A 54,751-nucleotide genomic window follows, 5' to 3' on the forward strand; every position below is an offset into this window, starting at 1 on the left:
TTCTCCACCGTGCAGGTGATGTCGGGCGGCCAGAGCGCGTCCGTGGCGCTGATGATGAAGAACCAGATGTCGCTGCTGCAATATCCGGCCGCCGCTGCCAACGCCGTGGTGCTTTTGGTGCTAGTGCTCTTGATGGTCGCCGGCATCCTGCGCATCGTCGATATCCGCCGGGAGCTTTGACGTGAGCCACGAGAAACGCACCCTCGAATTTTATGTGCTGGCGGCCTTCTTCGCGCTGTTCGTGCTGTTCCTCTACGGCCCGCTGTCGGCGATCCTGATCCTGTCGTTCCAGGGCGAGACCGGGGGCCTCACCTTCCCGCTCAACGGCGTGTCGCTGCACTGGTTCGTTAATCTGTTCGAGCGCCAGTCGGTCGGCGATTTCGGCGGCAGCTTCAAGCGCTCGCTGGTGCTGGGGCTGATGGTGATGGTCGTCACCGTCATCGTGTCGCTGCTGGCGGGCCTTGCCTTCCGCCGCAAGTTTCGCGGTGCCACCGCCCTGTTCTATTTGGCGGTCGCCAGTCTCGTCGTGCCCTCCATCATCATCTCGCTGGGCATCGGCGTCGTCTTCCAGCAGGTCGGCTTGCGCCCAGCCTGGTATACCTCGGCCTTCGGCGCGCAGCTGACCTGGACCTTGCCGTTCGGCGTGCTCATCATGTTCGCCGTCTTCAACCGCTTCTCGCCGGCCTATGAGGAGGCCGCGCGCGATCTCGGCGCCACCTCCTGGCAGACCTTCGTCCATGTCGTGCTGCCGATGATCACGCCGAGCCTGATCGGCGTCGGCCTGTTCGGCTTCACGCTCTCTTACGATGAGTTCGCGCGCACGCTGATGACATCGGGAACCTTCAACACGCTGCCGCTCGAGATCTATGGCATGACCACCAATGTCACGACGCCGGTGCTCTACGCGTTGGGCACGGTGACCACCGTGTTCTCCTTCCTGGTGATCCTGGCGACGCTGGGCGCCATCCTCTATGTCGGCCGCCGCCGGGCGAGAGCATGACCGTGCAGATCCTGGTAGTGAACCCCAACACGACGGCGAGCATGACCGAGACCATCGCGGCCGCCGCGCGCGGCGTCGCTGGCGTCCGGACTGAAGTCGTCGCCGTCACCTCGTCCACGGGGCCAGCCTCGATCGAAGGCTATTATGACGAGGCGATGGCCGTGCCGGGTCTTTTGATGGAGATCGCCGCCGGCGAACGCCGCGGCGTGCAGGCGGCGATCATCGCCTGTTTCGACGACACCGGCCTCGACGCCGCGCGGGCCATGGCCGCCATTCCCGTCATCGGCATCTGCGAGGCGGCACTCAGCATGGCCTCCTTCATCGCCCAGCGCTTCACCGTCGTAACCACCACCGAACGCTCGCGCGTGCCGGTGGAGGGGCTGGTGCAACGCTACGGCATGGCCGGACGGGCGCGTGTGCGCGCCGCCGACATTTCGGTGCTGGCGCTCGAGGATCCGGCATCGGGAGCAGTTGGCAAGCTGCGCGACGAGATCGCCCGGGCCGTGGAGCAGGATCGTGCCGAGGCGATCGTGCTTGGCTGCGCCGGCATGGCGGACCTTGCGCACCAGTTGCAGGCGGATTTCGGACTGCCTGTCATCGACGGTGTCGGCGCCGCGATCAAGCAGGCCGAAGCGCTCATTGCGCTCGGCCTTTCGACATCGAAGCGCGGCGCCTATGCCAGCCCGCTGGCCAAGCCCTATCGCGGTATGCTGAAATCGTTCTCGCCCGGAGCTGTCGCCGCGGAGTGAGCACCATGAATCGAACCGTCCGCACGCTGTCGCTGGGGGAATTGACCGACCTCATCGACTGGGCGGCTGCGGAGGGCTGGAATCCCGGCCTGGAAGACGCGGCGATGTTCCAGGCGGCGGACCCGGAGGGTTTCATCGGTGCCTTTGTCAGGGATGAAATGGTCGCCGCGATCTCGGCGGTGGCCTATGGACAGGATTTCGGTTTCATCGGCCTTTACATCTGCCGCCCGGACATGCGCGGCAACGGCCACGGCAAGGCGGTGTGGACCGCGGGCATGGACAGGCTGGCCGGGCGCACCATCGGCCTCGATGGCGTCGAGGAGCAGCAGGCCAACTACCGCAGCAAGGGGTTCGAGCCGGTCTACGAGACCATCCGCTACAGCGGACGACCCGCGGCCCTGCCCGTCCGCGCCGAGCGGCCTAGCATGGCGAGTGCGCAACCGACGCCCGACATCATCGCCTATGATGCCCTTTGCTTTCCCGCGCCCCGGCGGTCCTTCCTGCAGCGATGGCTGCAACCGCCACATCATCATGCCGTAACGGCGATCACGTCGCGGGGAACGGCTGGCTATGCGGTGGCGCGAGCCTGCCGCAGCGGCTTCAAGATCGGCCCACTTTTCGCCGACGACGAGCAGACCGCGCTTGAATTGCTCGGGGAGCTGGCGGGCGCGTGCAAGGGTGGCGAATTGAACATCGACGTGCCGGCCACCCAGGTGGACTTCATCGCGGCGCTCGAGGCGGCGAGCTTCACACCGACCTTCAGCACCACCCGCATGTACAAGGGCGCGCCGCCGAGGCTCGATGCCAAGAGGGTATTCGGCGTGACGACGCTGGAGCTGGGATAGGTGGGGCGCGCCGCTGAACGCGGTCTTTTCAGGCCGCGGAGCGCCGTCCCGGAGTGCCAGGCGGCTCGTGGCCAATCGGCGTCACCAGCGTCAGGTCGGGGTAACCGCTCTCGATCAGATTGACCGCGGCCTTGGTGACCTCGTCGTCCGGTTCGAGCATGGACAGGAACACCTCTGTGGCATCGGCCCCGAGACGGCTGATGCCTTGCGCGTCGGCCGGCCCGCATTCGACCACCACCAGATCATAGGCGGTGGTCAGTGACTGCATGATGATCGGCAGCCGGTCGGCGGCGCGCATGGCGCGGACCGGATCGGCGGTGCCGACCGGGATAACGTGGCAGTCCGAATAGAGATCGGCATGGATGACGTCGCTGAACTGCGCCTGCGAGGCGAGCAGGTCAGTGATGCCGGGGAAAAGCCCGCTGTCCAGCATCGGCCGCGAGGCGGCACCCGAGGCGGTGAGGTCGAGCAGCAGGACGCGCAGGCCGGCGTCGGACACCTCGCGCGCCACCAGGATCGCCGATGCGGCTGCCTCGTCGCCTTCGGGCGAAACGAATATGGCGCGGGCGGCCCCGCTGGCGATCAGCTTTTCCGCCGCCTTCTCGATGTCGATTTCACCCAGCACCGAGCGCGGCCGCTGGACCTCTACAACCGGCTCCGGCTCGGTGACCGATTCGACTTCGGCGACAGGCTCGGCCTTGACGGCAGGCTCGGGCTCGGCAAAGGGCCGCGGTTGCGCCACTATCTCCGGGTCCGCAGCCGCCTCGGACCATTGCGCCTCGGCGCCAGGATTGGCGAACCCGCCGGCGACAGCCGGCTCCAGGCGGGCAGATGGCTCAGGGGCGTCCGGCTGCTGGCGCGCCGTTGCCGGCATAGCCACTTCGTCGATCGGCGCAAAACGGGTGCCTGGAGCCGGGCGCATGGCGCGGCCCGAGAAGAGTTCGCGCAACAGCGTGAATATGGCCGCCAGCAGAAGCGAAGCCGCCGCAGCTGCCCCAACGATCGGCCCAATTTTGGGGAAGTATGGCTCGGAGGGCACCGAAGCCGGTGAGGCGATGCGGGCGTCGACCGGCACATAATTGCGGTCCTGACGCGAAGCTGCCTCGCGGTAATTGGTCAGATAGAGCTCGAGCTGCTGGCGCTTGGCGGCGGCGTCGCGCTGCAGCGCGTCGAGATCGACCTGCTGTTCGCCGGCCTGCGCCGAAGCCGCCTTCAGTTGGTTGACGTCGGAGACGAGCTGGCTTTCGCGCGCCTTGGCGGCGTCGGCCTGCATCACCAGGCCCTTCATGATCTTCTGGGCTTCGCTGCGGATCTGCGCGTCGAGATCGGCGAGCTGTGACTTTGCGGCGCGAACGCGCGGGTGGTTGTCGAGCATCGTCGTCGACAGATCGGCGATGGTGGCGCGCAGCTCGGCCTGACGCTCCCGCAAACGCTGGATCAGGTCGGACGACAGCACTTCCGGCAGCGAATCCAGCGAGCCGCCATTCTGCAGCGCCTTGCGCACGCTGTCGGCGGTGCCTTCGGCCGCGGCGCGGTTGGCCCGCACCCGCGACAATTCGGTCGACAGTTCGGCCAGCTGCTGGGTTGCCAGGGTGGCATTGTTGCCGCCCATCAGCAGGTCGGACTGCGCGCGGTAGGCTGCGACCTTGGCCTCGGCATCCCTGACCTGCTTCGACAGGTCGGCGATCTCGGGCGCCAGAAAATCAGCCGCGGCAGTGTTCGATTCGCTCTTGGCCGCGCCCTGCCCCGCAATATAGGCAGCGGCAATGGCATCTGGGATGGCGGCGGCGAGCTTGGGATCCTCCGAGGAGAACTCGATGGCGATGATGCGGGTCTTTTCAACGCCGAAGACGTTGAGCTTCTCGCGCATCTTCTTCAACACGCGTTCGTCGGCCGGAACATCCATCGGGTCGTTCTTCAGCCCAAGCAGGATCAGCACGCGGCTGACCGCCGACATGTTGATCGTTTCGTCGAACTCACGCAGCCGCGCCAGACCGAGTTTCTGCGCCACCTGCTTGAGGATTTCGTTGGACGAAATGATCTGGACCTGGGTGGCGACGCCTTGTTCGTCGAGGATCGGCTTGTCGCCATCATTGTTGCTGCCGGCCGGACGGGTGTAGACGGATTCGCGCGGGGCGATTTCCACCTGCGTCTGGGCCTTGTAATGCTTGGTCGCGAACGAAGCGAACGCAAACGCCAGACCGGTCACCACCAGGACGAAGAGCAATATGCGCAGCCAGTTCCTCGCCAGGCTGGCGAAGAGCTGCCTGAGGTCAACGTCGACATCTGCGGCCGCGGGCTGAACGGACATGCATCCCTACTCCGAAACTGGGTCAGGATGCACCGTAAACAACTATGGTAACTCAGCCGTTAAGATCGCGGTAATACTCCATTAGGAATACTGGCCGCGCCCCAAGAAAAACGATAAAAATGGCAAAGCCCCTGCTTCGTGCAGCGCTATCGGCCGGCTCCTTTACCGGCCATTAACCCTAACAGGATGATAACGGACCCGATCCCAGATGTTTGCTGCGATGCCGCAGCGGCCAGTCGAAGGTACGTATCCGGTCATGAAAAGCACTGCTTCTCTCTTTCACGCTCTGCTTGCCGTATCGATGCTTGCCGGCTGCTCCAGCTACCGCCCGACGCCGGCTGCCTTCCACGAGGTCCTCGACCAGCCTTACCGTCTCGGCGCCGGCGACCGTGTCCGCGTCACCGTGTTCGAGCAGGATGGCCTGACCAACACCTACAGCGTCGACCAGTCCGGCTACCTCTCCTTCCCGCTCGTCGGCGCCATTCCGGCGCGTGGCCACACCGCGCAGCAGATGGAAAAGGAGATCGCCGACAAATTGCGGCAAGGCTATCTGCGCGACCCCGACGTCTCGGTCGAGATCGATCGCTACCGGCCGATCTTCGTCATGGGCGAAGTGGGTGCCGCCGGTCAGTATTCCTATGTGCCCGGCTTGACCGTGCAGAAGGCCATCGCCATTGCCGGCGGTTTCTCGCCACGCGCCAACCAGGAAAGCGTCGACATCACCCGCGACATCAACGGCAAGGTGATGACCGGCCGCGTGGTGACATCCGATCCGCTGCTGCCTGGAGATACCGTCTACGTCCGCGAACGCCTGTTCTGACAGACACCACGTGGCGGACAAGCTCAGGATCGTCCACTGCTTTCGTTCACCGGTCGGAGGAATTTTCCGGCATGTGCGCGACCTGACCGAAGCGCAGGTCGCCGCCGGCCATGTGGTCGGCATCGTCTGCGATTCGACCACGGGCGGCGAATTCGAGGAGCGCCTGTTCGAGCAGATGAAGGACATGCTGGCGCTCGGCATCCATCGCACGCCAATGCAGCGCCATGTCGGCCTGGGGGATCTCGCCTCGGCCCGGCGCACCTACAGGATCATCAAGGAATTGCGGCCGGACGTGTTGCATGGACACGGCGCCAAGGGTGGCGCCTATGCCCGTCTGTTCGGCTCATTGTTGCGGGTATCAAGGTCTCGCGTAGCCCGCCTTTATTCGCCGCATGGCGGCTCTCTCCACTATGACGAAACGACAGCCACGGGGAAGCTGTTCTTCGCGCTGGAGCGCTCCATGGCGCACTTCACCGATTGCCTGCTGTTCGTCTCGGACTACGAGCGGCGAACCTATCGCAGGAAGGTGGGCGAGCCGCCGATCCCTAACACGCTGGTCTACAACGGACTGCGCGCCACCGAATTCGAGCCGGTACTCATCGGACCCGATGCGGCGGATCTACTCTATATCGGCATGATGCGCGACCTGAAGGGGCCCGACATCTTCATCGACGCCCTGGCCGCCGCCGGCCCGCGGCTTGGCCGCGCGCTGAGCGCGGTGATGGTCGGCGACGGCGACGACCTGCCGCGCTACCACGCGCAGGTAAAGCGCCTGGGACTTCAAGGCCGTGTCCGCTTCCTGTCGCCAATGCCGGCCAGGGAAGCCTTCGGACTTGCCGAACTCGTCGTCGTTCCATCCCGCGCGGAAGCCATGCCCTATATCGTGCTGGAAACACTTGCCGCAGCAAGACCGATGATCGCCACCTCCGTCGGCGGCATACCGGAGATCTTCGGTTCCGGCTCCCCTGCCCTGATCCGCCCCGATCCGGCCGAACTGGCCGGCAAGATGAGCGAGGCGCTGGCCGACCTTGCCGCCTATGGCGCCCTGATGCCCGATGGCCCCGGCCTCAGGGCGCGCTTTGGCGCCGACGTAATGGCCGCCGAAATCGAGAAGGCCTATTTCGCCGCGCTCGGCAGGTAACGCCTGACCCTTTCCAAAGCCACGCGTTGTTTCAAGGGTTTCTTAGCTCTCTTTTGCTATTCACCCTGGGGAAGCTTGCGGACTGTTCCATGAATGAGATCGATCCCGCGCACCGCTTTTCACCCGAAGCGGTGCGTAAATTTGACGGCTCGACCGATGGCGATGCGCCCGGCGGCATGAACGACGTGGCCCGGCAGGTCGCGTCGCAATACCGGCGCGATACGATGTCGCCGATCATGGTCAGCGGCGTCCTGCGCATGGTTGAATTCGGGGTGCTGTTCCTCTCGGGGCTCTGCGTCTATTTCTACTTTGTCGGGTTCTTCAACTATCTCGCCTGGCAATATCCGGTGACGATCGCCGCCGCGTCCTTCCTCGCCGTGGTGCTGCTCGACGTCACCGACTGCTACCAGGTGGTTTCGCTGATGCGGCCGATCGCCAATTTCGGCCGCATCCTGCTGGTCTGGGCCGGCGCCTTCGCGCTGATGGCGTTGACAGCGTTCGTCATGAAGATGTCGGAAGATTATTCGCGGCTTTTGTTCGGCACCTGGTTCGTCGTCGGTTTCGTCCTCCTGTTCGGCCTCAGGCTGGTCATGTCGAGACTGATCCGGCGCTGGGCACGCGATGGCCGCATGGAGCGGCGCGCCGTCATCGTCGGCGGCGGCAAGGCGGCGGAAATCCTGATCCGCTCTGTCGAAAAGCAGCCTTACAACGATATCCGCATCTGCGGCATCTTCGATGACCGCTCCGACAAGCGCTCGCCGCCGATCGTTGCCGGCTATCCCAAGCTCGGCACAATTTCGGAATTGATCGAGTTCGCCCGCATCGCCCGTATCGACATGCTGATCGTGTCGCTGCCGCTGACCGCCGAAACGCGCGTGCTGCAACTGTTGAAGAAGCTGTGGGTGCTGCCGGTCGACATCCGGCTTTCGGCGCATTCCAACGCGCTGCAGTTCCGTCCGCGCGCCTATTCCTTCATCGGCTCGGTGCCGATGCTCGACATTTTCGACAAGCCGATCAACGATTGGGATTCGGTCGCCAAGCGCACCTTCGACATCGTTTTCTCGCTGATCGGAATCATCGTCTTCTCGCCGGTGATGCTGGCGACCGCGATCGCCATCAAGCTCGACAGCAAGGGACCGGTGCTGTTCAAGCAAAAGCGCCACGGCTTCAACAATGAGATCATCGAGGTCTACAAGTTCCGCTCGATGTACACGGATCGGTCGGATCCGACCGCCAAGCAGACCGTGACCAAGAACGATCCGCGCGTCACCCGTGTCGGCCGGTTCATCCGCAAGACCTCGATCGACGAACTGCCGCAGTTCGTCAATTCGCTGCTGGGCTCGCTGTCGCTGATCGGCCCGCGCCCGCATGCGATCGCCGCGCAGTCGCACAACCTTCTCTACAACGAGGTGGTCGACGGCTATTTCGCTCGCCACAAGGTCAAGCCCGGCGTCACCGGCTGGGCGCAGATCAACGGCTGGCGCGGCGAGATGGACACCAATGAGAAGATCCGCATGCGGACGGAGTACGACCTCTACTATATCGAGAACTGGTCGCTGCTGTTCGATCTCAGAATCCTGTTCCTGACGCCGATCCGGCTGCTCAACACGGAAAACGCCTATTGAGCGCGATTTCCCATGAACTGCCGCAGGCCGCGGTCAACGCCAAGCTGACCGCACTGATTTCCTCCAGTGCGGTGGTGGTCGGCATCCTTCTGTCCGGCTTCGTCATCAGCGAGCCGGCGCCTTACGAAATCTACATGGCCGCGCTGATCGCCATCTGGGCGCTCTTCGGCCTGCGGATTTCTCGCGCGGCCATGCCGCTGCTGGTGCTGCTGGTGACGATGAACATCGGCGGCATGATCTCGATGACGCAGATGGCGGACCTCGCCTTCACGCCGCTCTATCTCTCCGTGTCATTGTTTCTCGCCTTCAGCGCGGTGTTCTTCGCGTCGGTGACGGCCACGCAACCAGGCCTCTACCGGCTGATCTTCAATGCCTATGTCGTCTCGGCGGTGGCGACCTCGCTGCTCGGCATAGCCGGCTATTTCCATGCCTTCCCCGGCGCGGAGATGTTCACCAAATACGACCGCGCCGCCGGCGCCTTCCAGGACCCGAACGTCTTCGGGCCGTTCCTGGTGCTGCCCGGCATCTATCTGCTCTATCTGATCCTGACAGGTTCGGTCGCGCGCATGCCGCTGCTGGCGGTGCCGCTGCTGATCATCGCATTGGGCATCTTCTTCTCCTTCTCGCGCGGCGCGTGGGGCATGTTCGCCGTGTCGGCGGTACTGCTCACCGGCTGCCTGTTCCTGCAGAGCGCCAGCGGCAAATTCCGGCTGCGCGTGGTGATAATGACCATCGCCGCGCTGTCAATGCTGACGATCACCATCATCGTCATCCTGCAATTGCCCGGCGTGGCGGAGATGTTCTCCAGCCGCGCGCATCTCGAACAGAGCTATGACACCGCGCGCCTCGGCCGCTTCGCCCGCTACGCAATCGGCTTCCAGATGGCGATGGAGCGTCCGTTCGGCATCGGGCCGCTGGTCTTCGGCAAGATGTTCGGCGAGGACACGCACGACATCTGGCTGAAAATGCTGATGGACTATGGCTGGCTTGGCTTCGTGTCGTTCCTGACGCTTGTCGTCTGGACCATGGTGGCCGGGTTCCGCATCCTCCTGCGCGACCGGCCGTGGCAGCCCTATCTGTTGTGCGCCTATGTCGCCTTCATCGGCAATATCGGCCTCGGCACCTTCATCGACATCGACCACTGGCGCCACATGTATCTGTTGCTCGGGCTGGTGTGGGGCGCCATCGCCCTGGAGTACCGCCATCAGCGGCTGTCGCGGCCGGCATTTCCAGGTGCGCCGGCGATCGCATCCACGCAGGCGCGATAAACGCCGAATTTCGGTTGACCCGGGCAGGGTTATCACGATACATCGCGCTCGGTCCGGAGTGTAGCGCAGCCCGGTAGCGCACTTGACTGGGGGTCAAGGGGTCGTCGGTTCGAATCCGGCCACTCCGACCATTTTAAGACAAGGACTTGCCCCCAAAAGTCCACCTTCATTTTCCATCTCTAGGGTAACGCAGGGAGTACCACTCTCCCTTTCGGTGACGTCCAGCGAGCCGGCGGCGCATCGTTCGCGTCTGCCCGTCGGTCGGCACTTCTTATCCCGTTTGGATTCGGCACCGGTGCCTCTCGGACGTCTCGCGGTGGTGGATCGACATGTTCAAGCTCCGAGGGCGCTTGATTGTCGCGATGAGGGATTGGTGTCTTCTTCGGGTCGGGCTCCTTCGGAGGAGGATCTTTGATTTTGTTCCGCATATCCAGTTTCCTCCAACCCCTGCCGGCCTCAGGATTAGCCGCGGCGCTGCAACAGGGAAAACCGAATCGTCAGCCTCTTGTTCCGTTGTGCCCGTTAAAAACCCGCCACCGTGAGGCAGCGGGTGCTGGCGCGGAATGAGGCTGCGGAAATGACGCCGAAATTCGTCAGCGCACCTTGCGCTTGAGACACTACATCTTTCGGCGGGTAGTGAGCGGACGCTTCGGGTCAGCCAGCACAGCGCTCTCGAGCCCGACTGGTCAGCCCCAGCGGCCACCGCTGCTAGTATGTGCGCCCTTGTCGGTCATTGCCCGCCACCTTCCGACAGGGTGCCGGCGGACCGATCGCAAAGCTTCACCAATATCGCGTCGTACGCTCGGCCAGAGCCGGGCGGAGCTTTACCCAGAGCCGCCTGGGCTCAGGGAGCAGGTGCGCCTTCGTGGATAGATTTCCGGACCTCGGAGCGGAACTCAGGCGTATCGTGTTCCCCATGAACAGACACAGCGTGTTGTACCGCAGCCTCGATCAGTTCGTCCTCCCGATCTGCGGAGATTGCAACGGTGCATTTCATTTCGCTCGGGAATTCTCGGCAGTCAATGTATTTGCGTGCCATAGGTTCCTCCTCGAAATCTCGCTGTTTTCGGCGACCAAACAGCATACTCCTGCCCGCTGACGCAAACAATCTACGTCTATCGGGGGTAGTCTCTCAGTTTGAAATTATTGCGGACAAGGGCGCCAGTTCAATCGAGCTTCTGTATGCGCCCCTTTTCGAGGCGGAACACCCCGCTGTTCCCGCCTTGGCGCTCGAAATCGCTCTGAAGTTCATCCCATGTGCCAAGATACTGGCTGCAATCGGCGCAGCTGATCGGCGTTGAAGGTTGAGCGTCTGTTGGAATCTGCAGACGGATGATGCCGCAATAGGGGCACTCCAATAGATGGTCCAGATACTCGCCGGCCATGATCACTTTCAGCACCCCGCCCGGAACTATCGGGCGAGCAAGCCGCGAACGCAAGGGCTGCAGTACAAAACTACAAGCCGGCGCTCCCTGCCTTCTTCAAGGCGCGGGCGTGGAAAAGAAGCGAAGAACAGTTAGGCCCCAGCAGTCGCACCAGGTCTAGCGCCTGCTCCTCTGATATCCCGGTTTCGATCACCAGGGCTTTTGCGACCTGAGCTTGCCTGATTGAATTGGGATTGGTTTCCGCCACGTCTTGCGCTCCCTGGTGAGGCGGGAGCGCAATGCGGTCTCTCAGCCGGGCGCGCCTTTTGCTAGTTGCACCCGATGTCACCCAAACTAGCGTAGAGATTCGATTAGGCAACTCTATCGGGCGAGGTCGTCAGATTTTCGGCCATGCGGAGCATCGCTCGATCGCTATTGGCAGACATCAATCCATTCGGCGCCGGTAAGGTCGACCATGCGCTGCGGTGCAATCCGTACCGCGGCATTGGTGGCGCCCGCGGCGGGCACCACCTCTTGGAATTCCCGCAGCGAGACGTCGCAATAGATCGGCAGCGGTGCCGGCAGGCCGAACGGGCAGACGCCGCCGACAGGATGGCTCGTGGCGGCAACCACTTCGTCCGCGTCCAGCATGCGCGGCTTGCCGCCGAACTGGTCCTTGAACTTGCGATTGTCCAACCTGGCGATGCCGCTGGTCACCACCAGCATGGTGCGCTCGCCGACGCGTAGGCAGATCGTCTTGGCGATCTGCGCCGGCAGGACGCCGTGCGCCTCCGCCGCCAGCGTCACCGTCGCCGAGCTTGTTTGCGTGACGATGACCTCGATGTCAGGCGCATGAGCGGCGTAGAAGGCACGAACGGAGTCCAGGCTCATAGCGAAAAAACCACAGTTCACCTCGATACACGGCAGACGCGATCGGCGCGGATTTGGATGCCGCAGGAATAAACACGCGCGACCTGTAAATCGGCAAGCCCGGCCTGCTGGAGAACGCCGTGGCATCAACAAGAAACCCGCCAGGCGGGCCTTGGCGGGTTCTTTTTTGCATGGCTGGGCCAGGCCTATGCCAGGGGTCGGCCTTGCGGGGCCGGTTTCGGCGCGGCGGCAACGATGAGAGCGTCCTGAGGCAGGCGAAGCGCGGACGCAATACGACGCAGCTTCGACGGATCGGCCGCCCGGCCGTTCTCGATGTCCTCGATCTCGCCGACCGATAGGCCGCAAGTCAGGGAAAGCTCTTCCACACTGTATCCGCGGGTTTCCCGCATGGCTCTGAGGGTGGTGTAATTCGGCCCGATCTCACCGGCTAACGGTTCGGAGAGGGCATGGCTTTTTGCATTGTTGGGCATTGGCAACTCCGCTGGCTGAAAGAGTTTGATCAAAAATGGAGCGTTGCCTGAGACGAGCAGGAACATGCCCGCTCGCCAGCGATTTGCCAAGAGCCAAACAGGCCGTCACGCTATCGTGAACCGGACCCGCGAGGCGGCGCACGCACATCGCGCCATCAAGTTCTTTTGAACGGCCCGGTACCTTTTTGCCCGGAGGTTTAGGCCCACCTGTTCGTTGTTCTGATGCGCCGGCGTGAAAACCATCCGGTTCCAGCCGGCCCGTTCCCAGAAGGATCTCCGTTATGAACTTCAAGACTTCCCTCCTCGTGCTCGGCACGATTTCCAGCCTTTTCACCGCCGGAGCGGCGACCGCCGAGGCGGCTGACACGCTACGCGTGCGCGGCACGGTGGTCAGTGTCGAGCCGTCGCTGCTGACCGTCAAAACCCGTCAGGGCGACACCTCCGCGATCAAGCTCAATACCGGGTGGAAGATTTCCGGCGTCGCCAGCGCCTCGCAAAGGGACATCAAGCAGGGCGATTTCCTCGGCATCGCCTCCGTCTCGAAGGCGGATGGCGGCAGCGGCGCGCTGGAGGTGGTGATTTTCCCAGCCGCCCTGAAGGGGACTGGCGAAGGCGACCGTCCCTGGGATCTGCAGCCGAACAGCCGCATGACCAACGGCACAGTGGCCGACGTAACCGACATCAGCGGGCGCGCCGTGACGCTGACCTACGACAACGGGCAGACCAAGAAGATTTCGATCCCCGACGGCACGCCCGTCGTGACCTTCGCCCCGGCCACGCCGGCCGATCTCAAGCCGGGCGCGACGGTCTTCGCCACCGCCCAGCGCGAGGCTGACGGGACGCTGAGTTCCAGCCGCGTCGTGGTGGGAAACAATGGCGTGATCCCGCCGATGTAGCCACAATCAGCGGCAAGAGCCGGCTTTTCGGCCCTCACAATAAAGTGTCGGGAAGCCGGTTCCCCAGAAACAGGCCGGAAACACAATTCTACAATCGGGAAATACTGACGAAAAAAAACAGGAGCGTAATTCCATTCGCGGCGATCGGGCCATCGACCCGATTTTAAGATCTGCCGGCGAAAGAAGGAAACGATCCATGAAGAAGTCCCTCCTCTCGGCCCTCGGGCTTGCAGTTGCACTCGCTTTCACGGCGCCGGCCATCGGTGCGACGAGCGCCGATGCGGCCCCGATGGCAAAGCATCATCGTCATCATCGCGTCCATCATCACCATGTTCGTCATCACCGCGTTCACCACTACGTTCATCACCGCCACCACATGAAGAAGGCCTACTAAATACAGACTGCCAACGAGACGACCGGCCTTGGTTTCTTGTTCAAGGCTGGTCTTCTCCTGGTCATGCGATGCCAGGCTGGACACCAGGCCTTCGCGAACAGGGCCAGGCATCCCGATGATGGCAAGGCCCGATATCTCCTGGATGGACAGCACCGCTCTGCCTGTCGCGCGATGGCAGCTCACGCTTCGCCAACACTTGTCTTATGACCGAGAGCGCCCTTAGCGCCGGCTGAACAGCAGGCTGGCGACCAGACCAAGCACCACAAGCCCAACCGCGGCGGCCGCTGCCGGATGGTCACGAGCCGATTTCTCGACCACCCTGCCCTGTTTGCGGATTGCCGGCATCGCATCGCGCAGGCGTCCCGCGAGATCCGAATATGTGTCGAGCGCGGCATCGCGGCCATCTTCATAGTAGGCGCCACCCCGCTTTGACACCGCCTTGCGCAACGCCACGAGTTCCCTCGAAAGGGCCGCGACCTGCTTTTCGAGGTCGATGTCCGAAAGGGTCGAAAAAGATGCCATCATGCGTTTCCTTGTCTTGCCATGCGACGTCGTCTTGCTGAACGACGTCTTGCAGAAGGAAACGTAACGCCTCACCCCAAGGCGGGTTCCGGTTTCGAGGCTTCAGAGCGCTTCGCGCGGTCAGCGCACCTGGTCAAGCAGGCGCTTGCATTCCAGGAGGTCGAACAGCGCCTCCTGCAGCAGCGCGCGATTGTCGCGCGACAGTTTCGACGAGTCCGGCTGAACCGGACCTTCCTCATCGCTCTTGCCCAGACCGAAAAAGCGACGGCTCGGCTTGACCCTTGGCTGACCAACCAGCTCGTCATCGCCGCCGCGCGGCTGCGCCGCCGGCGTCAGCGGCACCTGATCGGCCTGCTTTCGTTGCGAGATCGCCTCGACCGCGGCCATGTCGCCATTGCCGATTGCAACCAGGAAATGATTGCCGTTCTCGCGCAGCAACTTCTGCACGCCCTTGATCGTGTAGCCCTGGTCGTAGAGCATGTGGCGGATGCCCTTGATCAGTTCGACATCCTGCGGCCGGTAATAGCGACGGCCGCCGCCGCGCTTCATCGGCTTGATCTGGTTGAAGCGTGTCTCCCAGAAGCGCAGCACATGTTGTGGCAGGTCGAGATCTTCGGCGACCTCGCTGATGGTACGGAAGGCGTCAGGGCTCTTGTCCATGGGCGAAATCCTCACGCTGGAGCGTGATCCGGAACGGTCTTCAGCGAGATCAGTCTCAACAAAGAGACGCTCATTCCATTTGCGCGGAATGGATCATACGCGGAACACCAATCCGGCCATGCTGCCGAATCGGGCCTTATTTCAGCGGTTTGTGAAGCAATATTCAAGCCCGGCGTGATCGCGGGGCCGGTTTTCAACCGTACAATGAAGGCTATTTGCCGCCCTTTGCCTTGCTGTTCTGGTGAGAGCGCAAGATGCGGTTCTTCAGCACGTTGGACGATTTGAACGTCATCACCCGGCGCGGCAGGATCGGCACCTCTTCGCCGGTCTTGGGATTGCGCCCGATGCGTTCGTTCTTGGAGCGGACATGGAACGTCGCGAAAGACGACAACTTGACCGTCTCGCCACGCACAATGGCTTCGCAGATTTCGTCCAGCACGGCTTCGACCAGTTCGGCGGATTCAGTGCGCGACAGGCCGACCTTTCGGTAGACGGCCTCCGCCAGGTCGGCACGCGTAAGTGTCTTTCCCCCCATGCGACCGTCCCATCAGTTCAAAACGTAAAATCGGCACAACAACGGTAGAGCCTAAGTAATTGATCCGGCAAGGTCAAGGACCGAAACCGAGCCGTTCGGCACTTACCAGCGAACCAGAACGGCGCCCCAGGTGAAGCCGCCGCCCATCGCTTCCAGGAGGACGAGGTCGCCCTTCTTGATGCGGCCATCGGCAACGGCCACCGACAGCGCCAGCGGCACGGAAGCAGCCGAGGTGTTACCGTGCAGATCGACCGTAACCACCACCTTTTGCTCTGCTATCCCGAGCTTCTTGGCGGATGCGTCAATAATTCGTTTATTGGCCTGGTGCGGCACGAACCAGTCGAGATCGTCGGCCGATATGCCGGCGGCGGAGAAGGTTGCCTCGATGACGTCGGTGATCATGCCGACCGCATGCTTGAAGACTTCGCGACCTTCCATCCTGAGGTGACCGACCGTTCCCGTGGTCGACGGTCCGCCGTCGACGAAAAGCTTGTCCTTGTGCACGCCGTCGGAGCGCAGGCTGGCCGCCAGGACGCCGTGGTCGGCAATCGTGCCGGCCCCCTCGCCCGCCTCCAGGACAAGTGCCCCTGCGCCATCGCCGAACAGCACGCAGGTCGAGCGGTCGCTCCAGTCGAGGATGCGTGAGAACGTTTCCGAGCCGATCACCAGCACACGTTTGGCAAGCCCCCCACGGATGTAGAGGTCGGCTGTCGTGACCGCATAGACGAAGCCCGAACACACCGCCTGCATGTCGAAGGCGAAGCCGTGATGCATGCCGAGCCGGTTCTGGATCTCGACCGCTGTGGCCGGGAATGTGTTGTTGGGCGTCGACGTTGCCAGCACGATCAGGTCGATGTCATCAGGCGTCAGCCCGGCATTGGCAAGGGCGGCACGTGCCGCGGCTTCTCCCAGGGAAGCCGTCGTCTCGTCGTCGGCCGAGATATGACGCTGGCGGATGCCGGTACGCTGGGCGATCCACTCGTCCGAGGTTTCAACCATGCCCTCGAAATCGGCATTCTTCATGATGCGGCGGGGCAGCGCGGCGCCCATGCCGCGCACGACTGATCTGATCAAAGTTCTTTCCTATTCCTTCGCGTCGGTAACGACGTCGGATTTCCGGGATGACAGGGCACGCGGGTTGCGTGCATGAAACAGGTCCAGGTCGGCTTCGATGCGGTCGAGCAGATTGTTGCGCACCATGTCATAGCCGAGCTCGATCGCCGCGGCGAACCCGTCCGAATCGGCACCGCCATGGCTTTTGACGACAATGCCGCTCAGCCCCAGGAAGACGCCGCCATTGGAGCGGCCGACATCCATCTTTTCGCGCAGGCGATCGAAGGCGCCCTTGGCGAAGACATAGCCGATCTTGGCCATCAGGGTGCGGCTCATCGCGGCGCGCAGATACCCCGCGATCTGGCGAGCGGTGCCTTCCGCGGTCTTCAGCGCGATGTTGCCGGCGAAGCCCTCCGTGACGACCACGTCGACCGTACCCTTGCCGATATCGTCGCCTTCGACGAAGCCGTGATAGTTCATCGAGGCCATGTTGGCCTCGCGCAGCATGCGCCCTGCCTCCTTGACCTCTTCCTGGCCCTTGATCTCTTCGACGCCGACATTGAGCAGGCCGACGGTGGGCCGGGCAATGCCGAAAACGGCGCGCGCCATGCCGGTGCCGAGAATGGCAAAATCAATGAGCTGTTGCGCATCGGCGCCAATGGTGGCGCCGACGTCCAGAACCACGCTTTCGCCGCGCAATGTCGGCCACAATGCCGCGATCGCCGGGCGATCGATGGTGGCCATGGTGCGCAGGCAGAATTTCGACATCGCCATCAGTGCGCCGGTGTTGCCGGCGGAGATGCAAGCGTCAGCGGCACCTGACTTGACCGCTTCGACCGCCTTCCACATCGACGACTTCCAGCGGCCATGGCGCAACGCCTGGCTGGGCTTGTCGTCCATCCTGACCGCGATCTCGCAATGGAAGAATTCGCTCACCTCGGCCAATTTGGGGAACTTGGCCAGTTCGGGGCGCACAAGTTCCTCACGCCCGTAGATGACGAAGCGGATGTCGGGACGGCGAGTCGCGACCGTCATGAGCGCCGGAATGACCACGGCTGGTCCGTGATCGCCGCCCATGGCATCGATGGAAATCCTGATCACGCGGTATTCATCTCACGGTTAGGCGGCAGTCGCTTAGCGATCGCAAAGGTTCGGCGAAAATAGCGGTTTTGGCTTTTCGCACAACCGACTTTTCCATCGCGGGCGAGGTTTTCAGGATTTTCCCAGCAAGGATCGCAGTTTTTGCTGAAATTCATTCTCCGCCGCTTCGGTATCGCCGCCGGCATCCAGCGACGCGCCCGGCTTGCGCGGATAAGGGTCGATGGCCAGTCCGAAGAACTGTTCGGCTAGCGCCCCGACATCGATGGTGTCGCCGGAGAATGTTTCGGGGCTGTCGGGCCCGTCCGCATCGAGCAGGATCTCGCCACCGCCCTCGAACCCCTGCCGCCCAAGCTTGGAATCCTCGGGCAACAGCAGTGCCTCGACCGGCTCGTCGATATGCGCCTGGACGGGGTCGAGCGTGACGATGCAGGCCTGCGTGATATCGGCCTCGACACGGCCACTGACCTTGACGCCATTGCGCTTCCAGGAAACGACAAGGAGTTCGGCGCGATAGGCTTCGACCGACAGCAGCCCGTGCTCCTCGGCGAGCGCGGCGCGCTGGGCGGCGTCGGCCTCGATCACCACCGGCAGGCCCTTCTGCGGCAGCCGGGCGACATTGGCGAAAAAGGAAACCGGGCTTCGCGGATCAGCATGTTTCATCAAGCACCTCCCTTGGCGAGCGGAAACACCGCCGCGCCGGAAACGATCGATTCGGACGGCTGCGCGGCCAGCTGCCGGCAGGCGTCGGCGACATAGTCGGCCAATTGCGGCGCCTCCGGCCACGTGCCGGCATCGGGCCGGACATTGCGTGCAAGTGCCGCGGTCAGGCCGTCGCGATCGTTTCTTTCCAGCGCATCATCATAGGCGGCGGTGCGGCCATAGAACATCTTCGCCAGTTTCTTCATGCGCTTGGGCACGCCGACATCGCCAATGCCCAGTTCCCGCAGCGAATGATCGACGTCGAGAAAGAACTCGTCGATCAGCACCTGGGCGATCTCCTGCGCCACGCCGTCTTCGCCGCGCAAGCGATGCTGGAACAGGAACATATGCAGCGAAAGCATCTCGAAACGGCCGAGCGGCGTGTCCGGCACATTCCAGTGGGAATAAAATACGGTCTGCCGCGCCGCCGCCACGATTTGTGCGTAAAGCGCGTCCGTTATGGCGCGGTTGGCGTGGCGTTCGCGACCAAAAAGGCGCTGGAACATGGGGATGGTCTCCCGGGGACCGTTTGTTGAATTGGCCTTGTTGCATCGGCAGGCAAGCTGGTTTACCGGTTTTGCGGCCCAGCGCAAGTTGCGGCGATATAATGGAGAATTGTTGTTGCGCGCGCTGAATTTCAAGTCGACCTTCTCGTCCAGGCCTGCCGGCGCGATCTCGCTGCTGCTGGTCGTTTCGGCGCTTTCGGCGTGTCACACCAACAAGATGATCGGCGACCTCAATCCGAGCGAGACATTCACGCAAGGTTACGTCTACGACCAGCAGGCCGTCGATTCGGTGCCAGTCGGTTCCAGCCGTGAGCAGGTGCTTCTGGCGCTTGGCACGCCGTCGACCACGGCGACTTTCGACAACGAGGCATTTTATTACATTTCGCAGACGCGCAAGCGCTATGTCGCCTTCGATAAGCCCAGGCTCGTCGACCAGAAAGTTCTGGCGGTCTATTTCGGCGCCGATGGCCGCGTCACCCAGATCGCCAATTACGGCATGAAGGACGGCAAGATTTTCGACTTCATCTCGCGCACCACGCCGACTGGCGGCAAGGACCAGAACTTCCTCAGCCAGATCATCAACGGCGCCAGCAAGCTGGCGCCCGGCATCCCCGGCGGCGGTACTCCCTGATCATCAGACCCTGCTTCCCCGTGGGAAGCAGCACCATCTCAGGCGACCAAAAACCCGTGGGAGCGATCCCACGGGTTTTTGTTTGGCCAAGGCGAGCCACGCTGGCGAGGACGGGGCGAGCCGGCGTCAAATCGAGCGGATCTTCGGGTTTGAAGTGGCGGTAGAACCTGACGGAGCCAAACAAAAACCCGCAGGGATCGCTCCCCGCGGGTTTCTATCTGACGGCCAGGGTCAGCCGTGCGCGAGCACGGCCAGAAGCAGGAGCGCCACGATGTTGGTGATCTTGATCGCCGGATTGACCGCGGGGCCGGCAGTGTCCTTGTAGGGATCACCGACCGTATCGCCGGTCACCGAAGCCTTGTGCGCCTCGGTACCCTTGAGATGCTTGACGCCGTCCTTGTCGACAAAGCCGTCCTCGAACGACTTTTTCGCGTTGTCCCACGCGCCACCGCCCGAAGTCATCGAGATGGCGACGAACAGGCCGTTGACGATGACGCCGAGCAGCGAGGCGCCGAGGGCGGCGAAGGCCGAGGCCTTCGAACCCGAGATCAAGAGCACGCCGAAATAGACGACGAGCGGCGCCAGCACCGGCAGCAGCGACGGGATGATCATTTCCCGGATCGCCGCCTTGGTCAGAAGGTCGACGGCACGCGCGTAGTTCGGCTTGGAGGTGCCGGCCATGATGCCGGGATCCTCGCGGAACTGCTTGCGTACCTCCTCGACGATGGCACCCGCAGCGCGGCCGACGGCCGTCATGGCGATGCCGCCGAACAGATAGGGGATCAGGCCGCCGAAGATCAGGCCGGCGACGACGTAGGGGTTGGAGAGATCGAAGGAAATCTCGCCCATGCCCTGGAAGTAGGGATATTTGTCGCCGTTGGCGGCAAAGAACTTCAGGTCGTTCGAGTAGGCGGCGAACAGCACCAATGCACCGAGACCTGCCGAGCCGATGGCATAGCCCTTGGTCACGGCCTTCGTGGTGTTGCCGACAGCGTCGAGCGCATCGGTGGAGTGGCGCACTTCCTTGGGCAGACCGGCCATTTCGGCAATGCCGCCGGCATTGTCGGTGACCGGGCCGAAGGCGTCGAGCGCAACGATCATGCCGGCAAGGCCGAGCATGGTGGTGACGGCGATCGCCGTGCCGTAGAGGCCGGCGAGCTGGTAGGTCGAGATGATGCCGCCGACGATGACGATGGCCGGTAACGCCGTCGATTCCAGCGAGACCGCGAGGCCCTGGATGACGTTGGTGCCGTGGCCGGTGACCGACGCCTGGGCGATCGAGTTCACCGGGCGCTTGTTGGTGCCGGTGTAGTATTCGGTGATCACCACGATCAAACCCGTCACCGCAAGGCCGATCAGGCCGCAGATGAAGAGGTTCTTGCCGGTGATGACCATGCCGGCGACCGTGCCGATCTCGCCCCAGCCAAGGCATACCGAGGTGGCGACGCCGAGGCCGGCGATCGACAACAGACCGGTGACGATCAGGCCCTTGTAGAGCGCACCCATGATCGAACCATTGGCCCCGAGCTTGACGAAGAAGGTGCCGACGATCGAGGTCAGGATGCAGGCGCCGCATATGGCGAGCGGATAGAGCATCGCGGCGCCGAGAACGGCGGTGCCGCCGAAGAAGATGGCACCGAGAACCATGGTGGCGACGACCGTCACCGCATAGGTCTCGAACAGGTCGGCGGCCATGCCGGCACAGTCGCCGACATTGTCGCCGACATTGTCGGCGATGGTGGCCGGGTTGCGCGGATCGTCCTCGGGAATGCCGGCTTCGACCTTGCCGACCAGATCGCCGCCGACATCGGCGCCCTTGGTGAAGATACCGCCGCCGAGACGGGCGAAGATGGAGATCAGCGAGGCACCGAAGCCGAGCGAGACCAGTGAGTCGATAACGATGCGGTCATTGGGCTGCAGGCCCATGGGACCGGTCAGGATGAGGTAGTAGATCGAGACGCCGAGCAGCGCCAGGCCCGCCACCAGCATGCCGGTGATGGCGCCCGACTTGAAGGCGATGTCGAGACCGGCGGCCAGACTGTTGGAGGCCGCCTGTGCAGTGCGCACGTTGGCACGCACGGAAACATGCATGCCGATGAAGCCGGCAGCGCCCGACAGGACGGCGCCGATCAGGAAGCCGATCGCGGCGGTGATCGAAAGCAGCCACCAGGCGAGCAAGAGCACGACCACGCCGACGGTGGCGATGGTGGTGTACTGGCGCGCCAGATAGGCTTGCGCGCCTTCGCGGATGGCGGCGGAGATTTCCTGCATGCGTGCGTTGCCCTGGTCGGACGCAAGGACCGAACGTGTCGCCCAGATAGCGTACAGGACAGAAAGCAAGCCGCAGGCGATGACGGCGGAAATAATGGTCATTGCCGATTTTTCCTCGATTGTTGGCCCAAATGAACCCCTCCCTGGGCCGATGAGATAAAGATGGAATCCCGCGTACGGAATCCGCCTCTTCGCATCGGTGTATGCGAAACAGTGCCGCGAACGTCAAGATATTGTTCAGTTTTTGCCCGGCTTTCGCCCAAAAGACAAAAGTCGCGACGACCCTGCCTGGCGTGGCCCTCATTTAGATCGATTGAAATGACGCAAGGGGATCGTGCCGACAAAGCCATCAGCTTCCAAAGGACTACTCCGCCTCGCGCCCCATGCGCCGCGCCGCATAGCGCTCGATCGCCGACAATCCGTCGTAGATCAGCACGGCAAGCGCCGCCACGATCAGGCCGCCCTGCAGGATGAAAGCAAGGTTGTTGGACAGAAGGCCAGCAATGATCACCTCGCCCAGCGTCTTGGCGGCAACCGTCGAGCCTATGGTGGCGGTGGCCAGGCTGATCACCACCGAGAGCCTGATGCCGCCCAGGATGATCGGCGCGCTGAGCGGCAGCTCGACCTTGGTGAGCCTTTGCCAGCCGGTCATGCCCGCGCCGCGCGCCGCCTCGACGACATTGGCCGGCAGCGTCGTCAGCCCGGTCAGAGCATTCTCGAAGATCGGCAGCAGGCCATAGAGAAACAGAGCGATCAGCGTCGGCTTCTCGCCGAAGCCGACAGCCGGCACGGCGAGCGCCAGCACCGCCACCGGCGGGAAAGTCTGGCCGATATTGACCAGGCTGCGCGACAGCGGCAGGAATTCGGCGCCAGCCGGCCTGGTGACGAGGATGGCCAGTGCCACCGCAACGATGGTCGCCGCGACGGTGGCGATCAGCACGATGCGCAGATGCAGCAGCGTCAGCGTCAGCAGGCTGCCCTGATTGTAGATCACCGGCGCGTTGTTCTCGGTCAGCGGCTTGAGCAGCGGCTCAAACCAGTCCGGACTGGTGACGAACGCCACAAGCAACACCACCAGCGCAAGCCTGAACAGCAAAGACAGCCAGGCTTTCATGCCGGCCTCGCCGCCCGCTTGACCAGCCCATCCACCGTAACGCGGCCGAGCGGCTTGCCGTCGGCGCCTTTGACCGGCAGAGCTGGCCGGCCTGTCCACAGGAGTTCAGCCAACGCATCGCGCTGGCTGGCATCGCCGGGGATGGCTTCGCCCTCGGCGGCGCCGATCTCCACCGCGTCACGCACCCGTCCCAGCGACAGCAGCCTGAACGGCCTTTCGCTGGCGCCGACCAGGGTCTCGACGAAGCTGCTGGCCGGGTTTGCCAGGATCTCAGCGGGTTTGGCGTATTGCACGAGCTTGCCGGCATCCATGACGGCGATCTTGTCGCCCATGTGCACGGCCTCTTCCATGTCGTGGGTGACGAGGATGATGGTGGTGCCGAAGCGCTTCTGGATCGCCAGCAGATCTTCCTGCGCCTTGGTGCGGATGATCGGATCGAGCGCGCCGAACGGCTCGTCCATCAACAGCACGTTGGGTTCGGCGGCGAGCGCGCGGGCCACTCCGACCCGCTGCTGCTGGCCACCGGACAGTTCGTGCGGATAGCGCGGTCCGAATTCCTGGGGGTCGAGCTGGTAGAGTGTCATCAGCTCATCGACGCGCGCCTTGATGCGATCCTTGTCCCAGCCAAGCAGCACCGGCACAGTGGCGATGTTCTGCGCCACGGTGCGATGTGGAAACAGGCCGTGGCCCTGGATGGCATAGCCGATGCTTCGGCGCAGTTCGTAGCCCGGCACCGAACGATTGTCGGCGCCGTCTAGCTTGATGATGCCAGCGGTCGGTTCGACCAGCCGGTTGATCATGCGCAGCAGCGTCGTCTTGCCCGAGCCCGAGGTGCCGACAATGACGGCGATGGTACGTGGTTCGATGACCATCGAGACGTCGTCGACGACGGTGGTCGTGTCATAGCGCTTGGTGATGCCTTCGATCTCGATCATGCCGTGTCAACCCTGCGCTTGGTGGCGGTCATTTCGATCATTGCGTCGAGGATGATGGCGGCAGCGAAGGCGAGCGCCACGGTCGGCACCGCGCCGAGCAGCACCAGGTCCATCGCGGTCTGGCCAACGCCCTGGAAGACGAAGACGCCAAAGCCGCCGCCACCGATCAGCGCTGCGATGGTGGCAAGGCCGATGTTTTGCACCAGCACGATACGGATGCCGGTGAGGATCACCGGAAAGGCCAGTGGGAATTCGACGCCGAACAGGCGCTGGCGGTCGGTCATGCCCATGCCGCGCGCCGCGTCGTTGGCGGCGCGCGGCACGCCGGCGAGGCCGACCACGGTGTTGGCCACAACCGGCAGCAGCGAATAGAGGAACAGGGCGACGAAGGCCGGCGCCGTGCCGATGCCTCTGATGCCGAGCGCGGCCGCTCCCGGCACATGCGTGGCGATCCAGCCGAGCGGCGCGATCAGCAGGCCAAACAGCGCGATCGAAGGAATGGTCTGGATGATGTTGAGCACGTTGAGCACACCGGCCCGCAGCCTTTCGACACGATGACAGAGTATGCCGAGCGGCAGGCCGACGACGACCGCCGCAAGCAGCGAGCCAAGCGCCAGCGTCACATGCTTGGAACCTTCGACCCAGAAACTGTCGGCGCGGTTGGCGTATTCCTTGAGGATGGAAAGGTCGTTCCAGGCCCCCGACACCAAGAGCAGCCCAATGGCCCCGGCGGCGGCAACCAGCACACCGACACGGGCCCATGGCGACAGGTTCAGCCTCGTCAGCACGTCCGCCAGCAAAAGCGTGAAGGCAAAGATGAGTACCCAGAAACCGGAGGCCGGCGATACCCTGGCAAGGGTATTGCCGGCCGGCGTCAAGAATGTGCCAGCGACGCCGACGAGCAGCGCGAGCGCGGCAAGCGCCACGACACTGGACGCAAGGCGCAGCATAAGCGGTGTCCTGAAGAGCGCTGTGAGCGCCGCGACGATCACGATAGCCATCAGCAATGGCCCGGCGGTTGCCGGCAGCGCCTCGAGAATCGAGCGCGCCTGGCCCGGAACGATCCGATTGGCGCGGAACGTGGCGAAGGGAGCGAGGAACGCCGCATAGGCCGCGATCGCGGCAATCACCACGCCGAGCTTATCGAAACGGATGTTCACGCCCTCCCCCGTCGGTCGTTCCGGCGCGCCACGCGAGCGGCGCGCCGGAATCGTCCTACTTCAGAAAGCCGTTCTTCTTCAGGAAGTCCTCGGCGACGCCCTTGACCGGCTCGCCGCCAACCTGCACACGGCCGTTCAGTTCCTGCAGCGTGACCAGGTCGAGCTTGGCGAAGACCGGCTTCAGCAGCGTCTCGATTTCGGGATGTTGCTTGAGCACGGATTCGCGGATGATGGGCGCCGGCTGGTAGACCGGCTGCACGGCCTTGTCGTCCTCGAGCACGACAAGGCCCGACGGCGCGATGCCGCCATCGGTGCCGTAGACCATGGCGGCGTTGGCGCCACTGGTCTGGTTGGCGGCCGCGGCGATGGTCGCCGCGGTGTCACCGCCCGAAAGCGTGATCAGTTGGTCCGGCTTCAGCGTGAAGCCGTAGGTGGTCTGGAAGGCCGGAAGGGCGGCCGCCGAATTGACGAACTCGGCGGAAGCCGCGAGCACCACCTTGCCGCCGCCGGCGACGTATTTGCCGAAGTCCGACAGCGTCACGAGCTTGTTCTGGTCCGTCACTTCCTTGCGCAGGGCGATCGCCCAGGTGTTGTTGGCCGGCGCTGGCGACAGCCAGACGATCTTGTTGGCGTCGTAGTCGAGCTTCTTGGCCGTCTCATAGGCCTTGGCGGCGTCCTTCCAGACCGGGTCGTCGGCCTTCTCGAAGAAGAAGGCGGCGTTGCCGGTGTATTCGGGATAGATGTCGATCTCGCCGGCGGTGATCGCCTTGCGCACCACCGGCGTGCCGCCGAGCTGGATGCGGTCCGATGTCTTGATGTTGTTGGCATTGAGAACGAGCTGGATGATGTTACCGAGCACGCCACCCTCGGTGTCAATCTTCGAGGAGACCACCACCTGAGCACTGGCGGAAGCTGCCGTGATGGCCAGCGCCAATGCCGCGCCGGCGAAAACCTTGACTGAAAACATCGTGAAAACCCTTTGCTGTGAACCGGAATGCGGCGGCCGCATATGAGCATGGCTTCAACGGCCAGTCGGGGCACACGGTTTCATAACAATAGGCACAGGCGCAATAATTTTGTTTCAGATCGGCAAATTCAACCGAAGCAATCCTGACAGCATCATGCCAGTTCGACAGCAGTTTTGGGATCAGGTGCGCGCGTTGCGCGGAGCCGTCAACTTGAGTGCGCCGAGGGCCACGAAGCACAGAACGGTGACCGGAAAGATCATCCAGTTCAGCATCTCCCAGCCCCAGGCATTGTAGACCATGCCCGACAGCAGCGACGCGCAGGCGACGGAGCCGAACAGGACGAAGTCGTGGAACCCCTGCACCTTGCCCTTTCCCGACGGCCGGTAGCTGGCCGCGACCATGGCGGTGGCGCCGATGAAGCCGAAATTCCAACCAAGGCCGAGCAGGATCAGCGAGGTCCAGAATTGCCACAGCGCCAGGCCCGACAAGGCCACGGCAGCACAGCCGATGAGCATGATCAGGCCGATGGCGACAATGCGCTCGGCGCCGAAGCGATGGATCAGCGAGCCGGTGAAGAAGCTCGGCGCGAACATCGCCATGACGTGCCATGAAATGCCCAGCGTCGCATCGTCCTCCGACAGGCCGCAACCGACCATGGCCAGCGGCGCGCCGGTCATGACGAAGCTCATCAGCGCGTAACTGCCGACGGCGCAGAACAGCGCGGCGACGAAGCGCGGCCTGGTGACGATTTCGGACAGGGGCCTGGCATCGCCGCCGGAAACGTCAACCTTGCTCGCCGCCTTCGCCGGCAGGCGCAGAAACGACAGGATCATCGCGCCGACGGCTGCCAGCGGCAGGATGGAGGCGAACGATCCGGCAAACATCACCGGTGCGAACAGTTCCCGGGTGAAGATGACGATCTGCGGCCCGAGGATGGCGGTGACAATGCCGCCGGCCAGCACGAAGGAGATGGCGCGCGCCTTGAACTGCGGAGGCGCATTGTCGGCGGCTGCGAAGCGGAATTGCTGGACGAAGGCGCCACCGATGCCGATCACCAGCAGCGCGAACGCGAACAACCAGAAACTGCCGTGGAAAAGCGCCAGTGTGGCAATCAGGCCGCCAAGCGCGGTGACGACGGTTCCGGTCATGAAGCCGCCGCGCTGGCCCAGCTGGCGGATAATGGCCGCGGCGGGCAAGGCGCCGAGCGCGACGCCGATGTTGAAGCCGGTGATCGGCGCCGTGGCCAGCGATTTGTCGGCACCGAGCAGGTATTGGCCGGCCAGCGCGCCCATCGAAATGGCGATGGGTGCCGCCGAGCCGATAATCGCCTGCGAGGCGGCGAGGATTAACGCGGTGCGCCGCGCCTCCCTGCCCGTCTCGATGGCGATGGCCGTCACGATGCGTCCTTGCCCCGCCCCTCGCCGCGCACCCGGCGTGACACGCGGTCGAGCACGGCATTGACGAGTTTCGGCTCGTCTTCCTCGTAGAAGGCCTTGGCAATGTCGACATATTCCGAAACGATGACCGCCACCGGCACGTCCTCGCGCTTCATCAATTCATAGACGCCGGCGCGCATAATGGCGCGCAGCGTCGAATCGAGCCTCGACAGCGGCCAATCATCGGTCAATGCTTGGCGGATGACTGGATCGATGGTCTTCTGGTTCTCGACGACGCCGGTCAGGATGGCGCGGAACCATTGCGCATCCGCCTCGCGATAGAGCGCGCCGTCGACTTCCTTGCCAAGCCGGAACGCCTCATATTCGGCGGTGATCTCGAAGACACCGCTGCCGGCGACATCCATCTGATAGAGCGCCTGCACAGCGGCCAGACGGGCCGCGCCACGCTTGTTGGCATGGCGCACAGCGGGCTGTCCGGGCGAAGCGGGCTCGCTCACGATCGCGCTCCCAATTGTTCCTTGAGCGCGATCATGGTCAGCGCCGCTCGCGCGGCAAAGCCACCCTTGTCGCCTTCCGAGCGCTTGGCCCGCGTCCATGCCTGGGCGTCGTTCTCGGTGGTCAGGATGCCGTTGCCGACACAGACCGAGTCCTGCACGGACAGGTCCATCAGCGCGCGGCTGGATTCATTGGCGACGATATCGAAGTGATAGGTGTCGCCACGGACGATCGTGCCGAGGGCGACAAACCCATCGTAATTGGTGCCGCCTTCCGCCGCGCCGTCCAGCGCGAAGGTGATCACTGCGGGAATTTCGAGCGAACCTGGAACGGTGACGACGTCGTAAGTCGCGCCCGCTTCATCGAGCGCGCTCGTCGCGCCGTCGAGCAGCGCGTCGGCAAGGTCGTCGTGAAAGCGCGCTTCGACAATCAGCAGATGCGCCTTCGCCTTCGGACGAATGAAGGCTTTGCCGTGTTGGGATGTACCAGCCATAAAAGTCTCCGGGGGGTTGCCGGTGACTTAGGCCGAAGCCGGATTGATCGCAAGCGGAAGATTGCTGGAGTGTGTCAGACGCATTGGACCGGCCGGTCCGGCAGACTTTCTAGAGCCCCTCTTTCGCCGCCTCCGCCAGTCGTGCCGCATAGCGGGCCATGGTGTCGATCTCGAGATTGACGCGGTCGCCGACCTTGCGCTCGCCCCACGTGGTCACGGTCAGCGAGTGGTGGATCAACAGCACGTCGAAGCGGGTGCCCTCGACCTTGTTGACGGTGAGCGAGGTGCCGTCGAGCGCGACGGAGCCCTTTGGCGCGATGAATTTGGCCAGATGGCGCGGTGCCTCAAGCGTGAAGCGCACCGCGTCGCCCTCGTCCTTGCGCTCGACGATCTCGGCGGCGCCGTCGACATGGCCCGATACGATGTGGCCGCCGAGTTCGTCGCCTATCTTCAGCGCCCGTTCGAGATTGACCTTGGTGCCGGATTTCCAGCTCGACGCCGTGGTCAGCCGCAAGGCCTCTTCCCAGGCCTCGACCTCGAACCAGCGCGCGTTCGAGCCATGTTCGGGCAGCGCCGTGACCGTCAGGCAGACGCCGCCACAAGAAATCGAGGCGCCAATGGCGATGGTTTCGGGGTCATAGGCGGTATCGATGCGCAAGCCGACGCCTTCGCTGAGCGGCTTGATGGCCGCGACGGTGCCGATATCGGTGACAATTCCGGTAAACATCGATGCTGATCCCTAGAGGTCCCTTACCCACTCGGCGTAGCTGTCCTCGCCGAAGCGCATCTCGCGCAACTTGCGGAAGCCTGCCGGGATATGGTCGGCATCGACCGGCGATGCAATGCCATCCTCGCCAATAGCCTCCGGCCCCTGGAACAACACGATGCGATCGACCAGATCTTCGTCGAGGAATGCCTTGGCGACCTGGGCGCCGCCCTCGACCAGCACGCTTGCCATGCCGAGCGCCGCCAGGTCTTCGAGCAGTTCCGGCAAGGCGACGACGCCGTCATGGGTTTCGGTGCCGATGAAGCGTACGCCGGCGCGCTCGAGCGCGGCGCGACGGTGCGGATCGGCTTCAAGACAGGCAGCGACATAAAGCGGCACGCGGTCGACACCGGAAACCAGCTTCGAGGCTTCCGGGAGCCGTATCTGGCGATCGAGGATGATGCGCGCCGGCGAACGGTTCTCCAGCCCCGGCAGACGCACGGTCAGCGCCGGATCGTCTTCCAGCGCCGTGCCGATGCCAATCAGTATGGCGTCGGACTCCGCGCGCATCAGATAGACGTCGCGGCGCGCGATCTCGCCGGTGATTGCGACCTGGCCGGCGCCTTTCCTGCCGATCTGGCCATCGCTCGAAAGCGCAAGCTTCAGCGTCACTTCCGGACGTTTTCGCAGAGATCGAATCAAATAACCCGCCATCTGCTCGGCGGCTTCCGTGGCCAGGACCTTCTCCACCACCTCGATGCCGGCGGCGCGCAGGATGGCATAGCCCTTGCCGGAGACACGCGGATCCGGGTCGCTGGCGGCCCCCACGACGCGCGCAATGCCGGCATTGACCAGCGCGATGGCGCAAGGCGGGGTGCGGCCGTGATGCGCGCAAGGTTCTAGCGTGACATAGGCGGTGGCACCACGCGCGAGCGCGCCGGCCTCGGCCAGCGCCTCGGTCTCGGCATGCGGCCGGCCGCCGACCGCGGTGACACCGGTGCCGACAATCATCGGCCCCGCGCCGTCATCTCGCACGATCAGCGTGCCGACGGAAGGATTGGTGGAGGTGCGGCCGGCATTCCTGCGCGAAAGCCGCAAGGCGGCGGCCATGAAACGACGATCAAGGGCCGCTTGTTCGGCCTCGCTCAGTTGCGATGCTGCCATGCTCAGCCGGCGTCCTCTTCACTCTTGTCTTCGTCGCCCTTCAGCTCGCCCAGGAGTTCATGAAAATCCTTGGCCTCGCGGAAATTGCGGTAGACTGAGGCAAAACGCACATAGGCGACGTCGTCGAGCGACTTCAGCGCCTCCATGACCAGCCGGCCGACCTCGCCGGAGGCCACTTCCGTCTCGCCGGAGCTTTCAAGCTGGCGCACGATGCCGGTCACGGCGCGGTCGATGCGTTCGGGATCGACATTGCGCTTGCGCACCGCGATCTCGACCGAGCGCAGCAGCTTGTCGCGGTCGAACGGCACTTTACGGCCCGACTTCTTGACCACGACCAGATCGCGCAACTGGACGCGTTCGAAGGTGGTGAACCGGCCGCCGCAATCGGGGCAGACACGCCGCCTGCGGATCGCCGCGCCATCCTCGGCGGGGCGCGAATCCTTCACCTGCGTATCTTCGGACTGGCAATAGGGACAGCGCATGGAGAGCCTTGGGTTCGCGAATCTGGTGAGGCGAAAGGCTTAGAGCCTTTCCGACCGGGATTGAAGCCGTTCCGTCTCTTCAACGGACTGCAGCATCAGAGATAGCGGGGCGCGAGGAAGATTGCCAGCGCGGCAACCAGCCAGACGGCGATGCCGCCGGCAACAGCCAGGCGATAGTCGACCTTGTCGATGAACAACCAGCAGGCGCCGAGGAAGGCAAGATAGGCGGGAATTGTCTTCATTCCGGCAAGGCAGGCATCGCGGAAACCGCCCGGATCGCCCTTGGCGCCGACGGCGAGCAAGGCAATGACGGCAAAGGTCGGCGCCAGCGGCAGGATACCTGGCAGGACATTGCCCCGCTTGGACGCCCAGACGATCAGCGCCGTCACCAGCCCGCCGACCACACCCTTCCAGACAATGTCCATCCGCGGTCCCTACTGCGACCGAGCCGTCACGGCGCGACATCCTTGGTCGGGAAGCCGCAAGACGTTCCGAGGTTGCGGTAGGCCTTGGTGAAGCCGTCCATCGGGATGCTGGCGAAGGCCTGCTTGCCGAAAGTCACGTCGAGCGAGACGACCTGACGCATGGCTCGCAGCAGCGCGAGACTGGTCTTGGCCTGGTTGTCGACCGTCCAGCTCGGACGGCCGATGCCGGCATCGTTGGAATAGACCGTTGCCGAAACCTTGACGCCGGGATCGCCGAACGTCGCCGCGATCTTCTTGCCGGTCGGCAGTTGCTTGTTGTCGACGGTGAGCATGATGGCGGGATAGGCATCAGGCGGCAGCGCATCGCCGGTCGAGATCGACAAGGTCAGCGTGCCTGAATTGCCATTCGCGTCGAAGAACGCCGTCGAAGCCGCACAGGTCTTGTGCGCATCCTGGCCGGTATCGAGTGTATCGACCATGGTTGTCCATCGGCCGAAGGTGCTCGTGGCAGGCATGTCCGGAGCGGGCTGTGTCTGCGCCGAAGCGGGCCCACAGACGGCCAGCCAGCCGATAGCGCCGAGTAACGCGATACGAAAATTGCCCATCATCGTTTCTCCAGTTCCATGCGCCACCCGATCAGGGGTGGCGCGCCGCCGGCGGATAAAAGATGACGCTTCGCGCCTGGTCAATCGATAAGGACGGTCAGCCGAGATACGGATAGAGCGGAAAACGATCGGTCAACGCCACGACCTTGGCCTTGACCGCCGCCTCGACCGCGGCATTGCCCTCGTCCGAATTGGCGACCTTGAGACCATCCAGCACTTCGGCGATCAGCTTGCCGATCTCGCGGAATTCGGCCTGGCCGAAGCCGCGCGTGGTGCCGGCCGGCGTGCCCAGGCGCACGCCCGAGGTGACGAAAGGCTTTTCCGGATCGAAGGGAATGCCGTTCTTGTTGCAAGTGATGTTGGCGCGGCCAAGGGCTGCCTCGGCGCGCTTGCCGGTGGCGTTCTTGGGGCGCAAATCGACCAGCATCAAATGGTTGTCGGTGCCGCCGGAGACGATGTCGAGGCCCGTCTCCTTGAGGCTCGAAGCCAGCGCCTTGGCGTTGGCGGCCACACTCTCGGCATAGACCTTGAAGCTCGGCTTAAGCGCCTCGCCGAAGGCCACCGCCTTGGCGGCGATGACATGCATCAGCGGGCCGCCCTGCAGGCCGGGGAACACCGCCGAATTCATCTTCTTGGCAATCTCTTCGTCGTTGCACAGGATCATGCCGCCGCGCGGGCCGCGCAGCGACTTGTGCGTCGTGGTCGTCACCACATGGGCGTGCGGCAATGGCGAGGGATGCACGCCGCCCGCGACCAGGCCAGCGATGTGCGCCATGTCGACCATCAGATACGCGCCGACCGCATCGGCGATCTCGCGAAAGCGCTTCCAGTCCCAGATGCGCGAATAGGCGGTGCCACCGGCCAGGATCAGCTTCGGCTTGGTCTCATGCGCGGTCTTCTCGATCGCGTCCATGTCGAGCAGATGGTCTTCCTTGCGCACGCCATAGGAGACGACCTTGAACCACTTGCCGCTCATGTTGACCGGCGAGCCATGGGTGAGATGGCCGCCGGAATTGAGGTCGAGGCCCATGAAGGTGTCGCCGGGTTGCAGCAGCGCCAGGAACACCGCCTGGTTCATCTGGCTGCCGGAGTTCGGCTGGACGTTGGCGAAATTGCAGCCGAACAGCTTCTTCGCCCGCTCGATGGCCAGTTCCTCGGCCACGTCGACGAACTGGCAGCCGCCATAGTAGCGCTTGCCCGGATAGCCCTCGGCATATTTGTTGGTCATGATCGACCCCTGCGCCTCGAGCACCGCGCGCGAAACGATGTTTTCCGAGGCGATCAGCTCGATCTCGTGGCGCTGGCGACCGAGTTCATTGCGGATGGCACCGAAAATCTCCGGATCGGCGTCTTCCAGCGTGGTTTCGAAGAAGGATTCGAATTTGTTCGACGCTGCCGCTGCTGTTGCCATGGCCTGAAATCCTCCGGTTCGGGGCAATTTGTTTATGCTTATCGTTGCCCCAAAACCGCTGCACACTTTTGGGCGACACGCATTGCCGCGCCATTAACACAGTTGTTTTCGACCCGCCACGTTTGCGGCGCGAAATTTGCTGGCCGGTTTGCGGCAGAGACTGCAAATCCGCAGCCGCCGAGCACCGCCGGTGCTATTTCCGTGTCTGCCTGCCGTTCAAAAGGGCTTCCGTCAGGGTGATCTCGGTGAACAGCGCCCGCGCTGTGTGGTCGTTGATCTCGCCGCGGCGAAGCATGGCGCGCAAGGCGCCACGCTCGGCGGCGATGCCGGCGAGCCTCAGATCGATCTCCAGCCTTCCCGCCTCCCGCACTTCGGCGCGCGCCTCATCGGCCTCGTCGGACGCCGCGATGCGGCGCCGATAGGCCGCGACAATGCCGTTGGCGGCGGCGAGCTTGAGGCCGGGCACATCGCCCTCCTCTTCATCCGTCTGGGCGATGCTTTCGAGGTGGGCGATCGCCGCCTTCGCAGCGCCAACGCGAGCCATGCGTTCCTCGGCGGCGCCGGCGTCTTCGCCGGGCTCGACCAGCCCGCGCGCGATCACCGGCAAGGCCAGGCTGGCGATCACAAGGGAGCAGATGATGACGCCGGCGGCGAGGAAGATGACCAGGTCGCGCGCGGGGAATGGCGAACCGTCCTGGAGGGCCAGCGGCAGCGACAATATGCCGGCCAGCGTGATGGCGCCGCGCACGCCCGAGACCGACCCGGCGAGCCGCACGCGCAGGCCGAACGGTTCGGTCTTACGCTTGCCGAGCCGCGCCGCAAAACCCGCCGTAATGTCGCCGATCCAAATCCAGACGAAGCGGAGCGCGATCAGGCAAAGGGTCAGCAGAAGGACCGTCAGCACCGGCTCGAGCAGCCAATGGCGGCTGGACAGCTCCGGTGGCACCTTGCGGATGATTTCGGGAAGCTGCAGGCCGAGCACTATGAACAGCGCGCCGTTGAAGACGAAGGAAAACGTCGTCCACAGCGAGATCGTCTGCATGCGCGCCGAGACGCCGAGAAAGCGGAATATGCCGGTGCTTCCGGTCAAGAGACCGGCGGTCACCGCGGCCAGGATGCCCGAGGCCCCGAAATGCTCGGCGCCGAGATAGGCGACGAAGGGAAGCAGGACGGTGATCAGCACCTGCGCCTCGGCGGGCACGCCGCCTATGCGGTTGAGGAGTTGCAGCGTCTTGGCGGCGACGAACAAGGCCGCCACGCCGGCCAGGATACCGACCGCCACTGCGTAGACAAAACTCAGCGAAGCGGCGGCAAAGGAAAAACTGCCGGTCAATGCCGCCGCGACGGCAAAGCGAAACATGACCAGGCCCGACGCATCGTTGAGCAGGGACTCGCCTTCCAGAATGTGCATCAGCCGCGCCGGGACGACGTTCCTGTCGACGATCGAGGAGACGGCCACCGCATCGGTCGGCGACAGCACGGCCGCGAGCGCGAAGGCCACGACCAGCGGAATGCTCGGCACCAGCCAGTGCAAGGCATAGCCGAAACCGACAATGGTGAAAAAGACGAGGCCGATGGCAAGGTCGAGGATCGGCCCGCGCAGGGCCATCAGCTCGCGCTTGGGCGCGCCGAAGGCATCGCTGAACAGCAGCGGCGGAATGAACACCAGCAGGAACAGCTCCGGATCGATCTCGACATGAATGCCGCGCACCGGCCAGGCAAGGGCAGCACCTATGGCGATCTGCAGGACCGGCAGCGGCACCCGCACCAGCCGCACCAGCGCGCCGGAAACAGCGACGAAGACCAGCACGACGAGGACGAAGATAGCGGCTTGCATGGCACGATTCCGGCTGTTTTGCGAACCATGCGCAATCGTCGTCCTCGCGTCCAGACAGCGCCGGAACGGCGATGGCCGAGGCCGGCCTATGTTTGCGGTATAGAAAAAGCGGACCGCGCGGACGGCAGGCCGTCCATGCAAAAGGCGTTGCCCAAGCGACCGTCCGCTTCCGCGTCAACAATGTTGCAAACTCGGCGCCGTCAACCGCGCGCAAGCGATGGCGCGGTTGGTCAACCAACGGCTGATCTAACCACCCTGCAAACGAAAGGCCGCCCCTTCGAACGGCCTTTCGTCAAAATTGTCAGTCTCTTAGAGTGAAGAGGTAATCTGCAGTTCGCTGGCGCCGTCGAGCGCGTAGACGTCGTCGCGGAACTGCACGACCCCCGGGGCCGTCGACCAGGCCGAGAGATAGAGGAAGTGGACCGGAACCGGGTTGGTGACCTGGATCGGCGTGTTTTCGCCGGTCTTGATCGCCGCCTCGAAATGCTGACGGTCCCAGCCCGGCGTGTCGCGCAGGATCCAGGTGACGAGGTCGCGCACATTCTGCACGCGCACGCAGCCCGAGGAATCGAAACGCATCATCTTGCCGAAAAGGCTCTGCTGCGGCGTATCGTGCATGTAGACGCCGTCGGGGCTGGGGAAATTGATCTTGACCGAGGCCATCGCGTTGCCCGCGCCAGGATCCTGGCGGAAGCGATACTTGGCGGCGTCGTCGGTCGACCAGTCGACAGTGAGCGGATCGACCTCGCTGCCGTCCGGCGCGAACAGGCGGATATGGCTGTCCTTCAGATAATCGGGATTCTTGCGCATCAGCGGAATGATGTCCTTGCGCACAATCGAGACCGGCGCGTTCCAGTACGGATTGACGATGATCTCGTTGATCTTGGAATTGACGATCGGCGTCTGCCGATCGATCTTGCCGACGATCGCGGTGTGGCGGAGCACGACACGGTCGTTCTCGACCGCTTCGATCTGCGCGGCCGGAATGTCGACCAGCACGTAGCGGCTGCCGAGCGTCCCGGCCTTCTCCTTGAGCCGCTGCAGGTTGGTCTGCAACTGGCCAAGCCGGATCTGCGCCGAAACGTTCATCGCGGCATAGGTGTACTTGCCCATGGAGCCGTCGGCCGGCAGGCCATGGCGCAACTGGAAGCGCTTGACCGCCGAGTCGACATAGGAATCGAAGGCGGTCGAGATGCCGGCGCTCTGCGACAGATCGCCCGCAGCCATCAGACGCTTGCGCAGCGGCACGACATCGGGATCATCGACACCGAGCTGCAGTTTCTTGGTTGCGGGGACCTCTGCCCAGCCGCCCTGCCCGACGATGTTTTGGTACTGCGCGACCGCCTGCTCGGTGAAGGCGACGGTCTGCGGGCTGAAGATCGGCAGCGTCGAGGCCACTTTGCCGCCTTCGCTGGCGCGAGCGTCGAACTGGTCGTCCCAATTGCCGCGGGCCGAGGATTTCAGGATATCCCCGATCACATCCTGCGCGCTCGCACGGCCGGCCACCATGGCGGCGGCGAGCAATGAGGCTCCGGAAAGGAAAAAGCGGCGGCTGGTTCTCATGGACGTTCCAGACATTCTTGTAGCATTCGATCAGGGGCGATTTTGCCCGCACTCTAAAGTTGGCAATCTTAACAATTAGCCAACCATGTCCGCATCGGTTCGGCCACAAACGCGTGACGCACCGTCCGGTTCCAGGTGAACGCACACAGCCTTGACCGCAGCTTCACCGGCATCCTCGGTTCCATTGGAATATGGCGGCAACGTGGCCTTGGCCCGCGATTTGCATCGGGCGACGCAGCGAAATGAAGAGCCCGTGCTTTTTCGGTACCGACGCGCGATCGGCGGCCGCGACATCGACCGATGAACCGCAGGCCGATGATGATACACTGACAAGCCAGTCCAAAGCGAGGAATGAGACCATGCCTGGTGTCCTTTCAGTCGTCGCGGCCTTCGCTTTGGCCGGAGGTCCAAACGGCAGCAGTCCAACGCCGGAGGAGACGGTCGCCTATTTCGTGCACGGCCTGGAACAGGGCGCGATCCCCAAATACGGGCAGCAGGCCGACGAACCGATGAAGCAGGTGTCCCGATCGCCGGCTATCTTCACCAGCACGGGCCCGAACGAGGTCGGCGACAAAACCGAAACGATCAGGTTCATCGTCACCAGGCTGGACGATTGCACCTACAAGGCAGAACAGCAGTTCGAGGAGGACGGCGACATCTACTACCGCCTGACCTACGAAGTTCGGCTTGGTAACGTGACCGCCCTGTCGTTCGACAGTCCGCCTTCAACCATCTCGCTCAAGGGACTGGTGAAATCCTGCTCAACCGACACCGAGGGAAGCTGCGACCTGACGCGAGAACCCGAAACAATCGGCCCGTTCTTCGGCGAACCAGGCCCGGCCGAACAGGCGCTTACCTATTTCCACGAGAAATTCTGTCCGCTGAAGCCGTAATCCTATCTGGCTGACTATCGCACGATCCCTCAGCGTGGAGTTGCAACATTTGGGTCCGGACTTGGCTGCGCCCTCAATTCCGAACATCTTTGCAACACCTCATACTGAGGATAGCGCAGGACCTTGCTATCCTCCAGTTTGAGCAACAGTTCCCGTCTCTCATCCGTGCTTTCACCATCCGTACACGACATGTCCAGGATGACGACATCCAGGCGGTTGATCTTCTGCACCTTGTCCAACGTGCAGCCCACCTCCCACATCTCCACTGCCTTGTCGGTAAACGTCACGATCGAGTCATTGTTGTCACATGGGGAACTGCCTTCCGCTGCGAAGGAATCCTTCCAAGGGATCAGGAAAAGAAAAAGGGCCGATGCCTTTCGGCACCAGCCTTGACCAGAGGTCGACATTTCGGCCGCGCTTCTGTGGCGCGGGCCAGATCTGATGTGGATGGCTTACATCCGGTAGGCGATGGTGTCGTTCCAGAAGCGGTCGAGGCGCTGCAAGGCGCGGTTCATCTGCTTGAACTCGTCGGTGTTGATGCCGCCGACCTGCTCGATCGAGCCGACATGGCGCTCATAGAGACCGGCGACGACCTCGGCCACCTCATTGCCCTTCGGGGTCAGCGAAACGCGGACCGAACGGCGGTCGATGCGCGAGCGTTGGTGGTTGATAAAGCCGAGATCGACCAGCTTCTTCAGATTGTAGGAGACATTCGAGCCGAGATAGTAGCCACGCGAGCGCAGTTCGCCGGCGGTCAGCTCGGAATTGCCGATGTTGAAGAGCAGCAGCGCCTGGATGGCATTGATGTCGGAACGGCCGTTGCGGTCGAATTCGTCCTTGATGACATCAAGCAGACGGCGGTGCAGCCGCTCGACGAGCTGCAGCGATTCCATGTACAGCGAGCGGATAGCCTCGCGGCGGTCGTCGGAAACGTTGGCGGTCTTCGCCGCCGGACGCGAATTGATCATTGTCTTTGCCTCTCGTTTGTCGCCCTGGTGATTTTTTGTTTTTCACCTTGATCGCGACACTATCGAATACTCATAAAATTCGACTTAAACGCTAGGGCTAACAAGAGCTTACCGGTAAGAGGTTTCGGAAGAGGCTTAACGAACGGTCACCCGAGTAAGGATAATTAACCTAAAGGCTTAGGCACTTATCGCAGGGCTCAATCCGGGCGTTTGCCAAGTCGTCAACGGCCTCAACGGCTTAGTGCCGGACGGGGCGTTTCTGCAGCCAGATGACGACGCGAAAGACGATGTAGAGCAGCGCCACCGCCGCATGCGAGACGACGATCAGCGGCCGATGGCCAAAAAGCTCGGGAAACCCGGCATACATGACGGTCTCGGTGACCGCGCAGATGAACCAGATCACCGGGCCCCACGAGGCCAGCATCCACAACCCCGCCGCGGCAAAGGGGAAAAACACGGCGAGCATCACCGCCGCCACCTGCCAATGCACCGGCATCAGGTCGAAGCGCCACAGCGGGCCCGGATAGAAGCCGATCAGCTTGATCCAGTACAGGATGCCGAACAGCAGGCAGTAGCCTGATATGACGCGCTGGAACCAGGCGAAGATCACCTCGACCGTCGAGGGCTGCAGGACGACGCGTCTCGACGTCACCTCGTTCATAGCGGGAGTTCCCGTTCGCCGAGCGGGGCGAAATAGGCCTCGACATCCGCCTCGCCGACCGCATCGAGCGTTGCCGGCCGCCATTGCGGCTTCGATCCCTTGTCGATGATGGCGGTGCGGATACCTTCGTAGAAATCGTGGCCGGCAAGCATGCGGTTGAGGATGCGGAACTCCATCTTCATGCACTCGTCCATCGACAAGGTCTGCCCGGCGCTGATCTGCCGCCAGGCGACGCGAAGGCTGGTGGGCGAGCGCGTGCGCATCGTCGCCAGCGTCTTTGCCGCGAATTCGTCGGTGCCCGCCGCGCGGTCCAGGCTATCGATGATATCCTGCAGCGACGGTTGGGCGAAATGGCGGGAGATCGCTTCCAGCGTCGGCCTGTCGGTCTCCCGCTTTGCCGGGACGAAGAAACCGCGCAGCACCGATTCCGGATCGCCGGTAAGCACCAGCCGATCGAGAAAGCTGGCCTGGTCCTCGGCCTTGATGGTGTGGGTGGCCAGCCCCGACCACAGCGCATCGCCATGGCGGATGCGGTTGCCGGTCAGGGCCAGATACATGCCGAACGAGCCGCCAAGGTCGGGCAACAGATGGCTGGCGCCGACATCCGGGAAAAAGCCGATGCCGACCTCCGGCATGGCGAACTGAGCATTCTCGGTCATCACCCGGTGCGAGCCGTGAAAGGAAACGCCGACGCCGCCGCCCATGACGATGCCGTCGATGAGCGCCACATAGGGTTTCTTGAAGCTGTTGATGCGGGCGTTGAGCCTATACTCGTCGGCGAAGAACTCGACCGGCAGCTTTCCAGCCCGGCCGGCTTCATAAATGTGCAGGATGTCGCCTCCAGCCGAAAACGCCCTGCCCTCGGCCTTGACCAGGACGACGTCCACGCCGTCGTCGCGCTCCCAGGCATGCAGGGCCTTGCCCAGCGCCCTGACCATGCGATGGGTGACGGCATTGAGCGCCTGCGGTCGCGTCAGCGTGACGACACCGGCCCTGCCAAAGCGCTCGAAGCGAATTTCGTCGCCTCCATCAAAATCCATCGCCAGAGAATCCCTCCCCCGCGCCTGCGGGACTGAAGTGCTAAAGGCGGCGCATGGGTGCGTCAATGGCAGCAGCCTCCGCGCCGTGGTCTTGGCGACCGGCGGCTGGCGGTGCTACGAAGATCGCCGCCGTTGCAAGCGACGCGCCGATATCGCGCACAGACGGCGTCGGGGAACAGCTGGCCATGCCCGAATTTCTTCGTGCCGTGCTTTTGACGATCGGGGTCATGATCGCTGGCCTGGCGCCTCGTGCCGCATTGGCCATCACGACCGACGATCTCTACCAGTCGCGGACCATCGTCACCGGCCAGGGCGAGGTGAACCGCGGGATAGGCTTCAAGGATTGCCTGGACCGGGTTCTGGTCAGGGTTTCAGGCGATCAACGCCTGCTGGAGAAACCCGAAATGGCGGCTCTGCGCGACAAGGCAGGCGATTTTGTCGACTCCTTCCGCTACCATGACCGGCTGGAGGGCATTCCGATCCATGACGAGCAAGGCACGCATGACCGGCCGCATGATCTGACCTGTCTCTACAAGCCCGCCACGGTCAACAAGCTGCTCGCGCAGCTTGGCAGCAAGCCCTGGCTTGGCGAACGGCCAACGCTCGCCGTCTTTCTCACCGTCGAACAGGGCGCGAGGCATTTCGCGCTCAGCGCCGAGGAGGAGCGTGGCAAGACGATGCGCGAGTCTTTCGCCAATGCCACCGATCCGCTGTTGATGCATGTCGTATTTCCGAAGGCGGTACAGCTGGCCGAGCTGGGCGAAAAAGGGCTGCGCACCGACGACATGGCAAGGCTGGATCTGCTGGCCAAACAGGCCGGTGGCGCGCAAGCGCTCGCTGGCAGCATCGTCTGGAGCGACAAGGATCTCGGGTGGATCGCCGATTGGCGCCTGGCCGATCACGGCAAGACCTATCGCTGGCGGGTGCGTGGCGTCAGCTTCGACGAGGCGTTCCGCGTGGCAATTGGCGGCGCCGCGCAGGTTCTTTCGGGTAATGGGCAGCCCTGACCGGATAGATATGGCGGGACGCGCCCATCTCGGCTTTGCCGATCTGCCCACAAGGCGGAGATTGGCGGCTTCGGCCTGGCACAATCGTGTCGCATTGGTCAGCGGCAAGGGCTCGTGATAAAACCTGCTGATCCGGAGTATTGGCCATGAACAAATTCACCCCGACAAAGCCAGCCGGCGCACGCAGCGTCGACGACGTGACCGGCAGCCGCCGCCTGCGCCGCATGCGCAAGGCCGACTGGTCGCGCCGTCTGGTCCAGGAGAACCGGCTTTCGGTCGACGACCTCATCTGGCCGATCTTCGTTGTCGAGGGCAGGAATGTGCGCGAGCCGATCGCCGCCATGCCGGGCGTTTTCCGCCTGTCGGTCGATCTTGCCGTCAAGGAGGCCGAACGCGCGGCCAAGCTCGGCATTCCGGCACTCGCCACCTTCCCCAATGTCGAACTGGCCTTGCGCGACCAGACCGGCTCGCACATTCTCGACCCGGAAAACATCATCAACCGCGCCACTCGCGCGATCAAGGACGCGGTGCCCGGGATCGGCATCATCACCGACGCGGCGCTCGACCCGTTCACCAGCCACGGCCATGACGGCATCCTGCGCGACGGCATCATCGTCAACGACGAAACGGTCGAACAGGTCGCGGCGGCGGCCGTCATCCAGGCAGCGGCCGGCGCCGACATCATCGCGCCATCCGACATGATGGACGGCCGGATCGGCGCCATACGCGACGCGCTCGACGCCAACGGTTTTCAGGACGTCGCGATCATGTCCTATGCGACGAAGTTCGCCTCGGCCTTCTACGGCCCCTATCGCGAGGCCGTCGGCACCGCAGGCCTGCTCAAGGGCGACAAGAAGACCTATTACATCGACCACGCCAATTCGGATGAGGCGGTGCGCGAGGCCGAGCAGGACATCGCCGAGGGCGCGGACATGCTGATGGTCAAGCCCGGCCTGCCCTATCTCGACATCATCCGCCGGCTCAAGGACGAATTCCAGATGCCGACCTTCGCCTACCAGGTGTCGGGCGAATATTCGATGATCAAGGCGGCGGGAGCCAATGGCTGGATCGACGGCGAGAAGGCGATGCTGGAATCGCTGCTCGCCTTCAAGCGCGCCGGCTGCGACGGCATCTTGACCTATTTCGCGCCCGAAGTGGCCGAAATGCTGAAGGGGTAGTCCGGCCTGGCCGGCAAAGCCTTTCAGTAGACGTCACCAATCTTTCGACCGGTCGGCATTTCTTTCGAATTCCCGCAGACAAAAACCGGCAGCCCCGGCTATGATAGCCGCACGGCCGGAGACGGCCGGCAGCCCGCACGTCGCCAGGAGGCATGGCGAACGCCTCCAGGATACGTCCTGACCCGCTTCACCCGTCGGGCGATCGGCGGCCGTCCCAGCGGCCGGTTGTGATCCGAATCGATCGTCACGAAACGATAGGGACATCGCTTGGAGGCGAGATCCGGGTATGTGTCTTTTTCCCCTTGGAAAATAGCGCTTGCAATTTGCAATTGGTTTGCTAAACAACAACCGATTGCAAAACGCAACTGGTTATCGAGGAGGCTTTCATGTCCATGCTGCGTGTCAACGCATTCACCCTATCGCTCGACGGCTATGGCGCCGGCCCCGATCAGGATCTGCAAAATCCGCTCGGCATCGGCGGGGAATCCTTGCACAAGTGGTTTATCGACACCCGCACCTTCCGTGAGATGGTGCTCGGGCAAGAGGGCGGCACCACCGATATCAACGAGGCGTTCGCGGCGCGCAGTTTCGAAAATGTCGGCGCCTGGATCCTCGGCCGCAACATGTTCGGGCCGATCCGCGGCGAATGGCCTGACGACAGCTGGAAGGGCTGGTGGGGCGACAACCCGCCCTACCATGTGCCGGTGTTCGTGCTGACGCACCACGCGCGGGCACCCATCACGATGGAAGGCGGCACGACCTTTTATTTTGTGACCGACGGCATCCATTCGGCGCTCGAGCAGGCGAAGGCCGCGGCGGGCGGCAAGGATGTGCGGATCGGCGGCGGGGTCGCCACCATCCGGCAATATCTGCAGGAGAGCTTGATCGACCAGATGCATCTGGCAATCTCGCCGGTGTTGCTTGGCAAGGGCGAGCACCTCTTCGCCGGCCTGGATATGTTGAGGCTTGGCTATCAATGCACCGAGCAGGTGGCGACGGCGCTTGCCACGCATGTGGTGATCAAGCGGGCGTAGTTACAGCGCTTTCTCCCCGCCAGCGGCAATTTCATCAGAACAGGACTGGCTGCGCAACGCCAACGATCGAAGTCAGCGCCGCCCCTCATCCGCCCTTCGGGCACCTTCTCCCCGTGAAACGGGGAGAAGGAAAAGGTGTTCAATACTTCTCCGGCACGTAGAGCTCGCGCGGCAGCGTCTGGCGCTCGTATTCTGGGTTGAAGACGCGTTCCGGCAGCGTGATCTCCTCGTGCGGCACCTCTTCATACGGCATCTGCTTGAGCAGATGATCGATGCAGTTCAGCCGCGCCCGCTTCTTGTCATTGCCCTCGACGATGAACCAGGGCGCCTCGGGAATGTTGGTGCGGGCGAAGGTCTCTTCCTTGGCCTTGGTGTACTGCTCCCAGCGCACGCGCGACTGCAGATCCATCGGCGACAGTTTCCACTGCTTCATCGGGTCATGGATGCGCATCAGGAAGCGCATCTGCTGCTCCTCGTCGGTGATCGAGAACCAGTATTTGACCACGGTGATGCCGGAGCGCACCAGCATCCGCTCGAACTCGGGAACGTCGCGGAAGAATTCCTCGACCTGGCCGCCATCGGCAAAGCCCATCACCCGCTCGACGCCGGAGCGGTTGTACCAGGAGCGGTCGAACAGCACGATCTCGCCGCCCGCCGGCAGATGCGGGACATAGCGCTGGAAATACCATTGCGACTTCTCGCGCTCGGTCGGCGCCGGCAGCGCCACGACACGGCAGATGCGCGGGTTGAGCCGCTGGGTTATGCGCTTGATGACGCCGCCCTTGCCCGCGGAGTCACGGCCCTCGAAAATCACCACCAGCTTCTTCTTATGATAGGCGACCCAGGACTGCAGCTTGATCAGTTCGGACTGCAAGGTGATCAGGTCGCGAAAATATTGCATGCGGTCGATCGAAGGCGGATGCGCGTTCTTGTAGATCTTGGCGATCTCCATCGACAGCGCCGGCTCCGACATTTCGAGCTCATAGTCTTCGTCGAGCGTGTCGGCGAGCTCGGCTTCGAGCCAATCCTTGGCGGGAGAATTCTGTCTTTGCTCAGTCATTTGCACTGCTCCGCTTGCAAGCCCTGTCGGTTCCCATACGGCGCCCAAATTGCTGGCTAGCGGCCTGGAAGGGAAACACCTGAGCCGACTTCAATATAGAGCGGCAGTGACGGTTTTATTGCAGCCGGACGCTATAGCGGCCGCAGCGGCGTCCGCCATGTCCAATCGATCCATCGCCATGGCATGGCGACAAGCCGGCCGAATTGTCCTACAAATCCTCTGTCGCATTCCGGGCTGCCCTTTGGCCCCGCCCCCATTTAACGCAATCGCGAGGACTGACATGGAATACCGCATCCTTGGCCGTTCCGGCCTGAAGGTTTCGACACTGACTTTGGGCACCATGACCTTCGGCGGCACCGGGCCCTTCGCCGCGGTCGGCAACAGCGATCTTGGCGAAGCCAAGCGCATGATCGACATGTGCATCGATGCCGGCATCAATCTCATCGACACGGCCAATGTCTACTCCAACGGCCTGTCGGAGGAGATCATCGGCGAGGCACTCGGCGGCAAGCGCAGGAACGACGTGCTGATTGCCTCCAAGGCGCGCATGCGGATCGGCAGTGGACCGAACGACGAAGGCCTGTCGCGCCACCACCTGATCCGCGAATGCGAGAAGAGCCTGAAGCGGCTGAAGACCGACGTCATCGACATCTATTTCGTTCACCAGTGGGACGGGCTTACCCCGGTCGAGGAAACGGTCGCGGCGCTCGACACTTTGGTCAACCAGGGCAAGGTGCGCTATATCGGCTGCTCCAACTGGTCCGGGTGGCAGGTGATGAAGGCGCTGTCCGTCAGCGACAGCCGTCACCAGCAGCGCTTCGTCACCCAGCAAATCCACTACACGCTGGAGGCACGCGAGGCGGAATATGAACTGCTGCCGATCTCGGTCGACCAGGGGCTGGGCGTGCTGGTCTGGAGCCCGCTCGCCGGCGGCCTGCTGTCCGGCAAATACCACCGCGACAGCCCGACCGCACGGCAACTCGCCGGCTGGTCCGAGCCGCCGATCCGCGACGAGGACCGGCTCTGGCGGATCGTCGATGCGCTGGTCGAGATCGGCAAGGCTCGCGGCGTATCGGCCGCGCAGGTGGCGCTGGCCTGGCTACTCGGCCGTCCCGCTGTCTCCTCGCTGGTGATCGGCGCCCGCAACGATGCCCAGCTCAAGGACAATCTCGCGGCCGCAAGCCTGGCGCTCAGCCCTGAGGAACGCCAGCGCCTCGACGCGGTCAGCCGGCCGCCCGTGCTCTACCCCTATTGGCACCAGCAATTGACGGCCAAGGATCGCTTCGGCCCTGCCGACACGGTTCTCGACCGCAGCGTCATCTGACCATCAGGCGGAGGCGCGCTTGCCCTCGATGAAGCGCCAGAGCTCGGGATCGGGCTCGATCTGGCCGCTGAGCACGAAGTATTTGTAGAGCACGAGCAGGGAGATCGCCTGCTCGTCTCGCTCGTTGGAGAATTTCCGGCAATAGGCATTGGCCGCGGCAATGATGCGCTCTGCCTGCGCCGGATGTCGTTCGAAATGGCGCACCTTTTCGCCGAGATCGGCGAAATCCGGATCGAGCGGCACATAGTGGACATTGGCCTCGAGCTGGCGCTCCGCGAACCATGTCTCGTATGTCGGCGGCGGCATCAGGCAAAGCGACTTCGAGCTCAAGATCCATTTGAGGTTGGTCGCCACGTCATTGCCCTCGAGCGAGACGATGTAGCGGTAGCGCTGGTGCTGGCTGATGCTGAGAAAGGGCTTGGCGTATTCGGCTGGTGCGTTCGGCTTGTGCGAGCCGGCATCGCAGAATGGCAGGTCGCGCACCGCTTGCAGAAACCGTGTCCTGATCGGATTGTTGAGATCACCGCGCCAGACCACCATAGGCAACTTGTCGGCGAACGAGATGGTGTCAGCCGGCATCTGGAAGTGACGGAATTTGTCGAGCTTCATGATGACAGCGTTCTGGTCGTCATCACGAATCGGCCTATCCTTGACGATCGTCGGCACCTTCGGCACGTCCCTGACGTCGCCGAATTCGACGTCGATGAGCAATCCGGGATCGAAATAGCGGGCGAATTCCTTCAGGTCGTAATAGTACATGGTCGGCGTGAACGGCAGTTTGCTGATGCGCACCGCATTGGCGCTTGGCGCGAAACCGTCCTGCAGCTTGTTGTAGTACTTCAACCGCCGCCGCGCCGCCTCGTCGGAACGCATGGCCTGTTCGAGGCGAGCAGCCAGCCTGCGGCGGAACAGGGCTTGGGGAATGACATCGCGCACGACGTTTCGCGCATAGTAGAAAACCCGTGCCGACGTCCGCGCAATTGTAGCCATGATTCACTTGGTCAAAACAAACGGGCAGCACTCAAATACGCTGGCGCCCCGCGTTTCCTACACCATTATGGCGCCGATCTGGCAAGCCCCTCGATCTCCGGGGCCGCGCCCGTGCACTGTCGTTTCAGCTGTTGTGTTTGACGGCTAATGCTCCTAGGCAGGGTCGGAGCCGCAAGGCAGGTCAAAAGGAGCCGATATGGCACGAGCACCAAACTACGATCAGGAACGCAAGGAACGCGACCGGCAGAAGGCGGCGAAGAAAGCCGAAAAGCTGGCGGCCAAGGTTGCCGCGCGCGAACGTTCCAAGCCCGAGGCAGAGATCGAAAACGAAACGGCGGAATGACGGCAAAAGGCCCGCATATGCGGGCCTCGCGTCAATCCAGGCTGTGGTCCTGCGTCAGGCAGGAGCCTTGTCGCTGACAAAAACGTCCACTTCGCGCGCCGCGGCGATAAAGGCGCGCCGCGCGTTCATCGCCGGCTTGTCGCCGGCCAGTGCGTCGTGGCAGGCCTGCAGCGCCGCGCGATGCTTGGGACTGCGCTTGCCTGGCCAGCTGTTGAGTAGATATTCGGATGCCTCGCGGGCCGTTCGCAAGAGCTGGGTGCTTCCCGCCGTGACGGACTTGACGGTCACTGGTGTTTCAAATCGGTTGTTTTCCATCGCCGCTCTTACGCCATCGGCGTCCGTGAAGCGAGGCCGAAAGTGCGCTTGGCGCGAGGCGTCGCCTGTTTTTGCCGGCGAGCGCCCTGCCCCATAGCGGTGCTAAGCAGCGACGACGGCAAATCCCCTGGCGCGAAGGCCGCGCCGGTCGTTGGCGAGCGACGTCACCAGCCGGTCGCGGCTGCCGACGATGTGCGCAGAAAGCAGGCGGGCCGCTTCATCGGCATCGCCAAGGCGTGCCGCGGCCAGAATGGCGCGGTGTTCGGCCCAGGCGCGACCAAGGGCCGCTTCGTCACGCACTTCCAGCCAGCGAGCGCGCGACAGGCGCGTCATGGCATCGCGCACCGCCCTGAACAGAAATTCGTTGCCCGACAGGCGCGCCAGCTCGATGTGAAAATCCATGCCGACACGATGCCACTCCTCGCGCGGCGTATTGTCGTCGCAGGAATCGAGCATCGCCTCGATCACGTCGATGGTGCTGCTTTCGGCATGCGTGCATGTCAGCCGGACAGCCGCGACCTCGACTGCTTCGCGATAGACCGCGATCTGCTCGAGCTCGGCAAGGTTGATGGGCGATACCGTCCAGCCGCGGCCATCCCTGCCGACCAGCCCCTCGGTCTCCAGCCGCAGAAGTGCTGCCCTGACCGGCGTGCGCGAGGCGCCGAAGCGGCCTTCGATCCAACGCTCGGTCAATTTCTCGCCTGGACCGATCTCAAGCCCCAGGATCATCTCGCGCAACTGCCGTTCGACATTCTGCATCTGCGACATAGCGCTTCCTTGTTCCGAAGCCGCATTGACAGCAGCCGGGTTGGAGTTCATGACGGATACCAGTTTGGTATCCCAAAATGGTATCCGCAACAAGCGCTGATATCGGGCAGGCAGGACATGACACAGGAAGACACGCAACAGAGCGGCTACAACATCCACTGGCGGCGCAATCTCGCCGTCTGTTTCGGTGGCTCGTTCAGCACGCTCATCGCCATGACCCTGCTGTTGCCCTTCCTGCCGCTTTACGTCGAACAGCTCGGCGCGCAAGGCCATGCCGCCATCGTGCAATGGTCCGGCATCGCCTATGGCGCCACCTTCTTCGCCGCGGCCTTGGTCGCGCCCTTGTGGGGACGGCTGGGCGACCGCTACGGCCGCAAGGTGATGCTGGTGCGCGCCAGCTTCGGCATGGCGATCTGCATGTCGCTGACAGGCATGGTCGAGACGGTCTGGCAACTGGTGCTGCTGCGCCTGCTGATCGGCTTTGCCGGCGGCTATTCCTCGGGGTCGACCATATTGGTGGCCATGCAGACGCCCAAGGACCGTTCCGGCTGGGCGCTGGGCGTGCTGTCTGCGGGAATAACGGCGGGCTCGCTGGTCGGGCCCCTGCTTGGCGGTGCGCTGCCGCCAGTGATCGGCATTCGCGCCACCTTCCTTCTGTCCGGCGGCGTCATCTTCCTTGCCTTCCTGGCAACGACCTTCCTCATCAAGGAGACCCCGCGCCCGAAGCCGGTAAAGGCGGGATCTGGCGCCAGGCCGAAAAGCGGCTGGTCACGGATTCCAGACAAGCGCCCGGTCGTGGCCATGCTGATAACCGGTATGCTGCTAGCCTTCGCCAACATGTCGATCGAGCCGATCATCACCGTCTATGTGCAGCTGCTCATCGAGGATCAGAGCCGGGTGACGATGGTCGCCGGCGTGGTGATGTCGGCGGCGGCGCTGGGCACCATCCTGTCGGCGTCCTGGCTCGGCAAGCTCGCTGACCGCGTCGGTCACTGGAACGTCGTCGTCGGGGCGCTGACCGTCTCGGCCCTGCTGCTGATACCGCAAGCCTTCGTCACCAATGGCTGGCAACTGATCGGCCTGCGCTTCCTGATGGGTCTGGCGCTCGGCGGCTTGCTGCCCTGCATCACCAGCGTCATCCGCCACAACATCCCGGACGGCGTCGGCGGCAATGTGCTTGGCCTGGCGATCTCGGCGCAGTATGTCGGGCAGGTTGCGGGACCATTGACCGGCGGCTTCGTCGGCGGTCATTTCGGCATGCGGGCGGTGTTTCTCGGCACATCGGCGCTGATGGCCGGCGGCGCCGTCTACAACTGGATCGTCCAGTCGCGGCGCATACGGCATATGGCGCTGGAAGCAAGTGAGTCCTGAGAGCGTTAGAGGGAGCTGGCCGACATGAATTCCGCCGAACCAAGCGCCAGCCGTCTCCTCGTGCTTGCCGGCGGTCTCTCCGGCGCGGCGGGCGTGGCGCTGTCGGCAGCGGCCGCGCACCGCGGCGGCGCCTTTACCGGCACGGCCGCGTCGTTCCTCTTGATGCACGCGCCTGTCTTCCTCGCCGTCGGCCTCATCGGCGCGAATCGCTGCCTGCGGATCGCGAGCCTCGTCCTGCTTGCCGGGCTCCTGCTTTTCGCGGGCGATCTCCTCGCCCGCGATTTCCTCGGATCGAGACTGTTTCCGATGTCGGCGCCAATCGGAGGCACCCTGCTCATCGCCGGCTGGCTGGGGATAGCGATCTCCGCCCTGGTGCGTCCGCGTTCCTGAGACCGACTACGCGGGTATCAATCCTTGGGACGTTCGGTACGTACCCAAAGATCGCGATTGCGCGCGGCCGGCTTCGTCAGGCGCCGCACCCTCGGCCGCTCGGCGGCCGGGGCGATGCCCCAGTAGTTGCGATAGATGTCCTCGAACAAATGCTTGATGGGATGCATGGTTCTTCTCCCTTTGAATTGAATCGATCCAATCAGTGAGCAAAAAATGCGTCGCTTAGCTGCACTTGCGCTCCACAAGGAAGCGAAGATCGCGAATCCAAGGGCCGGTCCTGCCCCGGCGCCTGGAGCTGTTGGCGGATCCGATCCGCCAGCCGTTGCGGTAGATGTCTTCGAACAGATAATTGACGGGATGCATGGCTACCTCCTCCTTGTCACTCAGCAGAGGCAAATCTGCAGTTTGGATCGATTCAAACATAGTCTTCAAGGCATCTTCGGTCAAGCAAAATTTGAATCGATCCAACGAAAATGCTAGATGCAAATCCGGAACGTGCTAAATGCATGTCAGGAGGCACGCACAATGGCGTCACTCACCGCAGGCAATCGAAGACCCGTCCGGCTGGCCGACATCGCCAAGGCCGCCGGTGTTTCGCACGGCACCGCATCCAATGTCTTCAGCCGCCCGGAGATCGTGCGCGAGGAAGTCCGCGAAAGGGTAAAGGCGGCGGCCGAGGCGATGGGCTATGGCGGGCCGGATCCCAAGGGCCGCCTGTTGCGGGCGGGCAAGGTCAACGCCATCGGCGTTGCCACGGCCGAACCCCTCTCCTACTTCTTCGACGATCCCTTCGCGCGCGTCATGATGGCGAGCATCTCGCAGGCCTGCGACGCTACGGGAGCCGGCATCTCCCTGGTCTCGGCCGCCAACAATGAACAACTGGCCTGGAACATCCAGAGCGCCTTGGTCGACGGCTTCATCGTCTTCTGCATCGAAGGCGGCTCGCGCCTCGTGGAACTGGCACGCGAGCGCAAATTGCCCTTCGTGGCGCTCGACCTGGACTCCGAGGATGGGGCGGTTGCGGCGATCGGCGTCGACAACATCGCCGGCGCCAGCCTGGCGGCTCGCCATCTGACGGATCTCGGACATCGCCGCTTCGCCGTCCTGGCACTGCCTTTTGCCGACGGCAGGACAGGGCTCGTTTCACCCGAGCAGGTTCGATCCGCGACCTATGCGGGAACGCGCGACCGCCTCACCGGCTATCTCCAGGAACTCTCGCGGGTCGGCATCGACACATCCAAGGTGCCCGTCTACGAGACCGCCAACGATGCGGCCAGCACGAAAGCGGCGCTCGAAACCATCTTCGCCGCCAAGGAGCCGCCCACGGCCATCCTGGCGATGTCGGACAAGATAGCCCTGGTGACGCTCGAATGGCTGAGCGCACGCAAGCTCAACGTCCCAAACGATGTTTCCATCGTCGGGTTCGACGGTGTTCCGGAAGCCGCCATGTCGGAGCCGCCCTTGACCACGATCGCCCAGCCGATCGCCGAAATGGGCCGCCTTGCCGTCAAGGCGATCCTGGAGAGCGACGGCAAGGTCAGCCGGCAATTGCTGCCGGTCGAGCTGATCGTGCGCGCCTCGTCGGCTCCCCCGCGCGGCTGAACCGCCCCTCAGCGATTGGCCCTTGCTACCGCCGAGATGCCGAAAGACGCACGCACCGGCGTGATGTCCTTTTCCGGCGCGCGAACCTTGCCCAAGCCACCGATGGCCGACAGCCATTCGAGATAGAAGGCCAGCGCGAACTGCATGGCGATGCCGGCCGACAGCAGCAGGGTGTCATAGGCAAGCCCGCCCGGATTGATCAGTTTCATCACCTGCGCGACCATGGCGATCACCGTGCCGGCGATGAAGACCGGCAGAGAGCGCTTGCCGAGTATCGCCAGCGGGTGATCAGGGCTGGTGCGGAACAGGTTCGACAGCGCCGGCAAGGCGACGATGAGGTAGCTGACCGCCAGTATATGCAACAGCCGCGGCAGCGACAGGAACGTCTTGTCGAAGCCACCGAGCACCACGGGAAGCTTGAACCAGGTTATCTGCCCCCAAAGCGGGCTGTGCACCCAGACCAGCGCCGTCGCCACATAGGCCGCGGCCGCGCCGACCAGCCAGCGGTTGACCGGAATCACTCCGCCGCGCCTGACATGCAGCATGGCGGCAAGGCCGATGTTGAACAGGAACTGCCAGGACAGCGGGTTCAGGAACCAGAAGCCGGGCTCGGGATAATTGGGCGGAGCGATCTGCCAGATGCCGGCGACGAGCCACAGCGCACCGGACGCGGCAAGTGCCGCGGCAGGCCGGTAGCTGATGAGCAGGACGAAGGCCGGAGCCATCAAGAGCAGCGCGGCGTAGACTGGCAGGATGTTGTTGTAGCCAAGCTGATGGCCCAGCGTGACGATGCCGACCAGCACCTCCGGCGTGTTCTTCATCAATGGCTCGATGTTGATCAGTTTCAGCAGCTCCGGGCGCCGGGCGAACACCGCCACGGTGCAGAACAAGCCGATCACCACCATCGTGGTGACGATGTGGGCGACGTAGAGCACTGCTGCGCGCCGCCACATCTTCAACGTGGCCAGAAGCCGGCCACCCGGCCGGAACTTGGTGCCGTAGGCGAGCGCGACCGAGATGCCGGAAATCAGCACGAAAGCCTCGGCCGCGTCCGAAAAACCTAAATTCTTGTAGGTCAGGGTTTCGAAAGCCGTGCCGGGCACATGGTCGATGAAAATGATGATCAGGGCCAGCGCGCGCAGCACATCGATACGCGTATCGCGTTGGGGCGAAATAGGGGTAGTCATCGACAAAAGGCCTCAAAGCTGGTTGTTCATGTCCAGCAATGCGACCCCCGGCGCACCGCTTCGATTCCTCCCACGCGGAGTATATCGGCGCATAAACGGGCCGGAATGCGCCCGGTTCAATCAACTTTCGCGGAGCATGAAAATATTGCGTTTTGAAGCCGGCAAATTGAGCGGAACCTCATATAATCAAGAGGATGCGGGATGATCGGCGACGACCCCGAAAACGCCCCCCTGGTCACGGATATGGCCTTTGCCTATCGCCTCATGGCCGCTGGCAGAGACAGCCGTGAGTGCCTGTTCCTGCTGCATGGGTCGGGTGTCGACGAGACGACCCTGATACCGCTGGCAAGACGGATCGCGCCCCGCGTCACGCTGGTCGCGGCGCGTGGCCGCATCCCCCAGGAGGACGGTTTTCGCTGGTTCGAGCGGATAAACCCGACGCGCTTCGAACAGAAGAGCATCCTCGTAGAGACGGCGGCTTTCGCTTCATTCGCAAGCGAGGCAGCCAGACGCCATGGGCTCGATCCCGATCGCGCAACGTACCTCGGCTATTCGAACGGCGCCAATCTGGTTTCCAGCCTGATGCTGCTCCATCCAGGCATCGTCCGCCAGGCGGCACTGCTGCGACCGATGCCCGTCCTCGACCATGTGCCCGCGACGGACCTGGCGGGAACAAGGACGCTGATCATCGCCGGTGCCGCCGACGAGACCTACGGACCGTTCGCGCCGGCGCTGGTGACGCTGCTCAGCCGCCACGGCGCCGAGATCGACGCCCGGATCATTCCCTCGGGCCATGAAATCGGCGATCCGGACGCGGAAATAGTCAGGCAATGGCTGGTGGGATCGGCTGCCGTGGCGTAGGCCCAATCGCAGGCCGCGACCCGTGCCTGCGCTCCGGCAATCGACAGAAGGACTGGAGCCTACCGCCCCATCCTGTTCCAGGCATCAAGCCCGGCTATCTTGTAGGCTTCCGCCAGCGTCGGATAGTTGAAGGTGTTGTTGACGAAGAAGTCGACGGTGCCGCCCAGATTGATGACGGCCTGGCCGATGTGAATGAGCTCTGTGGCGCCCTCGCCCACGATGTGCGCGCCGAGCAGGCGGCGCGTTTCGATCGAGAACAACAGCTTGAGGAAGCCGGTGTTGACGCCCATGATGTGGCCGCGCGAGGTCTCGCGGAAACGCGCCACGCCGACCTCATAGGCGGCCCCACTTTCACGCACCTGTTCCTCGGACTGGCCGACGGTCGAGATCTCCGGCACCGCATAGATGCCATAGGGGAAGGTTTCCGGCGGCGGCGGTAGCGTCACGCCGAAAGCGTGGCAGGCGGCCACCCGGCCCTGCTCCATCGAGGTCGAGGCTAGACTCGGAAAGCCGATGACGTCGCCGGCGGCGTAGATGTTGGGGACGCTGGTCTGGAAGGTCTGCGGATCGACCTTGATGCGGCCTCGGGAGTCTGCCTCGATTCCGACCACGTCGAGGCCCAGGCTGCCGATATTGCCGGTGCGGCCTGCGGCGTAGAGCACGACTTCCGAACGGATGGTGCGGCCATCGGCCAGTTCCACTTCGGCGGCTTCGGGCTTGGAGCGGATTTCCTTCACCGCGCTGCCAAGCCTTATCGTCATGCCGCGATCGCGCATCTGGTGGATGAAATCGTCGACGATCTCGCGGTCGACGAAATCGAGGATGGAATTGCGCGGCTCGACCAGCGTCACCGGCACGTCGAGCGCGGAAAAGATCGTGGCGTATTCGACGCCGATGACACCGCCTCCGATCACCGTCAGCGTGCGCGGCAGGCGGTCGAGTTCCAGCATCTCGTCACTGTCGAAGACGCGGGTCTTGTCGAAGGGCACATCGCGCGGCCGGTGCGGCCTGGTGCCGACCGCGACCAGGGCGTTGGCGAATCCGACTTCGCTGTAATCGCCATTGTCTGATGTCAGGCTGACCTTGTTGGGGCCGAGAAATTTCACCGCCGCGCGGGCGCTCTTGACGGTGTTGCGGATGAACTGGTGCTGCAGCACCTCGACCTCGTGATCGAGCGTCTTGTGCAGGCGTTCGATCAGATCGCCGACGGAAATGTCCTGCTTGACCCTGTAGCCGCGTCCATAAAAACCGC

At 63.4% G+C, this 54,751-nt stretch carries 62 protein-coding genes and 1 tRNA gene (2 of these 63 only partly in view); 21 read left to right on the forward strand and 42 right to left on the reverse strand.

What is annotated here, in order from left to right; genetic code table 11:
• The 4 genes in view from CK226_RS08620 to CK226_RS08635 are tightly spaced (at most 5 nt apart) and all read left to right on the forward strand, a layout consistent with a single transcriptional unit that may run on beyond the window.
• Positions 1-180, forward strand: partial view of an ABC transporter permease gene (locus tag CK226_RS08620; protein WP_069091951.1) — the end only. 732 nt of this gene lie to the left of the window's left edge; only the last 180 of its 912 coding nucleotides appear in the window; its start codon lies off the left edge, out of view; it ends in the stop codon at positions 178-180.
• Between the two features lies 1 nt (position 181).
• Positions 182-1,000, forward strand: a complete 819-nt coding sequence (locus CK226_RS08625; protein ID WP_095791591.1) for an ABC transporter permease — start codon at positions 182-184, stop codon at positions 998-1,000.
• Positions 997-1,749: an aspartate/glutamate racemase family protein gene (locus tag CK226_RS08630; protein ID WP_095770421.1), complete on the forward strand. Its 753-nt coding sequence runs from the start codon at positions 997-999 to the stop codon at positions 1,747-1,749. Before CK226_RS08625 ends, CK226_RS08630 begins: the two co-directional genes overlap by 4 nt.
• A gap of 5 nt (positions 1,750-1,754) precedes the next feature.
• Entirely contained in the window at positions 1,755-2,594 is an 840-nt protein-coding gene (locus CK226_RS08635; protein WP_095791592.1) for a GNAT family N-acetyltransferase, read from the forward strand.
• Positions 2,595-2,622: 28 nt separating this feature from the next.
• Here the strand turns inward: CK226_RS08635 and CK226_RS08640 are convergent, their stop codons facing one another.
• Complete coding sequence (locus tag CK226_RS08640) at positions 2,623-4,905, reverse strand: Wzz/FepE/Etk N-terminal domain-containing protein (RefSeq protein ID WP_095791593.1); 2,283 nt, start codon at positions 4,903-4,905, stop codon at positions 2,623-2,625.
• Positions 4,906-5,161: 256 nt separating this feature from the next.
• Here CK226_RS08640 and CK226_RS08645 point away from each other — a divergent pair, with 256 nt between their 5' ends.
• The 5 genes from CK226_RS08645 to CK226_RS08665 all read left to right on the forward strand — a co-directional run bounded on the left by CK226_RS08645 (position 5,162) and on the right by CK226_RS08665 (position 9,890).
• Positions 5,162-5,725, forward strand: coding sequence for a polysaccharide biosynthesis/export family protein (locus CK226_RS08645; RefSeq protein ID WP_027046744.1), 564 nt, complete (start codon positions 5,162-5,164; stop codon positions 5,723-5,725).
• Positions 5,726-5,735: 10 nt separating this feature from the next.
• A complete protein-coding gene (locus tag CK226_RS08650; protein WP_095791594.1) occupies positions 5,736-6,866 on the forward strand; it encodes a glycosyltransferase family 4 protein in 1,131 nt (376 codons plus the stop codon).
• An 89-nt stretch (positions 6,867-6,955) separates the two neighbouring features.
• On the forward strand, positions 6,956-8,491 hold the full coding sequence (locus CK226_RS08655) for an undecaprenyl-phosphate glucose phosphotransferase (protein WP_095770424.1): 1,536 nt from the start codon (positions 6,956-6,958) through the stop codon (positions 8,489-8,491).
• Complete coding sequence (locus tag CK226_RS08660) at positions 8,488-9,759, forward strand: O-antigen ligase family protein (protein ID WP_095791595.1); 1,272 nt, start codon at positions 8,488-8,490, stop codon at positions 9,757-9,759. The genes CK226_RS08655 and CK226_RS08660 overlap by 4 nt, the downstream gene beginning before the upstream one ends.
• Positions 9,760-9,813: 54 nt before the next feature.
• Positions 9,814-9,890, forward strand: a tRNA-Pro gene (locus tag CK226_RS08665).
• Positions 9,891-10,603: 713 nt separating this feature from the next.
• On the opposite strand, the gene CK226_RS08670 is transcribed toward CK226_RS08665, so the two are convergent.
• The 5 genes from CK226_RS08670 to CK226_RS08685 all read right to left on the reverse strand — a co-directional run bounded on the left by CK226_RS08670 (position 10,604) and on the right by CK226_RS08685 (position 12,484).
• On the reverse strand, positions 10,604-10,798 hold the full coding sequence (locus CK226_RS08670; RefSeq protein WP_080643723.1) for a DUF1059 domain-containing protein: 195 nt from the start codon (positions 10,796-10,798) through the stop codon (positions 10,604-10,606).
• 127 nt (positions 10,799-10,925) lie between these two features.
• Positions 10,926-11,144, reverse strand: a complete 219-nt coding sequence (locus CK226_RS08675; protein ID WP_095770895.1) for a hypothetical protein — start codon at positions 11,142-11,144, stop codon at positions 10,926-10,928.
• A 70-nt stretch (positions 11,145-11,214) separates the two neighbouring features.
• A complete protein-coding gene (locus CK226_RS34805; RefSeq protein ID WP_179295889.1) occupies positions 11,215-11,391 on the reverse strand; it encodes a hypothetical protein in 177 nt (58 codons plus the stop codon).
• A 164-nt stretch (positions 11,392-11,555) separates the two neighbouring features.
• Entirely contained in the window at positions 11,556-12,014 is a 459-nt protein-coding gene (locus tag CK226_RS08680; protein ID WP_095791596.1) for a YbaK/EbsC family protein, read from the reverse strand.
• 185 nt (positions 12,015-12,199) lie between these two features.
• Positions 12,200-12,484 carry a helix-turn-helix transcriptional regulator gene (locus tag CK226_RS08685; protein ID WP_095770896.1) on the reverse strand — a complete coding sequence of 95 codons (285 nt, stop codon included), beginning with the start codon at positions 12,482-12,484 and terminating at the stop codon, positions 12,200-12,202.
• Positions 12,485-12,765: 281 nt separating this feature from the next.
• On the opposite strand from CK226_RS08685, the gene CK226_RS08690 reads away from it, so the two are divergent.
• The gene (locus CK226_RS08690) at positions 12,766-13,380 is read left to right on the forward strand and encodes a hypothetical protein (RefSeq protein WP_142884750.1); all 615 of its coding nucleotides are present in this window, start codon (positions 12,766-12,768) and stop codon (positions 13,378-13,380) included.
• 163 nt (positions 13,381-13,543) lie between these two features.
• Here CK226_RS08690 and CK226_RS34810 read toward each other — a convergent pair whose 3' ends face one another.
• The 8 genes from CK226_RS34810 to CK226_RS08730 all read right to left on the reverse strand — a co-directional run bounded on the left by CK226_RS34810 (position 13,544) and on the right by CK226_RS08730 (position 18,850).
• Positions 13,544-13,957, reverse strand: a complete 414-nt coding sequence (locus CK226_RS34810; protein WP_210202232.1) for a hypothetical protein — start codon at positions 13,955-13,957, stop codon at positions 13,544-13,546.
• Between the two features lie 36 nt (positions 13,958-13,993).
• Positions 13,994-14,296: a hypothetical protein gene (locus CK226_RS08700; RefSeq protein ID WP_095770897.1), complete on the reverse strand. Its 303-nt coding sequence runs from the start codon at positions 14,294-14,296 to the stop codon at positions 13,994-13,996.
• Between the two features lie 120 nt (positions 14,297-14,416).
• A complete protein-coding gene (locus CK226_RS08705; RefSeq protein WP_027046741.1) occupies positions 14,417-14,956 on the reverse strand; it encodes a MerR family transcriptional regulator in 540 nt (179 codons plus the stop codon).
• A gap of 211 nt (positions 14,957-15,167) precedes the next feature.
• Positions 15,168-15,491 carry an integration host factor subunit alpha gene (locus CK226_RS08710; protein WP_010915609.1) on the reverse strand — a complete coding sequence of 108 codons (324 nt, stop codon included), beginning with the start codon at positions 15,489-15,491 and terminating at the stop codon, positions 15,168-15,170.
• A gap of 102 nt (positions 15,492-15,593) precedes the next feature.
• The gene (locus CK226_RS08715) at positions 15,594-16,565 is read right to left on the reverse strand and encodes a beta-ketoacyl-ACP synthase III (protein WP_095791598.1); all 972 of its coding nucleotides are present in this window, start codon (positions 16,563-16,565) and stop codon (positions 15,594-15,596) included.
• Positions 16,566-16,574: 9 nt separating this feature from the next.
• Complete coding sequence (gene plsX / locus CK226_RS08720) at positions 16,575-17,645, reverse strand: phosphate acyltransferase PlsX (protein WP_019857626.1); 1,071 nt, start codon at positions 17,643-17,645, stop codon at positions 16,575-16,577.
• Between the two features lie 111 nt (positions 17,646-17,756).
• On the reverse strand, positions 17,757-18,305 hold the full coding sequence (locus CK226_RS08725) for a DUF177 domain-containing protein (protein ID WP_095770429.1): 549 nt from the start codon (positions 18,303-18,305) through the stop codon (positions 17,757-17,759).
• Positions 18,305-18,850, reverse strand: coding sequence for a ubiquinol-cytochrome C chaperone family protein (locus CK226_RS08730; RefSeq protein WP_095791599.1), 546 nt, complete (start codon positions 18,848-18,850; stop codon positions 18,305-18,307). Before CK226_RS08730 ends, CK226_RS08725 begins: the two co-directional genes overlap by 1 nt.
• Before the next feature lie 115 nt (positions 18,851-18,965).
• Here CK226_RS08730 and CK226_RS08735 point away from each other — a divergent pair, with 115 nt between their 5' ends.
• Positions 18,966-19,481, forward strand: coding sequence for an outer membrane protein assembly factor BamE (locus CK226_RS08735; protein WP_027046739.1), 516 nt, complete (start codon positions 18,966-18,968; stop codon positions 19,479-19,481).
• Between the two features lie 231 nt (positions 19,482-19,712).
• Here the strand turns inward: CK226_RS08735 and CK226_RS08740 are convergent, their stop codons facing one another.
• The 16 genes from CK226_RS08740 to CK226_RS08815 all read right to left on the reverse strand — a co-directional run bounded on the left by CK226_RS08740 (position 19,713) and on the right by CK226_RS08815 (position 36,507).
• Positions 19,713-21,854: a sodium-translocating pyrophosphatase gene (locus CK226_RS08740; protein ID WP_095770431.1), complete on the reverse strand. Its 2,142-nt coding sequence runs from the start codon at positions 21,852-21,854 to the stop codon at positions 19,713-19,715.
• Positions 21,855-22,116: 262 nt separating this feature from the next.
• Positions 22,117-22,866: an ABC transporter permease gene (locus tag CK226_RS08745; protein ID WP_095791600.1), complete on the reverse strand. Its 750-nt coding sequence runs from the start codon at positions 22,864-22,866 to the stop codon at positions 22,117-22,119.
• Positions 22,863-23,801: an ABC transporter ATP-binding protein gene (locus CK226_RS08750; RefSeq protein ID WP_095788441.1), complete on the reverse strand. Its 939-nt coding sequence runs from the start codon at positions 23,799-23,801 to the stop codon at positions 22,863-22,865. The genes CK226_RS08745 and CK226_RS08750 overlap by 4 nt, the downstream gene beginning before the upstream one ends.
• Positions 23,798-24,961 (reverse strand): ABC transporter permease, encoded by a 1,164-nt coding sequence (locus CK226_RS08755; RefSeq protein ID WP_095788440.1) that lies wholly within the window; start codon positions 24,959-24,961, stop codon positions 23,798-23,800. The genes CK226_RS08750 and CK226_RS08755 overlap by 4 nt, the downstream gene beginning before the upstream one ends.
• A gap of 55 nt (positions 24,962-25,016) precedes the next feature.
• Positions 25,017-25,928, reverse strand: a complete 912-nt coding sequence (locus CK226_RS08760; protein ID WP_095770435.1) for an ABC transporter substrate-binding protein — start codon at positions 25,926-25,928, stop codon at positions 25,017-25,019.
• 180 nt (positions 25,929-26,108) lie between these two features.
• Positions 26,109-27,326 (reverse strand): MFS transporter, encoded by a 1,218-nt coding sequence (locus CK226_RS08765; RefSeq protein ID WP_095791601.1) that lies wholly within the window; start codon positions 27,324-27,326, stop codon positions 26,109-26,111.
• Entirely contained in the window at positions 27,323-27,823 is a 501-nt protein-coding gene (gene nusB, locus CK226_RS08770; RefSeq protein ID WP_019857616.1) for a transcription antitermination factor NusB, read from the reverse strand. The genes CK226_RS08765 and nusB overlap by 4 nt, the downstream gene beginning before the upstream one ends.
• Positions 27,820-28,314 carry a 6,7-dimethyl-8-ribityllumazine synthase gene (ribH, locus tag CK226_RS08775; protein WP_095770437.1) on the reverse strand — a complete coding sequence of 165 codons (495 nt, stop codon included), beginning with the start codon at positions 28,312-28,314 and terminating at the stop codon, positions 27,820-27,822. Before ribH ends, nusB begins: the two co-directional genes overlap by 4 nt.
• A gap of 109 nt (positions 28,315-28,423) precedes the next feature.
• On the reverse strand, positions 28,424-29,041 hold the full coding sequence (locus CK226_RS08780) for a riboflavin synthase (RefSeq protein ID WP_095770438.1): 618 nt from the start codon (positions 29,039-29,041) through the stop codon (positions 28,424-28,426).
• A gap of 12 nt (positions 29,042-29,053) precedes the next feature.
• Complete coding sequence (ribD, locus tag CK226_RS08785; RefSeq protein WP_179301000.1) at positions 29,054-30,184, reverse strand: bifunctional diaminohydroxyphosphoribosylaminopyrimidine deaminase/5-amino-6-(5-phosphoribosylamino)uracil reductase RibD; 1,131 nt, start codon at positions 30,182-30,184, stop codon at positions 29,054-29,056.
• 2 nt (positions 30,185-30,186) lie between these two features.
• Positions 30,187-30,666 carry a transcriptional regulator NrdR gene (gene nrdR, locus CK226_RS08790; RefSeq protein ID WP_010915593.1) on the reverse strand — a complete coding sequence of 160 codons (480 nt, stop codon included), beginning with the start codon at positions 30,664-30,666 and terminating at the stop codon, positions 30,187-30,189.
• A gap of 95 nt (positions 30,667-30,761) precedes the next feature.
• Positions 30,762-31,091 (reverse strand): GlpM family protein, encoded by a 330-nt coding sequence (locus CK226_RS08795; RefSeq protein ID WP_019857610.1) that lies wholly within the window; start codon positions 31,089-31,091, stop codon positions 30,762-30,764.
• 26 nt (positions 31,092-31,117) lie between these two features.
• The gene (locus CK226_RS08800) at positions 31,118-31,570 is read right to left on the reverse strand and encodes a hypothetical protein (protein ID WP_245317961.1); all 453 of its coding nucleotides are present in this window, start codon (positions 31,568-31,570) and stop codon (positions 31,118-31,120) included.
• 223 nt (positions 31,571-31,793) lie between these two features.
• Positions 31,794-33,107, reverse strand: coding sequence for a serine hydroxymethyltransferase (gene glyA, locus CK226_RS08805; protein WP_095770440.1), 1,314 nt, complete (start codon positions 33,105-33,107; stop codon positions 31,794-31,796).
• A gap of 193 nt (positions 33,108-33,300) precedes the next feature.
• Complete coding sequence (locus CK226_RS08810) at positions 33,301-34,944, reverse strand: Na+/H+ antiporter (RefSeq protein ID WP_095791602.1); 1,644 nt, start codon at positions 34,942-34,944, stop codon at positions 33,301-33,303.
• 309 nt (positions 34,945-35,253) lie between these two features.
• Positions 35,254-36,507: a murein L,D-transpeptidase gene (locus CK226_RS08815; protein ID WP_095770442.1), complete on the reverse strand. Its 1,254-nt coding sequence runs from the start codon at positions 36,505-36,507 to the stop codon at positions 35,254-35,256.
• 191 nt (positions 36,508-36,698) lie between these two features.
• Between CK226_RS08815 and CK226_RS08820 the strand changes: the two genes are divergently transcribed.
• Entirely contained in the window at positions 36,699-37,400 is a 702-nt protein-coding gene (locus CK226_RS08820) for a hypothetical protein (RefSeq protein WP_143750382.1), read from the forward strand.
• 29 nt (positions 37,401-37,429) lie between these two features.
• Here the strand turns inward: CK226_RS08820 and CK226_RS08825 are convergent, their stop codons facing one another.
• The 4 genes from CK226_RS08825 to CK226_RS08840 form a co-directional block, all read right to left on the reverse strand.
• Positions 37,430-37,807 carry a hypothetical protein gene (locus CK226_RS08825; RefSeq protein WP_245437696.1) on the reverse strand — a complete coding sequence of 126 codons (378 nt, stop codon included), beginning with the start codon at positions 37,805-37,807 and terminating at the stop codon, positions 37,430-37,432.
• Between the two features lie 45 nt (positions 37,808-37,852).
• A complete protein-coding gene (locus CK226_RS08830; protein ID WP_008875359.1) occupies positions 37,853-38,368 on the reverse strand; it encodes a winged helix DNA-binding protein in 516 nt (171 codons plus the stop codon).
• Positions 38,369-38,606: 238 nt separating this feature from the next.
• Positions 38,607-39,029: a DUF6163 family protein gene (locus tag CK226_RS08835; protein WP_095770445.1), complete on the reverse strand. Its 423-nt coding sequence runs from the start codon at positions 39,027-39,029 to the stop codon at positions 38,607-38,609.
• Positions 39,026-40,069, reverse strand: a complete 1,044-nt coding sequence (locus CK226_RS08840) for an enoyl-CoA hydratase/isomerase family protein (RefSeq protein ID WP_095791604.1) — start codon at positions 40,067-40,069, stop codon at positions 39,026-39,028. The genes CK226_RS08835 and CK226_RS08840 overlap by 4 nt, the downstream gene beginning before the upstream one ends.
• Positions 40,070-40,254: 185 nt before the next feature.
• Between CK226_RS08840 and CK226_RS08845 the strand changes: the two genes are divergently transcribed.
• The 3 genes from CK226_RS08845 (at position 40,255) to CK226_RS08855 (ending at position 43,288) form a co-directional block, all read left to right on the forward strand.
• A complete protein-coding gene (locus CK226_RS08845) occupies positions 40,255-41,076 on the forward strand; it encodes a DUF2066 domain-containing protein (RefSeq protein ID WP_095791605.1) in 822 nt (273 codons plus the stop codon).
• Between the two features lie 146 nt (positions 41,077-41,222).
• Positions 41,223-42,254 (forward strand): porphobilinogen synthase, encoded by a 1,032-nt coding sequence (gene hemB / locus CK226_RS08850; RefSeq protein WP_019857603.1) that lies wholly within the window; start codon positions 41,223-41,225, stop codon positions 42,252-42,254.
• A 386-nt stretch (positions 42,255-42,640) separates the two neighbouring features.
• Positions 42,641-43,288: a dihydrofolate reductase family protein gene (locus CK226_RS08855; RefSeq protein ID WP_095791606.1), complete on the forward strand. Its 648-nt coding sequence runs from the start codon at positions 42,641-42,643 to the stop codon at positions 43,286-43,288.
• A gap of 139 nt (positions 43,289-43,427) precedes the next feature.
• Here the strand turns inward: CK226_RS08855 and ppk2 are convergent, their stop codons facing one another.
• Positions 43,428-44,348, reverse strand: coding sequence for a polyphosphate kinase 2 (ppk2, locus tag CK226_RS08860; protein ID WP_095791607.1), 921 nt, complete (start codon positions 44,346-44,348; stop codon positions 43,428-43,430).
• 280 nt (positions 44,349-44,628) lie between these two features.
• Between ppk2 and CK226_RS08865 the strand changes: the two genes are divergently transcribed.
• Complete coding sequence (locus tag CK226_RS08865; RefSeq protein WP_095791608.1) at positions 44,629-45,672, forward strand: aldo/keto reductase; 1,044 nt, start codon at positions 44,629-44,631, stop codon at positions 45,670-45,672.
• A 3-nt stretch (positions 45,673-45,675) separates the two neighbouring features.
• Here the strand turns inward: CK226_RS08865 and CK226_RS08870 are convergent, their stop codons facing one another.
• On the reverse strand, positions 45,676-46,662 hold the full coding sequence (locus CK226_RS08870) for a glycosyl transferase family 90 (protein ID WP_095791609.1): 987 nt from the start codon (positions 46,660-46,662) through the stop codon (positions 45,676-45,678).
• A gap of 196 nt (positions 46,663-46,858) precedes the next feature.
• On the opposite strand from CK226_RS08870, the gene CK226_RS08875 reads away from it, so the two are divergent.
• Positions 46,859-47,005, forward strand: coding sequence for a hypothetical protein (locus CK226_RS08875; protein ID WP_019857598.1), 147 nt, complete (start codon positions 46,859-46,861; stop codon positions 47,003-47,005).
• A gap of 54 nt (positions 47,006-47,059) precedes the next feature.
• Here the strand turns inward: CK226_RS08875 and CK226_RS08880 are convergent, their stop codons facing one another.
• Together CK226_RS08880 and CK226_RS08885 are read right to left on the reverse strand one after the other, a co-directional pair.
• Complete coding sequence (locus CK226_RS08880) at positions 47,060-47,320, reverse strand: DUF982 domain-containing protein (RefSeq protein WP_010915577.1); 261 nt, start codon at positions 47,318-47,320, stop codon at positions 47,060-47,062.
• A 102-nt stretch (positions 47,321-47,422) separates the two neighbouring features.
• On the reverse strand, positions 47,423-48,088 hold the full coding sequence (locus tag CK226_RS08885) for a GntR family transcriptional regulator (protein ID WP_095770451.1): 666 nt from the start codon (positions 48,086-48,088) through the stop codon (positions 47,423-47,425).
• Between the two features lie 117 nt (positions 48,089-48,205).
• Between CK226_RS08885 and CK226_RS08890 the strand changes: the two genes are divergently transcribed.
• Positions 48,206-49,459 (forward strand): multidrug efflux MFS transporter, encoded by a 1,254-nt coding sequence (locus CK226_RS08890; protein ID WP_095791610.1) that lies wholly within the window; start codon positions 48,206-48,208, stop codon positions 49,457-49,459.
• 24 nt (positions 49,460-49,483) lie between these two features.
• Positions 49,484-49,849, forward strand: a complete 366-nt coding sequence (locus tag CK226_RS08895) for a DUF423 domain-containing protein (RefSeq protein WP_095770453.1) — start codon at positions 49,484-49,486, stop codon at positions 49,847-49,849.
• Between the two features lie 17 nt (positions 49,850-49,866).
• Here the strand turns inward: CK226_RS08895 and CK226_RS34815 are convergent, their stop codons facing one another.
• Complete coding sequence (locus CK226_RS34815; RefSeq protein ID WP_095770454.1) at positions 49,867-50,016, reverse strand: hypothetical protein; 150 nt, start codon at positions 50,014-50,016, stop codon at positions 49,867-49,869.
• Between the two features lie 55 nt (positions 50,017-50,071).
• Complete coding sequence (locus CK226_RS34340; RefSeq protein ID WP_143750588.1) at positions 50,072-50,272, reverse strand: hypothetical protein; 201 nt, start codon at positions 50,270-50,272, stop codon at positions 50,072-50,074.
• 102 nt (positions 50,273-50,374) lie between these two features.
• Between CK226_RS34340 and CK226_RS08910 the strand changes: the two genes are divergently transcribed.
• Positions 50,375-51,451, forward strand: a complete 1,077-nt coding sequence (locus CK226_RS08910; protein WP_095788428.1) for a substrate-binding domain-containing protein — start codon at positions 50,375-50,377, stop codon at positions 51,449-51,451.
• 8 nt (positions 51,452-51,459) lie between these two features.
• On the opposite strand, the gene CK226_RS08915 is transcribed toward CK226_RS08910, so the two are convergent.
• Positions 51,460-52,638 (reverse strand): OpgC family protein, encoded by a 1,179-nt coding sequence (locus CK226_RS08915; RefSeq protein WP_095791611.1) that lies wholly within the window; start codon positions 52,636-52,638, stop codon positions 51,460-51,462.
• Between the two features lie 201 nt (positions 52,639-52,839).
• Between CK226_RS08915 and CK226_RS08920 the strand changes: the two genes are divergently transcribed.
• A complete protein-coding gene (locus tag CK226_RS08920) occupies positions 52,840-53,499 on the forward strand; it encodes an alpha/beta hydrolase (protein WP_095791612.1) in 660 nt (219 codons plus the stop codon).
• A 59-nt stretch (positions 53,500-53,558) separates the two neighbouring features.
• Here CK226_RS08920 and sthA read toward each other — a convergent pair whose 3' ends face one another.
• Positions 53,559-54,751: the 3' portion of a Si-specific NAD(P)(+) transhydrogenase gene (sthA, locus tag CK226_RS08925; protein WP_095791613.1), read on the reverse strand. Its footprint extends 193 nt past the window's final position; the window shows 1,193 of its 1,386 coding nt (coding positions 194-1,386); its start codon lies beyond the right edge, outside the window; its stop codon occupies positions 53,559-53,561.

Origin of the sequence: Mesorhizobium sp. WSM4311 (assembly GCF_002295115.1) — a bacterium.
Lineage (GTDB): Bacteria > Pseudomonadota > Alphaproteobacteria > Rhizobiales > Rhizobiaceae > Mesorhizobium.

Coding starts and splice junctions, on each gene's coding strand:
- CK226_RS08630 (WP_095770421.1), top strand. CDS start 997: ATGACCGTGCAGATCCTGGTAGTGAACCCCAACACGACGGCGAGCATG.
- CK226_RS08635 (WP_095791592.1), top strand. CDS start 1,755: ATGAATCGAACCGTCCGCACGCTGTCGCTGGGGGAATTGACCGACCTC.
- CK226_RS08640 (WP_095791593.1), bottom strand. CDS start 4,905: ATGTCCGTTCAGCCCGCGGCCGCAGATGTCGACGTTGACCTCAGGCAG.
- CK226_RS08645 (WP_027046744.1), top strand. CDS start 5,162: ATGAAAAGCACTGCTTCTCTCTTTCACGCTCTGCTTGCCGTATCGATG.
- CK226_RS08655 (WP_095770424.1), top strand. CDS start 6,956: ATGAATGAGATCGATCCCGCGCACCGCTTTTCACCCGAAGCGGTGCGT.
- CK226_RS08670 (WP_080643723.1), bottom strand. CDS start 10,798: ATGGCACGCAAATACATTGACTGCCGAGAATTCCCGAGCGAAATGAAA.
- CK226_RS08675 (WP_095770895.1), bottom strand. CDS start 11,144: ATGGCCGGCGAGTATCTGGACCATCTATTGGAGTGCCCCTATTGCGGC.
- CK226_RS08680 (WP_095791596.1), bottom strand. CDS start 12,014: ATGAGCCTGGACTCCGTTCGTGCCTTCTACGCCGCTCATGCGCCTGAC.
- CK226_RS08685 (WP_095770896.1), bottom strand. CDS start 12,484: ATGCCCAACAATGCAAAAAGCCATGCCCTCTCCGAACCGTTAGCCGGT.
- CK226_RS08690 (WP_142884750.1), top strand. CDS start 12,766: ATGAACTTCAAGACTTCCCTCCTCGTGCTCGGCACGATTTCCAGCCTT.
- CK226_RS08700 (WP_095770897.1), bottom strand. CDS start 14,296: ATGGCATCTTTTTCGACCCTTTCGGACATCGACCTCGAAAAGCAGGTC.
- CK226_RS08705 (WP_027046741.1), bottom strand. CDS start 14,956: ATGGACAAGAGCCCTGACGCCTTCCGTACCATCAGCGAGGTCGCCGAA.
- CK226_RS08710 (WP_010915609.1), bottom strand. CDS start 15,491: ATGGGGGGAAAGACACTTACGCGTGCCGACCTGGCGGAGGCCGTCTAC.
- CK226_RS08725 (WP_095770429.1), bottom strand. CDS start 18,305: ATGAAACATGCTGATCCGCGAAGCCCGGTTTCCTTTTTCGCCAATGTC.
- CK226_RS08730 (WP_095791599.1), bottom strand. CDS start 18,850: ATGTTCCAGCGCCTTTTTGGTCGCGAACGCCACGCCAACCGCGCCATA.
- CK226_RS08740 (WP_095770431.1), bottom strand. CDS start 21,854: ATGACCATTATTTCCGCCGTCATCGCCTGCGGCTTGCTTTCTGTCCTG.
- CK226_RS08745 (WP_095791600.1), bottom strand. CDS start 22,866: ATGAAAGCCTGGCTGTCTTTGCTGTTCAGGCTTGCGCTGGTGGTGTTG.
- CK226_RS08750 (WP_095788441.1), bottom strand. CDS start 23,801: ATGATCGAGATCGAAGGCATCACCAAGCGCTATGACACGACCACCGTC.
- CK226_RS08760 (WP_095770435.1), bottom strand. CDS start 25,928: ATGTTTTCAGTCAAGGTTTTCGCCGGCGCGGCATTGGCGCTGGCCATC.
- ribH (WP_095770437.1), bottom strand. CDS start 28,314: ATGGCTGGTACATCCCAACACGGCAAAGCCTTCATTCGTCCGAAGGCG.
- CK226_RS08780 (WP_095770438.1), bottom strand. CDS start 29,041: ATGTTTACCGGAATTGTCACCGATATCGGCACCGTCGCGGCCATCAAG.
- ribD (WP_179301000.1), bottom strand. CDS start 30,184: ATGGCAGCATCGCAACTGAGCGAGGCCGAACAAGCGGCCCTTGATCGT.
- nrdR (WP_010915593.1), bottom strand. CDS start 30,666: ATGCGCTGTCCCTATTGCCAGTCCGAAGATACGCAGGTGAAGGATTCG.
- CK226_RS08795 (WP_019857610.1), bottom strand. CDS start 31,091: ATGGACATTGTCTGGAAGGGTGTGGTCGGCGGGCTGGTGACGGCGCTG.
- CK226_RS08800 (WP_245317961.1), bottom strand. CDS start 31,570: ATGGTCGATACACTCGATACCGGCCAGGATGCGCACAAGACCTGTGCG.
- glyA (WP_095770440.1), bottom strand. CDS start 33,107: ATGGCAACAGCAGCGGCAGCGTCGAACAAATTCGAATCCTTCTTCGAA.
- CK226_RS08810 (WP_095791602.1), bottom strand. CDS start 34,944: ATGCAAGCCGCTATCTTCGTCCTCGTCGTGCTGGTCTTCGTCGCTGTT.
- CK226_RS08815 (WP_095770442.1), bottom strand. CDS start 36,507: ATGAGAACCAGCCGCCGCTTTTTCCTTTCCGGAGCCTCATTGCTCGCC.
- CK226_RS08820 (WP_143750382.1), top strand. CDS start 36,699: ATGGCGGCAACGTGGCCTTGGCCCGCGATTTGCATCGGGCGACGCAGC.
- CK226_RS08825 (WP_245437696.1), bottom strand. CDS start 37,807: ATGTCGACCTCTGGTCAAGGCTGGTGCCGAAAGGCATCGGCCCTTTTT.
- CK226_RS08830 (WP_008875359.1), bottom strand. CDS start 38,368: ATGATCAATTCGCGTCCGGCGGCGAAGACCGCCAACGTTTCCGACGAC.
- CK226_RS08835 (WP_095770445.1), bottom strand. CDS start 39,029: ATGAACGAGGTGACGTCGAGACGCGTCGTCCTGCAGCCCTCGACGGTC.
- CK226_RS08840 (WP_095791604.1), bottom strand. CDS start 40,069: ATGGATTTTGATGGAGGCGACGAAATTCGCTTCGAGCGCTTTGGCAGG.
- CK226_RS08845 (WP_095791605.1), top strand. CDS start 40,255: ATGCCCGAATTTCTTCGTGCCGTGCTTTTGACGATCGGGGTCATGATC.
- hemB (WP_019857603.1), top strand. CDS start 41,223: ATGAACAAATTCACCCCGACAAAGCCAGCCGGCGCACGCAGCGTCGAC.
- CK226_RS08855 (WP_095791606.1), top strand. CDS start 42,641: ATGTCCATGCTGCGTGTCAACGCATTCACCCTATCGCTCGACGGCTAT.
- ppk2 (WP_095791607.1), bottom strand. CDS start 44,348: ATGACTGAGCAAAGACAGAATTCTCCCGCCAAGGATTGGCTCGAAGCC.
- CK226_RS08865 (WP_095791608.1), top strand. CDS start 44,629: ATGGAATACCGCATCCTTGGCCGTTCCGGCCTGAAGGTTTCGACACTG.
- CK226_RS08870 (WP_095791609.1), bottom strand. CDS start 46,662: ATGGCTACAATTGCGCGGACGTCGGCACGGGTTTTCTACTATGCGCGA.
- CK226_RS08875 (WP_019857598.1), top strand. CDS start 46,859: ATGGCACGAGCACCAAACTACGATCAGGAACGCAAGGAACGCGACCGG.
- CK226_RS08880 (WP_010915577.1), bottom strand. CDS start 47,320: ATGGAAAACAACCGATTTGAAACACCAGTGACCGTCAAGTCCGTCACG.
- CK226_RS08885 (WP_095770451.1), bottom strand. CDS start 48,088: ATGTCGCAGATGCAGAATGTCGAACGGCAGTTGCGCGAGATGATCCTG.
- CK226_RS08890 (WP_095791610.1), top strand. CDS start 48,206: ATGACACAGGAAGACACGCAACAGAGCGGCTACAACATCCACTGGCGG.
- CK226_RS08895 (WP_095770453.1), top strand. CDS start 49,484: ATGAATTCCGCCGAACCAAGCGCCAGCCGTCTCCTCGTGCTTGCCGGC.
- CK226_RS34815 (WP_095770454.1), bottom strand. CDS start 50,016: ATGCATCCCATCAAGCATTTGTTCGAGGACATCTATCGCAACTACTGG.
- CK226_RS34340 (WP_143750588.1), bottom strand. CDS start 50,272: ATGTTTGAATCGATCCAAACTGCAGATTTGCCTCTGCTGAGTGACAAG.
- CK226_RS08910 (WP_095788428.1), top strand. CDS start 50,375: ATGGCGTCACTCACCGCAGGCAATCGAAGACCCGTCCGGCTGGCCGAC.
- CK226_RS08915 (WP_095791611.1), bottom strand. CDS start 52,638: ATGACTACCCCTATTTCGCCCCAACGCGATACGCGTATCGATGTGCTG.
- CK226_RS08920 (WP_095791612.1), top strand. CDS start 52,840: ATGATCGGCGACGACCCCGAAAACGCCCCCCTGGTCACGGATATGGCC.